This window comes from Nonomuraea sp. NPDC050451, assembly GCF_044458585.1.
On the sequence record NZ_JBITHZ010000001.1, the window covers coordinates 1,070,489 to 1,127,060 of the forward strand.

The following is a 56,572-nucleotide window of genomic DNA, read 5'->3' on the forward strand; positions in this document are numbered from 1 at the left end:
GGACGCGACGGTCAGCGCCGCCACGGCCAGGGCAGAGGCCGCGGCGAGACCGCCGCGACGCTTGCTGATCATCATGGGTGGACCCCTTCTCGGGTGAATGTTGGGGGAGTGCACCGCGGCTCGCGCTCCGCCGCGGTGGGAGTCTTTGGGAGCGCTCCCACAAAGGGTGCACTTACGTGGTCTGCACGTCAATCCACCGAAACGCAACCGTTACCAATGAGGCGGTTTGTCACTGTGGAACGGGATTTTTGGCGTTATACCTCGCAAAGGGCGGTCTGGGAGCGCTCCCACCTCAAGAGGCCTCTTTTGTGTCGCATCAAGGGCATGTCACCCGCACCCACCACGCTTTCTCCCGGTCACACCACCAGTGAAAACGGCAGTCGGAGGAGCGTCGGCGGTCCGGCTTGCCGGCGCATCGTACGACGGGACCGGCATGAAGAACCCCCACTCCGGTCACGAACGGTGACTGTCGCGGGCGCGGACTTTCTGTCACCGTGTTATCACGCAGTGGTACGGGCCTGTTCTCAGGCCCGGGAATCTCGTCCGAGCTGGCACAAGGGGAGGAATACATGAACCTGGAGACACAGATCCTCGAGTTGCTGCTGCACCTCCGTACGCTCGGAGCGGGCCGTTGTCGTGGCGATGACGGCACCGCGACCGGCAAGGATGATGTTTCCGGCACGGGGGTGAGGCGCGATCCTGCCGCTCCGGGCGAATAGGTCGCACTCGAGCGTTCACCACTAGGCCTGAGCCCTCCGGTCCGCGATCGGAAGCTCAGGCCAAGCCGTCATGGGCGGCAGGCGGTGGCGCGTTCCTGGAGGAGGGTGCGTTCGCGGGCGTTGCGGGTCATTTCCGCCGCCCTCTCGAACTCGGTGCGGGCCTCCTCCCGGCGGCCCAGCTTGAAGAGCAGGTCTCCTCGTACGCTCGGCAGCAGGTGGTAGTCCTTGAGGGACGGCTCGTCGGCGATCTGGTCGAGGAGTTGGAGGCCGACCGCGGGGCCGTAGGCCATGGAGAGGGCGACGGCGCGGTTGAGCTCGACGATGGGGGAGCGGGACAGCTTGGCCAGCGCCTCGTACAGGCTCGCGATGCCTACCCAGTCGGTGTCCTCCGGGTTGAGGGCTCGCGCGTGGCAGGCGGCGATGGCGGCCTGGAGGGTGTACGGGCCGAGCGTGCCGTCCCCCAGCTTCTCGGCCTGGTCCAGGGCGGTGAGGCCGCGGCGGATGAGGAGCTGGTCCCAGCGGGCGCGGTTCTGGTCGAGGAGGAGGATGGGCTCGCCGGACGGGCTCACGCGGGCCGCCGATCTGGAGGCCTGGATCTCCATGAGGGCGACCAGACCGTGCACCTCCGGCTCCTTGGGCATCAGGCCGGCCAGGACCCGGCCCAGCCGGAGCGCGTCCTCGCACAGGGCGGGACGCATCCAGTCGTCGCCGGCCGTCGCCGAATAGCCCTCGTTGAAGATCAGGTAGATGACCTCCAGGACCGATTCCAGGCGGGTCGACAGCTCGGCGGCCTGGGGGACCTCGAAGGGGATCTGCTTGCCGGCCAGGGTTCGCTTGGCCCGGACGATGCGCTGCGCGACCGTGGACTCCGAGACCAGGAACGCGCGGGCGATCTCGTCGGTGGTCAGGCCGCCGAGCACGCGGAGCGTGAGGGCCACCCGGGCCTCCACGGAGAGCGCCGGGTGGCAGGCCGTGAACACCAGCCGCAGGAGATCGTCCTCGATCTCGGCCACCTCGGGCAGGTCCTCCTCGGTGTCGAGCCGGTGGCCGAGCTCGATCAGGTTCCGCTCGAGGCGTTCGTTCCTGCGGATCAGGTCGATGGCGCGGCGCTTCGACACCGTCATCAGCCAGGCGCCGGGGTTGCGGGGCACGCCGGACTCCGGCCACTGCTCCAGGGCGGCGACCAGCGCGTCCTGGGCCAGTTCCTCGGCCAGGCCGACGTCGCGCACCAGCCGGGCGAGCCCGGCGATGAGCCGGGCCGCCTCGATCCGCCACACCGCCTCGATGGCCCGATGGGTATCCGTCCTGCGGAGAACGGGGGCCTGGGGGTCGGCTTGAGTCCCGATGTGGGGTTGGGCCTGGTCGTCGGCGTCGGAAGCCATCACCGGGCCATGAGAGCAGCACGAAGCCGCCGATGGCAACCCGCCGTCTCGTCACGTGTCCGGGCGGGTGGATGGTGGCTGCTCGGCTAGAGCGGGCGGTGAGCGTGCAAGGCCGACGGGGCAGGCGCGTGAGGATGGATCAGGTGTTGGGGGTGTCGACGCCGAGGCGGTCGCGGAGCGCCTGTTCGCGTTCCCGCTCGTCCGCGGCCAGCGAGTCGTCCGGTACGTCCGAAGCGTCGAACACCCGCCACACGTCCAGCCCGATCCCGTCGTACCCCGGCGGCACCGGCACGCGCATCGCCCATTCGATCGCCTCTTCCCGGGACTTCACCTGGATCAGCCAGAAGCCGGCGATGAGCTCCTTGGCCTCGGCGAAGGGGCCGTCGATCACGGTCGCCTTGCCGCCGCTGTACGCGATCTGGGCCCCCTGCGAGCTCGGGTAGAGCCCTTCGGCGGCCAGCAGCACGCCCGCCTTGGCCAGCGCCTCGTTGTAGGCGTGCATGTTGTCCACGAGCTCCTGACTGGGCAGCACCCCGGCCTCGGTCTCCGCGTTGGCCTTGCCGACGATCATGAATTTCATGGGTGGTGTCTCTCTTTCGTCCGGTTCGGGCTCTCGGTGAACGCGTCGAACGGCGACAGGCGGGATCGACGCGTCCGCGAAAGATTCATGTCACGGGCAGCCGGGCCGCGATGCCGTCCAGAACGCACTCGAGGCCGGTCTCGAACTGCCAGCCCGGCTGGTCCTTGTGCCTGCCCTCGTAGATGTACTGCCTGAAGCCGGGGTAGCGGCCGGTGTCGAGGAGGTACGTGAGCTGCGGGGCCATGCTGCTGTAGACCTGCTGCTCGCTGGACCAGCCCTGACCCGCCATGAGCCGGCGCATCGCGATCTCGGCGCCGGTGACTCCGTGCGTGTAGGAGCTGACGGTGTTGACGACGGCCATCTTGGTGTCGGCGTCCAGGCCCAGGCCGTCGACGGCGCGCAGCGAGCGTTCCGCCACCGCCAGGCGGTTGGGGGTGGGGGCGAGCATCGCGCTCGGCGGGAGCTGGGCGAGCCAGAGGTGCTTCAGCATCAGCTCGCGCGTCCTGAGGGCGATCTCCCGCAGCGTCTCGCGCCATCCCGTCGTGTGGCCGGGCAGCTCCAGCTCGCCGTAGGCGTGGTCGGCCATCAGCTCCAGCAGCTCGTCCTTGCCCGACACGTACCGGTACGCGGCCATCGGGGCGACGCCCAGCTCGGTGGCCAGCCGCCGCATGGTGATGGCGTCGAGGCCCTCCGCGTCCGCGACGCTCACGGCGGTGGTGGCGATGCGGTGCGGTGACAAGGTCTGGCGGGGGGCCGGCGCCGGGCGATCGAGGCGGGCCCACAGCGGGGGCCTGTCTTCGGGCTTGCGCGGGGCAGCCATGGATCGCCCTCCTCTCGACGAGTTGGTGTACAACGTATCAGAGGTAGACGGTGTACACGTGAATCTACAACGTAAAGGCGGCGAGCTGGTCGAGGAAGGCGCGGGCGGTCGGGGCGCAGCCGTCCGCCGACGGAACGGCCAGGGCCAGCGAGCGGGTCATCTTCGGCTCCAGGGGCCGGGTGACCACGGTGCCCAGGTCGGCGGGGAGGCCGAGGGTGGGGACGATGCTGACGCCCAGCCCCGCGGCCACCATCTCGAGGATGGCGGCGGGCCCGCTGGCCTCGAAGGCGACGTCGAGCCGTACCTGGGCCGTCAGTGCCGCGCCCATGATGAGGGGACGGCAGCCGGCGGTGGTCAGGATGAACGGCCTGCCCTCCAGGTCGGCGAGAGTGACGGCCGGGCGGGCGGTCAGGGGGTGGCCGGCGGGCAGCACGGCGACCATGTCGTGGGTGCTCAGGTGGACGGTGTGCAGGCCGGGCGCGGGGAGGGTGACGACGCCGACCTCGGCGGCGCCGCGGTGCAGCCATTCGCGGATGTCGTCGTCCAAGCCCTCGAAGAGGCGTACGCGGACCTGCGGGTAGCGGTCGGTGAACGCGCGCAGCAGCTTGGCGACGAGCGTGCCGGTGGCGCTGGGGAGGCTGGCCAGGCGGAGTTCGCCGGTGATCTGGCCGCTGGCCGCGGCCACGTCGGCGCGGATGAGGTCGAAGTGGCGCAGGGTCTCGCGGGCACGGGCGAGGGCTCGCCGGCCGGCCTCGGTGAGGGCGATGCCGTCGCGGTGGCGGACGAACAGGGCGGCGCCGAGCTCGCGTTCGAGGGCGGCGATGGCGCGGCTGACGGCGGGCTGGGACATGCCGGTGTGCTCGGCGGCGGCGGTGAAGCCGCTGTGTTCGGCGACCGCGACCAGGGCTCTGAGCTGCGCCAATGTCATAGCGGCATACCTTAATTGGTATTTGACCGGGACACTCCCAGAACCCGATGGTTATGTCCATGTTCGAGCGAATGACGGTCGAAGTCGACGGCCGCGTGGCCAGTTATCTGACGGCGGGCGAGCGGGGCCCGGTGGTGTTGCTGCTGCACGGCACGTACTGGAGCCGGGTCTGGGCGCCGGTGATCGACGGGCTGGCGGCGGCGGGGCTGCGTCCTGTGGCGGTGGATCTGCCGGGGCTGGGTCGTTCCGGCGGGGAGCTGACGGCGGAGTCGGCGGCGGTTCCGGCGCTGGCGGCGTGGGTGGCCCGGTTCGCGGCCGTGGTCGGCGCGGGGGAGCGGCTCTCGGTGGCGGGGCACGACATCGGCGGTGCGGTCGCCCAGCACCTGCTGGTGGAGGGGGAGCCAGAGGTGCGGCGGCTGGCGCTGGTCAACTCGGTCACGTACGACTCCTGGCCGGTGCCCGGCGTGGCCCGTTACCGGGATCCGGCCGTGGTGGCGGCCACGACGGTGGAGGAGCTGCTGGCCGCCCGCCGCAAGGCGGTCACCACCGCGCTCGCCCGGCCGGCCACCGAGGCGGAGCTGGCCGAGTACCTGGATCCGTGGAACGACCCTCGGGTGGGCCGGTCGTGGATGGCGCTGGCGGGCGCGGCCGACAGCCGTTACACGCTGGACCTGGTGCCCGCGCTCAAGGCCGATGAGACGCCGAAGCTGCTGGTGTGGGGGGAGGAGGACACGTTCCAGGAGGTCCGGTACGCCGAGCGCTTCGCCGCCGAGGTGCCGAACACGACGCTGGTGCGCGTTCCCGGGGCGGGGCACATCCCGATGGAGAACGATCCGGCCGGGGTCACCCGGGCGCTGGCGGAGTTCTTTCTCGGCTGAGACCACTGCGGGCGATGAGGGCGACGGTGGTGAGCAGGGTCAGGGCGGCTGCCAGGGCGGGGGCGGGGCCGGTGGTGAGGTGGAGGGTGGCGCCGGCGAGGGCGCCGAGGAACATCGCCGCCACGGAGGCGGACCGGCGCAGGGCGGCGCGGCCCGGGGTGTCGGCGGCCAGGCCCGTGAGGGTCGTGGTGAGGACGTTGGTGACCAGGTCGGGTACGCCGAGCGCCCGTACGGACGCGTTCTGCAGGCCCATGCCGCAGGCGAGCAGCACGATGAGGGCTGCTTGGGGCCAGGTCGCGCGGTGTCCGGCCGTGAGGGCGACGGCGAGGGCGGCGGCGACGAGGATCGCGTGTACGGCGGTGGCGGCGGCGAACGCCCGTCGCGTGTTCGCGGCCCGCCTGATCACCCGGCCGGCGCTCCAGGCGCCGGTTGCGAAGGCGGCGAGGGCCGCCGGTGAGGCCCATTTGGACATTAGCGGGTCCCCGGCCAGGGCGAAGCCGAGGAAGACGATGTTGCCGGTCATGTTGGCGACGAAGACGCGGCCCAGGCCGAGGAAGCTGACGGCGTCCACGAGGCCGGTGACGAGGGCCAGGAGGATCAGCAGGGCGGGCAGGACGCCGTGGGGGTTGGCGCCGCTCGGGAAGAGCCCGTCGGCGACCCGGCGCAGCCCGCTCCGCACCAGCCTTCCGGGGCGTCTGCGCTCGGCTGGCATGGTGGGCGGCTCCTCGGCGAGGTCGCGGGCGGCTCGCCTCGGATCTTCCCCGGTGGCGGGCGGTTTGCCTCGGGTCTTCCCCGGTGGCGGGCCGCCGCACTCGCGGGGGTGAACGCGACGAGCGCGCGTCCCGTGCGGGACGCGCGCTCGTTCGGCGTGGGGGGAATGAGGCGCCTGGGGGAAGTCAGGTCAGGAACGGTACTGGGGGTAGCCGTAGCCGACGACCTGGGACTTGGGACGGACGCGCTCCTCGACCTTGCCGTTGCCGGTGTTGCCCTCGATGGTCGAGATGGTGCCGTCGCCGTTGTCCTTCTCGACGAACCCGACGTGCTTGATGTCGTTGAGGTTCTTGCTGCCGCTCCACGAGAAGTACACGATGGCGCCGGGCTTGGCCTCGGTGCCGAAGCGGTGGTTGGCCGCGAACCACTTGGCGTGGGCGACGGTCCAGGCGTCCCAGCCGATCTGCGAGCGGGCGCCGGTCTGCTCGCCCACCCAGGAGACGAACATCGCGCACCAGGCGGCGTTCAGGTAGTGGGCGCGGCTGCCGCCGTCACGGGCGATGGTCTCCGCGGCGCGCTGCGAGTTGGCGTACCACCGCTGGAACTTGGTGCCGCCGCCGGCCGCGTTCTCGGTGATGCCGATCTGGGCCTTGGCGAGCGCCAGGACCTGGTCGGCGGTGACGCTGACCTTGGTCTCGCGCGAGCGGTCGGCGTGGTCGGCGACGGTGGTCGTGTCGATCGGCTGCTTCTCCGCTGCGGTGGCGCTGGTCATGTGGGCGCCGAACGCGGATCCGAGGACGGTGGCGCCGAGAAGGGCGCGGGCGATGTTGGTCTTCGCAGCCGAGGTAAAGCGGAAGTTGGCCATCGAGGGGGTTTACTCCTTGCTTCCATACCGCTTACCGGGTTAGCTGACGGGTTCGGGCGTGGAAGCTGCCCTACGGCACCGAAGTGCCGATTCACCCCAAAGGACGTGGGTCCCCGGTTCCGCCCGAGGGCGGATTCAGCGGTCACAGGACTGTCCTGTGATGTGTCGTGCGATGGTCAGACAAGTCCGGACAAACCGGACGTATGTCTCAAGAATGCCTCAAACGTAATGCATAAGGCAAGAGGGTTACAAATCGATAAAGGCCCAGCTAGGCGACCTGCCTGCGAGCCTCGGCCAGAAGCCCCATCATGGCAAGGGATTCGTCAAGCGGCATGATCGAACTTTCGGTCCTGCCTTCGGCCGTCGCGGCACGGACCTCGCGGAGCTCTCCGGCGTACCCGTTGTCCGCCGGATCGAGCACGTACTCCTCCGGCTCCATGGAGGGCCCAGAGAGCAAAATCCGCGGCGTCGCCCAGAACGGTGCCTGGAGGTCCGCCCGCATCTGAGTCCCTACAACGCAGGCATGGTTCGGGTAATTCCCGAGCAACGAAGTCTCCACGAGAGCCTTCCTGCCGCCGGGGTAGAGCAGGACGCCGCCGGCCTCCGCGTCGACGCCGTTGGGCGCCAGAGTGCCGGTGATCCGCAGGTCGGAGGGCATGCCGAAGAACAGCTGGGCCAGGCCGAACGGGTAGATCCCGAGGTCCAGGAGCGCCCCGCCGCCGAGCTCCGGCGCCCACAGCCGGTGCTCCGGGTCGTAGGGCTTGGCGAAGCCGAAGGAGGCGTGCACCGAGCGGAGGTCGCCGAAGCGCTCCTCGGCCGCGATCTTCTGGATGAGCGGGTTGAACCGCATCCACATCGCTTCCATCAGGAACACGCCCGCCTCGCGGGCCAGGCGTACCATCTTCTCCGCGTCGTCCACGGTGGCGGCCAGCGGCTTCTCGCACAGCACGGCCTTGCCCGCGGCGATGGCGACCTCGGCCACCTCCAGGTGCTGGGCGTGCGGCGTCGCCACGTAGATCGCGTCCACGGCCGGGTCGGCGCAGAGCCGCTCATAGGAGTCGTACGCGGACTCCGCCCCCAGCGTGGCGGCCAGCGCCTGCGCCCGCCCCAAGTTCCTCGACCCGACGGCGGCCACCCGCATGCCCGGTTCGGCCGCGATGGCCGCCCCGACCGTCTGCGCAATATTCCCTGTCGCTGCTATGCCCCACGCAAAATCCCGCACGCGGGAGATCGTAGACGAGTCAGGTCATGTTGAACGTGTCGGGGTCGGGTCCGATCCGCTGGCCCCTGTTCATCGCGCCGATGGCGGCCATGTCCTCGGCGTCGAGGATGAAGTCGAAGACGCCGATGTTCTCGGCGATGCGCGCCGGGGTGACCGACTTGGGGATCGCGACGTGGCCGAGCTGCAGGTGCCAGCGGAGCACGATCTGCGCGGGCGTCTTGCCGCACTTGTCCGACAGCTTGGCCAGCGCCGGGTCGTTCAGCAGGCCCTGGCCCTGGCCGAGCGGGCTCCACGCTTCGGTGAGGATGCCGTTGGCCTCGTGGAAGGCGCGCATCTCGCGCTGCTGGAGGTACGGGTGCAGCTCGATCTGGTTGATGGAGGGCACGATGTCGGTCTCGTTCATGAGGCGGGTGAGGTGCGCGATGCTGAAGTTCGAGGTGCCGATGGCCTTGACGCGCCCGTCACGGTAGATCTTCTCGATCGCCTTCCACGCCTGCACGTACTTGTCCTGCTGCGGCACCGGCCAGTGGATGAGGAAAAGATCGATGTAGTCGAGGCCGAGCCGGGCCAGGGACTCGTCGAAGGCCGCCTCCGCGCGGCCGTGGTCGGCGTTCCACAGCTTGGTGGTCACGAACAGCTTCCGGCGCGGCAGCTCAGCTTCGCGCACGGCCTGCCCCACGCCCTCTTCGTTGCCGTACGCGGCGGCGGTGTCCACGTGCCGGTAACCGGCTTTGAGCGCGGTCCTGACGGCCTGCGCGGCCTCGTCGGCGGGGACCTGCCAGACGCCGTAGCCGAGCTGCGGGATCTGCACGCCGTCGGTGTTGAGCATGAGCGAGTTCATACCCTCCATTGTTCACGTCGCGTTTCTGGTGGCTTAAGGCGGCGGGGCTAGCTTGAAGCGGTCGTGAACGGGCCATCACCCGGCTGGGAGGACAGGAGTGGTCGAACAGGCGTCGGCCTGGGTGGAGTCACCGCTCCAGATGCTGTGCGCCGTCGAGGCCCATTACGCGGGCGTGCTCGGCCCCGAGACGGTGGTCGTGCCGCGCGCCGGCCTGCGACCGTTGAAAGCCACACGTCGGGAGCTGAGGTCTCTTGGGCTGCCCGACGGCCTGGAGCTGGCGGAGCCGCTTGAGCGCATGCCCAGGCGCGTGCAGGCCGTCGGCGACGCCTTCTCCGGCAGGGTGCAGCTGCGCTGGCTCACCTCGCGTCCCGGCCGCATCGTCATCGTGGACGACGGGCTGGCCACGCTCCGGCTGCTGGAGCTGCTGGCCGCGGGGCCGTACCGGCCGCTGCTGCGGGCCAGGACCCAGCCGACCAGGCTCCGCTCCGCGCTGGGCCTGGCGGCCGCGCTGCGGCTGCGCCTGAGCGACGTGTCGGTCTTCACCGCCCTGCCCGTGGACCAGGCCCTGGAGGACGGGGTACGGCGGGCCGGGATCAACCTGGTACGCCACCAGTTCGCGTGGCTGCGCGCCCAGCCGCCCAGCGCGGAGGGGCCCGCGGAGCGCACGGTCGTCCTCGGCACCTCGCTCGTCCGGAACGGGCTCGTGCACCGCGACCACTACCTGCGCTGGCTGACGGACCTGGCGGCCCAGGAGCCGCTCGCGTACTACCCGCACCGCCGCGAGGACCCCGTGGACGTGGCCCTGATCCGGGAGCGCCCCGGCATCACCGTGCACGACGTGGGCGCGCCGGCCGAGCTGACGCTGCGCGGCCTGGACCCGGGCCAGCGCGTGCTCAGCCTGCCCTCGACCGCGATCACCTCGCTGCGGGTGCTGCTCAGCCCGCGCGGTGTCGCCGTGGAGCCCGTGGACGTTCCTGACGACTGGTGGACCAGCAGGGCGGCTCCCGCCCTTCGCTCGCATCTGACAGGAGTGTCCGGTTGAAAGTGTTGGCGGTCGCCGACTCCGACTCGTATCTGAAGTGGGCGGCCTGCCTGCTCGGCGACCTTCCTCCCGGCGGCGCGGCGGAGCTGGTGGTGGTGCGCACGCCGATCGCGCCCTCGCCGGAGCAGATCGCCGCCGCCGTGGGCGGCCTGGAGCCGCCGCCGGTGGTGTCGGCGCGGTCCGTGCGGCGGCTGGCCGAGCGCATGCGGCCGGACGTGGTGCTCGTGGCCTGCACGGGCCCGGTGGTGGACGTGCTGGTGGCCGACGTGCTCGGCGACCTGCGGCCGCGGCCGGTGTTCGTGAGCGGGCTGCCGGGCATCTCGGTGCCGGCGACGGAGAAGGCGTGGTTGTTCCGCAGCGGGTGCGACCTGTTCGTGGTGCACAGCGAGCGGGAGGTGGCCGAGTTCTCCGAGATCGCCGGCCGGCTCGGCGGGGGCGGGGCGGTGGGGCTGGCCAGGCTGCCGTTCCTGCGCTCCGACGTGGTCGCGGGGGGCGGGAACCGGGTCGTGTTCGCCACCCAGGCCAAGGTGCCGCGGGAACGCCAGGACCGCGAGCGGATCCTGCTGGCGCTGGCGGAGCTGGCCCGGCTGCGGCCCGAGCTGGACGTGGTGGTCAAGCTGCGGGCTCTTGAGGACGAGCGGCAGACGCACAACGAGCGCCACCACTACCAGCGGCTGTGGCGGGAGATGGGCGAGCCGGGGCGGCTGGAGTTCGCGGCGGGGTCGATGCACGACCAGCTCGAGCGGGCGGCCGGGTTCGTCACGGTGAGCTCGACGGCGGCGCTGGAGGCGATCGCGCTGGGCGTGCCGTCGCTGGTGCTGGAGGACTTCGGCGTCAGCGCCGAGATGATCAACCTGGTGTTCGAGGGCAGCGGGCTGCTGGGCACGCTCGACGACCTGGCCAAGGGCGGCTTCCGGGCGGCCTCTCCCGAGTGGTGCGAGGCCAACTACTTCCACCCGCCGGCGCACAACAACTGGGCCGGGCGGCTGGCCGGGCTGGTGTCGGCCGGGTCGCGCGTACCGGCCCGATCGCTGCTGGACGGGCCGGAGCACGCGGCGGCGCGGCGGCGGGCCCGGCTGCGGGTGGAGGTGCATCCCTCGATGCTGCGGGCCGGATACCGGGCCAAGCGCCGCATGCGCCGCTACCTCAAGGCCCTCGGCTGACCACCGCCCCACCTGAGCGCCTGAGCCGCTGACGGGGCGCCCGCCCGCGTCCCATTCCCCGAAAGGACCGCAACCCCGGATGGCGGGAGAGGGTCCCTCCCGTCGTCCGGGGCTGCGGTCCCCTGGGAAGGGCGGCGGCGGGGGTTGCAGGAGGTCTCGCCACCGGCCCCCGCGCCGAAAGGCCGCAATCCCCATCGTCGGGGTTGCGGCCTTTCGGGGAGTGGATGTCAGATCGCCGAGCGAATCTTCCGGCGGAGCCGGGTGAGCGCCGTGGGGCGGGCGACCAGGCCGAGGGTCTCCAGGCGCTTGCGCTTGAAGTAGCGGGCGTCGAACTCGATGCTCGCCGGCCGCAGCTCCGGATACGTCTCGGCCTGCATGCAGTAGCCCACGGCCCGGACGAGCCCGCGCAGGTCCACCGCCGTCGGGTGGTCGATGCCGCCGTCCGGCGACAGCCGGGGCAGCAGCGCGTCCACGATCGTGACCGGGATCCGGTTGCTGTTCTCGTACGGCGCCAGCCGGTCGAGCACCAGTTCCGTGCCGTACGAGGCCACCTGGAGCCCGAAGTAGCGCTGCGCGGTCAGCAGCCCCGTCGAGAAGCAGCCCACCACCAGCTCGGGCCGCAGCGCCGCGAAGCACACCTCGGCGGGCACGCTCTCCGAGGCCACCGACAGCCGCACGCCCAGGGGCTCGGCCGCGGCCCGCAGGAGCTGGGCGTGGCGCCGCCCGGCGGCCGGGTGCGGCTTGAAGACGATGTCGGTGTAGCCGCGGGCGGCCAGGGCCTTGAGCATCGTCTCGTGCAGCGCCGCCTCCTCCTCCGGGGTGACGATCTCCAGCGCCGACAGGTACTGGCCGAGGATCACCGCCTGCCCGGGCATCATGTCGGGGGCGGTGGCGGTGACCTCGTGCACGACCGACATGAACCGCTCGTCCGGCAGGATCGAGGGCGCGACGTCGTACTCGCTGAGCAGCAGCGGGGTCAGGCCCGGCACGAGGTCCAGGTGGAACAGGCGTCCGATGCGGCGGAAGATCTCGGCCGGCAACGGGTCGCGGGTGGGGCCGTAGCTCATCAGGCCGTCGGAGTAGACGGTGATCGGGCAGTCGCGCACCAGCCCGGCGATGGTCCGGGCCGGCGGCACGGCGATGGACTCCAGCACCAGCTCCTCGACCCCGTCCAGACCCCAGACGGAGCGGATGAGGCGCTCCATCATCGGCACCTCGATGACGCGGGCGCGCCAGTCGGAGGGGTGCAGCGGGGCGATGAGGTCGTTCCACGAGTGCACCGCGTCGAAGCGCGAGCGCAGCACGGCGAAGCCGGGCGACTTGTCGAGCGGTGCCGTCACCTCGGGGATGGCCGCGTTGTTCGACACGATCAGGACGCGGCGCCCGTCGCCGAAGCGGCCGTCGTCGATGGCGGCGGCCAGCGACATCGCGCCGAACAGCGTCGAGGCGTAGAAGACCTTCACGACGTCTCCTCCCGGTCGCGGCGGACCCGGACGTGCGGGCTGGGCGGCAGGTCGGGCACGAGGGCCCGCAGGGTGGTCTCGCGTTCGACGGACATGCGCGCCACCGACTCCGACACCAGCTCGGCGGGCAGGGCGCGCACCATGTGCGCGCCGCGCTCCTCGAAGCGGGAGCGCAGCGCCGGCGTGAACCGGTCGGCGATCTCCAGGTGGTGGGCGAGCAGGGCGCAGAAGTTCCGCACCGCCTTGGGCAGGAACTCCGGCTCGAGATCCTTGAACACCAGGTCGAACGCGTCGAAGAAGTGCAGCTGGCGCTCGTCGCCGACCTGGGTCAGCGACCCGGACACCATGCGGCGGTAGAACACCCCGGCCAGCGACACCACCGCGAACGTGGCGGCCTCCCGGTGCAGGCGCCAGATCCACGGCCGGTCCTCGGCGGTGTGCAGGGAGCCGGGGAAGTGCAGCAGGTCGCGCAGGGAGCGCCGGTAGATCCCGGCCCACGCGTACGGGTAGTCGACCATCGTCCTGACGCCAGCAGGCATGATGGCGCTACGCGCCTCGAGCACCGCGCCCCTTGGTGCGGACATGGGGGCGCGGTGCACGACCCGTTTGCGGCCCTCGACCTGCACGTGGTCGGCGCGTACGAAGTCGCAGCCGAGCCCGTCGATCGCCTCGACGAGCCGTGCCAGGTAGCCCGGGGCGAGCCAGTCGTCGGCGTCCATGAACGTGACGTACCGGCCGGAGGCGGCCGACAGGCCCGTGTTGCGGGCGTCGGCCAGCCCGACGGGGGCCGGGTTGCGCAGCATGGTCAGCCCGGGCAGGTCGCGGGTGAAGTCGTCGACGATGTCCGCGGTGGCGTCCACGGACCCGTCGTTCACGACGATGAACTCGAAGTCGTGCCGTGCGTTGCGGCAGAGCGAGGACAGCGCGTCGGCGATGTACCGCTCGCCGTTCAGCACCGGCACGACGACCGAGAGAGTGATCAAGAGTGGTTTCTCCAGAGTGCGAACGAGGTCAGACGGTCACCCGGCGCAGGCGGGCCTTGGGGGCCTCCTCGCCGGGGAAGACGCGCTTGACGCCGTCGCCCATGGCCTGCTCGATGATGCGGATGTCGCGGACGAGGTGCTCGAGGCCGGCCGGCTCCAGCGAGGCGGCGTGGTCGGAGCCCCACATGGTCCGGTCGAGCGTGATGTGCCGCTCCACGGTGACCGCGCCGAGCGTGACCGCGGCCAGGGAGATCTGCAGGCCGCGCTCGTGGCCGGAGTAGCCGACGGGCACGCCGTAGCGCTCCTTGAGCGTGGTGATCGTGCGCAGGTTCGCCTCTTCCGGCGGCAGCGGGTACGTGGACGTCGCGTGCATCATGATCAGCTTGTCGGTGCCGAGGATCTCGACGGCCGCGTCGATCTCCGACAGCGTGGACATGCCGGTGGACAGGATGATCGGCTTGCCGGTGGCGGCCAGGACCCGCAGCAGCTCGTGGTCGGCGACGCTGGCCGAGGCCACCTTGTGGACGAGGACGTCCATCTCCTCCAGGAACTCCACGGAGGGGACGTCCCACGGCGAGGCGAACCAGTGCAGGCCGCGCTCGTCGCAGTATTTCGCGATCTGCCGGTACTCGTCGTAGCCGAACTCGGTCCGCTCCTTGTACTCCAGGTACGTCATCTCGCCCCACGGCGTCTGCCGGATCTGGCCCTTCTGCTCCTCGGGCACGCAGATCGCGGGGGTCCGCTTCTGGAACTTGACCGCCTGGCAGCCGGCATCGGCCGCCACGTCGATGAGGCGGCGGGCGATGTCGAGGTCGCCGTTGTGGTTGATGCCGATCTCGCCGATCACGTACACGGGCTCGCCGTCGCCGACCAGGACGTCGCCGATCGCGACGCGCTCATGGTCGCGGCCGCTTCCGGGCTCGTTGGCTCGTCCCTCGCTCTCTCCCCCGGAGCTCCTCCGCTCCGGGCCCAGCCGGGGCCGCGTCCGGACCTCGGCGGCGGGCGGCTCGGGCCGGGCGGCCACGACGCGGTCGCACAGCTCGCGCACGGCGCCGGACCCGCCGGGCCTGGTCAGCACGACCCTGGCGGCGGCGCGCACGCGCGGGTGGGCGTCGGGGGTGGCGATGGGCCAGCCGACCTCGGCCATCGGGCCCAGGTCGTTGACGTCGTTGCCGACGTAGGCGACGCGGGCCGGGTCGAGGCCCTCGATGGTCAGCCAGTCGCGCAGCACGATCCGCTTCTCGGCCAGGCCCTGCAGCACGGGGACGCCGAGCTTACGGGCGCGGGCGGCCACCACCGGGTTGTGCTCGGTGGACATGACCAGCACCTTCACCCCGGACCGCTTCAGCAGCGAGACGCCCATCCCGTCGGAGCGGCTGACGAGCACCATCTCGCGGCCGTCGGAGTCGACGTAGGCGCGGTCGTCGGTGTGCACGCCGTCGAAGTCGGTGATGACGGCGTCCACGTCGATCGGCTCGGGCTCGTCGATGAACGGGGCGAGCGCGCGCACCAGCTCCAGGTCCTCCGGGTTGTCGATCTCGACGGCGTGCTGCGGCGGCACCGGCTGGACGGCGACCTGGCCGAAGAAGCGGTGGCCGCGCTCGCGCAGGCCGGAGGTGCGCATGACGTAGAAGGCGCCGTTCTCGCGGAACTGGGCCTCGCGGTCCTGCCGGCGGGGCCGGACGGCCGGGTCGTGGTTGATGCCGGCACCGGCCGAGGTCCACAGGAACTCGTGCGTCGGCAGCCCCGACACCACCGAGTCGGCCTCGCCGTCCAGCACCTTGCGCACCGCCTCCGACAGGTCCTTCGGGTCGATGAACGCGCTGGTGCACTGCACCAGCACGACGACCTCGGGGTCCACGCCGAGCGTGTCGAGCGCGTGCAGGACCGCGGACTCGCTGGAGGCGGTCGCGCCGCTCAGCTCCTCGGGCCGGTCCACGATGGTCGCCCCCGCCTCGCGGGCGGTCTCGGCGATGCCCGCGTGGTCGGTGCTGACCACGACCTGGTCCACGAGCTCGGCCCGCAGGCAGGCCCGTACCGCTCGGGTGACCAGCGGGACGCCGCCGACCAGGGCGAGGTTCTTCAGGGGTACGCCCGCCGAACCTCCGCGGGCGGGAACTACGGCCAGGACTCGCAAGATCTGTCTCCTCAGTGCATCGGACTGCACCCAGAAGCTAGAGGCCCGGATTGAACGGCCAGCGTCACCGTCATTAACTTTCCATGGGGATCCGGTAGAGGAGTTCTGGCCGGCCGACTCCGCCGTACTGCGGGATGCGGGCGGCCACCCCCAGCTCGACCAGGTATTCCAGGTAGCGGCGGGCCGTCACGCGGGACACCCCGATCGCGTCGGCCACGGCTTGGGCCGCCATGCCCTCGGGGCTGTCGCGCAGCTTCGCGGCGACCGTGTCGAGGGTGTCGCGCGCCATGCCCTTCGGCAGCTCGGAGCTGCCCCGCAGGGTGCCGAGGACCCGGTCCACGTCGCCCTGCCCGACGGCCAGGCCCGCCTCGTCCTTGAACCGGGCGTAACGCGTCAGCTTTTCGGAGAGTGTCGCGTAGGTGAACGGTTTGAGCAGGTACTGGGAGATGCCGAGGGAGACCGCCGAGCGCACCATGGCCAGGTCACGGGCCGAGGTGACGGCGATCACGTCGCACATGAGCCCGCCCGCGCGGATCGCCCGGCACACCTCCAGCCCGTGCATGTCCGGCAGATACAGGTCGAGCAGGACGAGGTCCACGGGCTTGCCGCGCAGGAACCGCAGGGCCTCGCCGCCGGTCCTGACGACCCCGGCCACCTCGAAGCCCGGCATCCGCTCGACGTAGATGCGGTTGGCCTCGGCCGTGATCTCCTCGTCCTCCACGACGAGCACGGAAATCGTCATCGCACCCGCTCCGGCACCGGCAGCCGCACGGTGAACACCGAGCCCTCCACGTCGATGGTGCCGCCCAGCCGCCGCACCGCCTGCCCCACCAGCGCCAGCCCCAGCCCGCGCCCGTCTCCCTTGGTGGTCCAGCCCTTCGCGAACGCCTGCGGGTCGGCCAGGCCGGGGCCGTTGTCGGCGACCTTGATGAGGACCTCGCCGCCGCCCGCGCTGAGGTGGACCTCCACCCGGGAGGCCGCGTCGATGGCGTTGTCGATCAGGTTGCCCACGATCGTGACGAGCTCGCGCGGGTCGAGGCCCAGGTCGTCGAGCTCGCTGTCCTGGCTGATCACGAGTTCGGCGCCGCGTTCGGCCGCCTCGGCGCTCTTGCCGAGCAGCAGCGCGGCGAGCACCGGCTCGCGCACCGCGCCGACCACCCGGTCGGTCAGCTCCTGCGCGGCGCGCAGCTCCGCCGTGCCGAGCGCCACGGCCTGTTCGGTACGGCCCAGCTCCACCAGCGTGATGACGGTGTGCAGCCGGTTGGCGGCCTCGTGTGCGGCCGAGCGCAGCGAGTCGGCGAAGTCGCGCTCGGCGCTGAGCTGCCCGGTCAGCGCCTGGAGCTCGGTGTGGTCACGCACGGTCACGACGGTGCCGAGCCGGCTGGCGGCGCTGTTGACCGCGAGGACGCGGTCGCCGACCAGGTGGACGCGCTCGTCGTCGTCGGCCAGCACCTGCGAAAGGCCCAGTTCGTCCACGTGCCGCCCTTCGGCGTCGGCCGGCAGGCCGAGCAGCATTCTGGCGGCGTCGTTGCACAGCGTCAGCGTGCCGTCCTTGCCCACCAGCAGCAGGCCCTCCCGCACGGCGTGCAGGACGGCGTCGTGGTGCTCGTGGATGCGGCCCAGCTCCACCGGGCCGAGGCCGTGCGTCTGGCGGCGCAGCCGCGCGGTGACCAGCCACGTGCCGGCGGCGCCCAGCGAGAGCGCGAGCGCGACGATGAGGCCGCCCCAGGCGAGCTGGTCGCGGACCCTGGCGCTGATCTTGTTGATCGTGATGCCCGCGCTGACCAGCGCTCGCACCCGGCCGTCCGACATGACGGGGGTCACCACCCGCCTGGACTCGCCGAGCGTGCCTCTGTAGGTCTCGGTGAACGTCTCGCCGGCCAGCGCCCGCTCGGTGTGGCCGAGGTAATGCTTGCCGATCTCCGCGGGGTTCGGGTGGGTGTAGCGGGTGCCGTCCGGTTTCATGATGGTGATGAAGTCGACGCCCGTCTGGTGGCGTACCTGCTCGGCGTACGGCTGCAGCCGCGCGGACGGGTTCGGGTCGTCGAGGGCCTGCAGCACGCTGGGCGAGGCGGCCACGCTCACCGCGACGGCCCTGGCCTTGCTGCTCGCCTCGTCGGTGAGCAGCTCATGCGCCTGCACGAGCGCGAGCACCGCGAGGCCCGCCACCGTGACGGCGACCACGAGCAGCTGCAGGACCAGCATCTGGCCCGCCAGGCTCCAGCGCCGCATCTGACATCACCCCTGTGAACGAAACTTACTCAATGGTGACCTATGTCACTGTGAGGGGCATACTCGGGCGTCTAGAAGGTCATTCCATCACCGCTGGAGAGCGCCCCATGCGTGATCGCACTCGCTTCCTCTACCTGGCCGTCATCGGGGCGGTCCTACTCGGCATCCTGGTCGGATTCGTCTGGCCGGACGTGGGCAAGGAGCTCAAACCGCTCGGCACCGGCTTCGTGGCACTCATCCAGATGGTGATCGGGCCGATCATCTTCTGCACGATCGTGCTGGGCATCGGCTCGGTACGCCAGGCGGCCAAGGTCGGCAAGGTCGGCGGCCTCGCGCTCGGCTACTTCATCGTCATGTCCACGGTAGCCCTGCTCATCGGCCTGCTGGTCGGAAACGTCATCGACCCGGGCTCGGGGCTGCACCTCAGCGACGCGGCCAAGCAGGCCGCGGAGGCGCAGGCGGCCAAGGGCGGCGAGTCCACCACGGTCGACTTCCTGCTCGGCATCATCCCGGAGACGCTGGTGTCCTCGCTCACCGACGGCTCGGTGCTGCAGGCGCTGCTCGTGGCGCTGCTGGCCGGGTTCGCGATCCAGGCCATGGGCGCCAAGGGCCAGCCGATCCTGCGTACCATCGAGCACTTCCAGCGGCTGACGTTCCGCATCCTCGCCATGATCATGTGGGCCGCGCCCGTCGGCGCGTTCGGCGCGATCGCCGCGGTCGTGGGGGAGACCGGGCTGGAGGCGCTCAAGAGCCTGGCGATCATCATGGTCGCCTTCTACATCACCTGCCTGCTGTTCGTCGGCGTCGTGCTCGGCTCGATCCTGTGGCTGGTCGCCCGGATCAACCTGTGGTCGCTGCTGAAGTACCTGGGCCGCGAGTTCCTGCTCATCCTGTCCACCTCCTCGTCGGAGACGGCGCTGCCCCGGCTCATCGCCAAGATGGAGCACCTGGGCGTGAGCAAGACCGTCGCCGGCATCACGGTGCCGACCGGCTACTCCTTCAACCTCGACGGCACCGCGATCTACCTGACCATGGCCACGCTGTTCATCGCCGAGGCCACCGGGGCGCCGCTGCAGTTCGGCGAGCAGATCGCGTTGCTGCTGTTCATGATGATCGCCTCCAAGGGCGCCGCGGGCGTGACCGGGGCCGGGCTGGCCACGCTGGCCGGCGGGTTGCAGGCGCACCGGCCCGCGCTGGTCGACGGCGTCGGCCTCATCGTGGGCATCGACCGCTTCATGTCCGAGGCCAGGGCGCTGACGAACTTCGCCGGCAACTCCGTCGCCACCGTGCTCGTCGCCGTCTGGACCGGCGACTTCGACCGGGAGCGCGCGAACCAGGTGCTCGCCGGGAACGCGCCGTTCGACGAGGCCACGCTGCTGGACGAGGACGAGGACGAGGACAACGACCGTCCCGGACCCGACGAGTCGGGCGACCGGGAGCTGTCGAAGGTCTAGAGCTTGCGGGCGATGCCCGCGTAGCCCATCCGCGACACGTCCGCGTCGAGGAAGATCGGGATGTCGCGATCGATGTACGGCCACCCCAGCTCCGGCCCGATGCCGTTGGCGAGGTAGCCGGGCGGGATGAACTCGAAATCACCGAAGAAGGCCGCGATCTCCTTGCCGGGTCGCGGCCTGAACGGCATGTTGGCCCGCTGGTAGAACTCGACCACCCGGTCCGTCAGCTCCGAGTGGGCGTCGCTGCCCACGTGCGAGATGGCCAGATAGCTGCCCGGCGCCATCGCCTCGCGGTAGGCGGCCACGAAGGTGCTCGGGTCGTCCTCGTCGGGGATCAGGTGCAGGATGAACATCATCAACACGGCCACCGGCCGCTCGAAATCAAGGAGCGCGCGCACTTCGGGGTTGGCCAGGATCTCCGTCGGCCGGCGCACGTCGCCCAGCACCATGGCCACCCGTTCCGGGTCGGCCAGCAGGGCCCTGCCGTGCGCGGCCACCACCGGGTCGTTGTCCACGTAGACCACGCGGGCATCGGGGGTGTGGCGGAGCGCGACCTCGTGCACGTTCTCCTGCGCAGGCAGGCCGGAGCCGAGGTCGAGGAACTGCGTGATGCCCTGTTCGCACAGGTAACGCACGAACCGGCCGATGAGCGCCCGGTTCTCCCTGGTGCCGTCGCGGGTCTCGGGGACCGCGCTCAGGACCAGTTCGGCAAGATCCCTGTCGGCTTGGAAATTGTCCTTGCCACCCAGGAAGTAGTCGTACATGCGCGCCGCGTTAGGGATATGCGGGTCGACGCCCTGCGGCGCTTGTTCCGTCATGACACCATGATCTATGACTTGAGCACCGGAAATCTACGAAAAGCGGTCAAACAGCCGGAAGTCTCAACACAAATCTCGCACCGCCCACGCGGTCCTCAACGGTGATCTGGCCCCCATGGGCCACCGCGACGTCGCGCGCGATGGCGAGGCCCAGGCCCGTTCCGCCGGCGTCGCGGCTGCGGGCGGCGTCCAGGCGGGTGAAGCGCTGGAAGATGCGCTCGCGGTCCTCCTCGGCGATCTCCACGCCGTCGTTCTCGACCGCCAGCAGGCCCGTGTGCTCGCCCTCCCTGCGGACCTCGACCTGGACCGTGTGCTCGGCGTGGCGCTGGGCGTTGTCCAGCAGGTTCGTCAGCACCCTGGCCAGCTGGAGCCGTACGCCCTCGACCACCACCCCCTCGGCCAGGTCCACGTGGACGGGCACCTTGTCGCAGCGCACGGACAGCTCCTGGCATACCAGCTCGGCGAGGTCCACCCGCTCCTTGACCACGTCCACCCGGGAGCCGATCCTGGCCAGCAGCAGCAGGTCGGTGATGATGGCCTCCAGGCGGTCGGTGTCGCGCAGGGCGCTGTCCACCAGCGCCTCGACGTCGGTGTCGTCGGGATAGAGCTGGGCGCTCTCCAGCTGGGCGCGCAGGCCCGCGATGGGGGTGCGCAGCTCGTGCGAGGCGTCGGAGGCGAACTGGCGCTGCTGCTGGGCCGAGCGTTCCAGCCGGGCCAGCGTGCCGTTGACGGACTTGGCGAGCTGGGCCACCTCGTCCCCGCCCGGCGGCTGCGTGACGCGCCGGCTCAGGTCGCCCGCGTGGACGGCGTCCAGCTCGGCCCGCATGGTCGCCACCGGCCGCAGCGCGCGCCCCGTGACCAGCCACGTGGCCCACGACGCCAGCCCGATCAGGATCCCGACCTCGACGAACACCACCACTTCCAGGCCGCGGTTGGCCAGCAGGTCGGGCGTGCTGCGGCCCGCGTAGACCACGGGGGAGTCGGCGAACAGGCTCACCCTGACGGCCGTGACGTGGATACACTCGGTCGGCAGGCAGTTCATCACGCTGACCACCCGGTTCTCGGACGTGGGGCGGATGTCGCTGAGCGGCGGCAGGTTCCTGGCCGCGTCGCTGCTGGCCAGGATCTGGCCGTTGGGGCCGACGACCTGGATCAGGTCCACCGGCGGGTTGGGCACCGGGATGGCGGCGCCCATGGGCAGCGCGCCGCCGCGCATCTCGTACGCGATCCGCTCGGCCGTGTCCCTGGTGTCGCGGAACACGCTGGCCGTCATCAGCGACCTGGCGGTGATCACGCCGGCGACGGCCACGGGGATGAGCACGAGGGCGGCTACAGCCGTCGCGATGAGGGTGACGCGTCCGCGAAGGGATCTGGCCCACCAGGGTGGCACCCTGTGAGGTTACCGAGCGTGATTACCGACATTTGCCGCGTTAAGGGAAAGATTCCACCAACCCGGGGTCGGATCCGGTCAGCGCTGGATCCAGACCGCGGTGTCCGGCGGGACGGCCCCGTCCTCGGCCAGCGGGCCGCTGGACAGCAGCACCTCGCCGCCCAGGTCGAGCCGCACCGGCTCCTCGCCCGTGTTGAGCACCACGACCAGCCCCGGGTCGCGCTCGATGGCCAGCACGTCCTTGGGGGAGTCGAGCCACGTCACGGTGCCGCCGCCGAGCGCCGGGTGCTCCCTGCGCAGCTTCAGCGCGGCGCGGTAGAGGTTCAGGGTGGAGGCGGGGTCGTGCTCCTGGGCCTCGGCCGACAGCGGCCCCCACGAGGCGGGGATCGGCAGCCAGGGGTCGCGCCAGCCGAAGTCGCCCGAGGCGGTCCACGGGATCGGCACCCGGCAGCCGTCGCGGCTCTCGCCGGTGCGCCGGAAGGCCGGGTCCTGGCGCAGCTCGTCCGGCAGGTCGAGCACCTCGGGCAGGCCCAGCTCCTCGCCGTTGTAGAGGTAGGCCGAGCCGGGCAGCGCCAGCATGAGCAGCGTGGCCGCCCGGGCGCGGGCCAGGCCGCCGTGGCGGGTGACGTGGCGGGGCTTGTCGTGGTTCGACAGCACCCACGTGGTGGGCGCGCCGACCAGCTCCGACTCCTTCAGCGCCTTCTCGATGACGGTACGGAACGACTTGGCGTGGAAGTCGGCCATCATGAACTCGAACGAGAACGCCTGGTGCAGCTCGTCGGGCCCGACGTAGCGGGCCAGCCGCTCGGGGGAGGACACCCACGCCTCCGCCACCGCCATCCGGCCGCCGGGGTAGGAGTCGAGGATCGGCCGCCACTCGCGGTAGATCTCGTGCACGCCGTCCTGGTCGAAGTACGGGAGCTGCTCGTCGCCGAGCATCTCGGCCTGGCGGCCCTCCTTCGGCCCCACGTCGGGCAGCCCGGCGGCCTTGATCATGCCGTGCGCCACGTCGATCCTGAAGCCGTCCACGCCCCGGTCGAGCCAGAAGCGCAGGATCTCGCGGAACTCGGCGCGCACGTCCGGGTTATCCCAGTTGAGGTCCGGCTGCTCGGGGGCGAACAGGTGCAGGTACCACTGCCCGTCCGCCACCTGCGTCCAGGCGGGGCCGCCGAAGATCGACTCCCAGTCGTTGGGCTCGTCGCGGAAGATGTAGCGGTCGCGCAGCCCGGCCTGGAACCACGGGTGCCGGTCGGAGGAGTGGTTCGGGACCAGGTCCACGATGACCCTGATGCCCTCGTCGTGGGCGTCGGCGACGAGGGCGTCGAAGTCGGCGAGGGTGCCGAACATGGGGTCCACGTCCCGGTAGTCGGCCACGTCGTAGCCGCCGTCGGCCATGGGGGAGGTGTAGAAGGGGCTCAGCCAGATGGCGTCCACGCCCAGGTCGGCGAGGTAGCCGAGGCGGTCACGCACGCCGGCGAGGTCGCCCATGCCGTCGCCGTCGGAGTCGGCGAAGCTGCGCGGGTAGACCTGGTATACGACGGCGTCACGCCACCAGTCGTCGTTGCCGAGCATGGCTGTCCTCCCTGGATGCCCGAGATGTCCACTGATGTTGGGGTGAAGGATGTCGCGATCGTTCGGCGGGGGTCAAGCGCAACTTGCGGAAAGTTGCATACGTCACGCTGACCCGCCCGTACTTCACCTGAAGCCTCTTGGAAGGGCTACGTCCGCCGGGGTTCAGTGAGGATCACGTAACGCTCTTTCGCAAGTTCTTCCAATTCTTGCAAAGAGCCGCTAACGTCCCGGAAACGTTAGAGCTTTCTTCCGGCGGCGGCGGCGCTGGCGCGTGCCGCCGTTCCTCCGTGACCTCAGGAGGTCTCCATGCGCATGCGGGCTCTGGGTGTGGCCGCTCTCGCGACCCTCGCTTTCGCCGCCACGGCGTGCGGCGAATCCCAGCCGGCTTCCCAGCCGGCTTCTCCGGCGGCACCCGGTGCGTCCGCCTCCGCCCCGGCGGCCAAGAGCGGCGGCACACTCGTGATCTGGGCCGACCCCAGCCGCGTCAAGCCGCTCAAGCCGTTCGCCGACCAGTTCGGCACCGAGAACGGCGTGACCGTCGAGGTGAAGGAGATCAGCAAGGACAACCAGACGACCTTCCTCACCGCCTCCCAGCAGGGCAGCGGCCCCGACATCATGATCGGCGCGCACGACTGGATCGGCAACCTCGTTCAGAACGGCGCCATCGACCCCGTCACGCTGACCGACGAGCAGAAGGCCGCCTTCTCGGCCAAGGCGATGCAGGCCGTCACGTTCAACGGGCAGGTCTACGGCGCCCCGTACGCGGTGGAGAACATCGCCCTGATCCGCAACACCAAGCTCGCCCCCGACGCGCCCGCCTCGATCGAGGACATGATCGCCAAGGGCAAGGAGCTCAAGGCGGCCGGCAAGGTCAAGGAGGTGCTCTGCATCCCCGTCGGCCAGAAGGGCGACGCCTTCCACGTCTACCCGATCTTCGCCTCCGCGGGCGGCGCGCTGTTCGGCGCCACCTCCACCGGCGACCCCGACCCCAAGCAGGTGCTGGTCGGCTCGCCCGACTCCGTCAAGGCGTTCGGCAAGCTCAAGGACCTGGGCGAGAAGGGCGACGGCGCGCTGCGCACGTCGATCACGAACGAGAACTACATCGTGAACTTCGCCGGCGGCAAGTGCGCCTACCTGATCTCCGGCCCGTGGGCGATGAGCGAGGTCAAGAAGGGCGGCATCACGTACGACATCACGGCCGTCCCGTCGTTCAAGGGCGGCAAGCCCGCCACCCCGTTCGTCGGCGTGCAGACGTTCTTCGTGGCATCCAAGGGCAAGAACAAGGCCCTGGCGCAGGAGTTCGTCGCCAACTACGTGACCAACAAGGACGTCGCGAAGGCGCTGTACGAGGCCGACCCGCGGCCCCCGGCGCTGACCGCCGCCCTCCAGGAGGTCCAGGCGAGCGACCCGGACGCGGCCAAGTTCATGGAGGCGGGCAAGGACGGCCTGCCGATGCCGGCCATCCCCGAGATGGCGGCCATCTGGGAGCCGTTCGGCATCGCCGAGACCGCCGTCGTCAAGGGCGGCGACGCGGCCAAGGCCGCAGCGGCCGCGCAGAAGGCCATCGACGGCTCGCTCAAGCACTGATCATGGCGCTCGACGTGCGCGAGGCCCCAAGAAAAGGCGGGGAGAGCGAGCCGGCTCCACGGCCCCGCCGGGAGATCACCACGGCGTTCGTGGTGAGCAGGATCGCGGTGCTGGCCGTGGCCGCCGCGATCCTGCTCTACGCCGTGCCGCCGCTGGTCGCCGCCGAATCGTGGGTCTCGCTGGCGCTGCTGTGCGCCGTCAGCGCGGCCATCGCCTACCTGTACCTGACCCGCCGCTTCATCCCGGCCAAGTACCTGGTCCCCGGCACCGTCTTCCTGATCGCGTTCCAGGTGTTCCCCGTCGTCTACACGGTCACCACCGCGTTCACGAACTTCGGCGACGGGCACCGCGGCGACAAGGCCGCCGCCATCACCGCCATCGAGACCGGCTCGGTGCGGCAGACCCCGGGCTCGCCCGAGTACGCCATGACGGCCGCGCTGCGCGGTGACGAGCTGGTGTTCCTGCTGGTCGACCCGAAGACCAAGCAGGCGCGGCTGGGCGACTCCAAGGGTCTGTCGCCGCTGACGGGCGCCCAGGTCGGGGTCACCGGCAAGGTGCTGGCGGCCCCCGGGCTGACCGTGCTCAAGGCGCCCGAGGCCGCCGCCCGCGGGCAGCAGATCTCGGCGCTGGCCGTGCCGACCGGCGACGGCGTGATCAAGGCGAACGGGCTCAGCCGGGCCGTCGAGGGCAAGGCGGCGCTCGTGTACGACGCCGGCTGCGACTGCGTGCGCGGCAACGGCGACACCTGGACGGCCGACGAGAGCCAGGGCTTCTTCGTCAACGCCAAGGGCGAGCACCTGGCGCAGGGCTGGCAGGTCGGCGTCGGGCTCGACAACTTCGCTCGGGTGCTGACAAATCCGACTATCTCGGGATATTTCGCCGGGGTGTTCGGCTGGAACCTGGTCTTCGCGCTGGCCTCCGTGCTCGGCACGTTCGCGCTCGGCATGTCGGTCGCGCTGGCGCTGCACCATCCGCGGATGCGCGGCACCCGGTTCTACCGGATCGCGCTGATCCTGCCGTACGCGATGCCTGCCTTCGCCATGCTGCTGGTCTGGCGTGACATGTTCAACCGCGACTTCGGCCTGATCAACCAGCTCCTCGGCGCCAACGTCGACTGGCTGGGCGAGACCGGGACCGCCCGGTTCGGGGTGATCCTGGTCAACCTCTGGCTCGGCTTCCCGTACATGTTCCTCGTCACCACCGGCGCGCTGCAGGCCATCCCACGCGAGCTGACCGAGGCGGCGGCCATCGACGGGGCCACGCCGTGGAAGGCGTTCCGGCGGGTGACGCTGCCGCTGCTGCTGGTCGCGCTCACGCCGCTGCTGATCTCGTCGTTCGCCTACAACTTCAACAACTTCAACGCGATCGCGCTCACCACCGAGGGCGGGCCGTTCCCGGCCGACAACCCGCAGGTGGGCGGCACCGACCTGCTGATCACCTACACCTTCAGGCTGGCGTTCGGCGCGGGCGGCGCGCAGTTCGGCTTCGCGGCGGCGGTCTCGGTGTTCATCTTCACGATCGTGGCCGTCATCTCGGCCGTGGCGTTCCGCCGTACCCGCAAGCAGGAGGAGGTCTACGCGTGAAGCTCGCCCTCAGGCACGTCTTCGTGCTGATCGTGTGCGCGTTCGCGCTCTTCCCGATCCTGTTCGTGGTCTCGGCCGCGATCAACCCCATGGGCACGCTGGCCTCCACCGACCTGCTGCCGACCGGGGCCAGCCTGACCAACTTCGCCAACCTGCTGACCTCCGACAGCTACCCGTTCGGCCGGTGGTTCTTCAACTCGGTGTTCATCGCGCTGGTGTCCTCGTTCGCGAGCCTGCTGCTGTCGATGCTGGCCGCGTACGCCTTCAGCCGCATGCGCTTCGCGGGCCGCCGGGTCGGGCTGCTGGCGCTGCTGCTCATCCAGATGTTCCCGCAGTTCCTGGCCATCGTGACGATCTTCATGATCTTCACCAGGGTGACCGAGCTGTACCCGCCCTTCGGGTTCAACACCGTGTGGGGGCTGCTGCTGCTCTACCTCGGCGGCGCGCTCGGCGTGAACACCTGGCTGATGAAGGGCTTCCTCGACACCGTGCCGAAGGAGCTGGACGAGGCCGCCACCGTGGACGGGGCCACGCACGCGCAGATCTTCTGGCGGGTCATCATGCCGCTGGTCACGCCGATCCTCGCGGTCACGGCGCTGCTGGCGTTCATCGGCACGATGAGCGAGTTCCTCATGGCGAACGTGTTCCTGCGCGACCCCGAGAGCAAGACCCTCGCCGTCGGCATGTACGGGATGATCGCCGGCGACCACCGCAACGCGAACTTCGGCATGTTCGCCGCCGCGACCCTGCTTACCGCGATTCCGACGGTGAGTGTGTTCCTCTGGTTGCAGAAGTACATCGTCTCCGGGCTCACCGCCGGGGCTGTCAAGGGATAGGTGCATTTGCGCTTCATGGGGGAGCCGCATCACGACGGCTCAGCTCTGTACGTCTCCGAGCAGGAGCCCGCCGTCGGCTCGCGGGTGACGCTGTGGCTGCGGGCGCCGCTGGCCGCCGGGATCACGGGCGTGCACGTGCGTACCGTGCACGACGGCGAGCCGCGCTACGCCGAGGCGGCGCCGGACCCGTCGCGGCGGGACGTCGGCGGGTACGGCGGCACGGACGTCTGGTGGCGGGCCGAGATCACCGCGGTCAACCCGGTCACCCCGTACCGGTTCCTGCTCGCCACGCGGGCCGGCCAGGCGTGGCTGACCGCGGCCGGGCTCGTCACCCACGACGTGACCGACGCGGGCGACTTCCGCCTCGTGTGCCACCAGCCGCCGCCCTCCTGGATGTCGGACGCGATCGTCTACCAGATCTTCCCCGACCGCTTCGACCGCTCCCGGCCCATGCGCGACCTGCCCGACTGGGCGCTGCCCCGCGACTGGGACCACGACCCGGTCATCCCCGCCGGCCCCGGCACCTCGGGGCAGTTCTACGGCGGCGACCTCGACGGCGTCGCCCAGCGGCTCGACCACATCCAGAGCCTCGGCGCCGACACCGTCTACCTGACGCCGATCTTCCCCGCCCGCTCCAACCACCGCTACAACGCCTCCACGTTCGAGCACGTCGACCCGCTGCTCGGCGGCGACGAGGCGCTGCAGCGCCTGTCCGGCGCCCTGCACGCGCGCGGCATGCGGCTGCTCGGCGACATCACCACCAACCACTGCGGCGACACGCACGAATGGTTCACCGCGGCCGTCTCCGACGTGAACGCGGTCGAGCGCGAGATGTTCTACTTCGACCGCGACACCGGCGACTACGAGTCCTGGTGGGGCGTCAAGACGCTGCCCAAGCTCAACTGGGGCAGCGAGCTGGTCCGCGCCCGCATGCGGGCCGTACTGAAGAAGTGGCTCGGGCCGCTGGACGGCTGGCGCGTGGACGTGGCCAACATGACCGGAAGGCGCGCCGCCGACGACCACAACCACGAGGTCGCCGCCCTGCTGCGGGCCGAGCTGGGTCCCGAGGCCGCGTTCATCGCCGAGCACAACCACGACGCCTCGGCCGACCTCGACCGTGACGGCTGGCACGGCACCATGAACTACGGCGGCTTCACCCGCCCCGTCTGGGCCTGGCTGCGCGGGCCCGAGCTGGACCTCGACCACTTTCTCGGCGTGCCGGGCGGCGTGCCGTCGCGCGACGGGACGGCCGCGCTGGCCACGTTCCGGTCGTTCGCGTCCCACATGTCGTGGCGCTCGCTCGTCCACTCCTGGCAGCTGCTCGACTCGCACGACTCGCCCCGCATCCGCACCGTCACCGGCTCGCGCGAGCGCCACCTGCTCGCGCTCGGCCTGCAGGCCACGCTGCCGGGCACGCCGATGATGTTCGCGGGCAGCGAGTTCGGCCTGACCGGGGTGAACGGCGAGCACTCCCGCACCCCGATGCCCTGGAACCGGCCCGCCGACCAGGACCTCCCGACGCTGGCGGCCTACCGGGAGCTGTTCGGGCTGCGCCGCGCCGAGCCCGCGCTGCGCCACGGCGGCCTGCGCTGGCTGCACGCCGACGCCGACTGCCTGGTCTTCGCGCGGGAGACGTACGAGGAGTCGGTCCTGGTGTGCGTGCGGCGGGCGCCCGGCGCGCCGCTCCGCCTCGGCGTCCACGCCCGCGGCCTCTACAACGCCGAGGACGGGGACGTGCTGCCGGGCGACGGACCTTCGGTGCGCCTCTGGCGTCTCGCGCGCTGATCACGCTACGTTAGGCTCCCCCTTCCGTTCCGACTCGACAGTGGTGTGCTCGAATGAGGTTGCTGTCCGTAGCCGTCATGGCGGCTCTCCTGCCTGCTTTCTCGCCTGCGGCCCCGGCGCACGCGCTGGCGGGCACCACGTACTACGTGGACTCGAAGTCGGGTAACGACGACGCGGCGGGCACCAGCGCCACCGCGCCGTGGAAGTCCCTCGACAAGGTCAACTCCGCCGACCTCAAGCCGGGCGACGCGGTCAGCTTCAAGCGCGGCAGCTCCTTCACCGGCCCGCTCAAGCTGGAGGCCGACGGCACCGCGGCCAGGCCCATCGTCATCCAGGCGTACGGCACCGGCCCGCTGGCCAGGATCAGCGGCACGGACGACGACTGCGTCGTGCTCAGCGGCAACCACTGGCGGGTCGGCGGCCTGCGGGCCTCCGGCTGCCGCTGGGCCGGCTTCCAGGTCGCCGGCGACAGCAACGAGCTGTCCGGCGTGCAGGCCGACCGCAACATCGCGGGCGTCTACGTCACCCCGTCCGGCTCGCGCAACGTCATCCGCGACAGCGTCCTGACCGACAACAACCGGATGAGCGTCAACGACGAGGGCGGCGACAACGACTCCGGCGCCTTCGGCGTGCTGCTCAACGGCGACGACAACCTCGTGACCGGCAACACCATCACCGGCAGCTTCGCCAAGAGCGCCGACTACGGCACCGACGGGGCCGCCGTCGAGATCTTCGACGGCGACCGCAACCGCGTCACCCACAACATCGCCAGGAACAACGAGACGTTCACCGAGCTCGGCGCCCAGAAGGGCAAGACCGCGACCGGCAACGTGTTCGCCTTCAACGTCGTGACCTCCTCCCGCAGCCGCGGCTCGTTCCTCATCACCCGCGGCCCGCGCCACATCGTCGGGCCCGTCAAGGGCACGGTCGCCGTCCAGAACTCGGTCTACCTGCCGGCCAAGGACACCATCGGCTGGTCCTGCCACGACGGCTGCGCCCCGTCGATCCTGAAGCTGCGCAACAACGTGATCGTGGTGGGCGGCGAGGCCGGCTGGGAGGACGGCAACGGGGCCGACGAGGGCGGCAGCGTCTACCGGGGCCGCGTGAGCCGGTTCAAGCTGGGGCCGAAGTCGATCGTGGCCGACCCGAAGTTCGTCTCCCGCACCGACCTGCGGCTGCGGCCCGGCTCGCCGGCGCTCGGCCGCGGCCTGCCCCTCAGCCCCAAGTGGTACGGCGGCAGCGCGTTCGGCAAGGACATGGCCGGCAAGCCGCTGGCGGGAGCCCCCGACGCGGGCGCCTACCAGCACTGAGGCGCTCCCTCCGGCCCCTTCCCGCGCCGGTGCGGGATCTCCCGGGTACACCGCCCCACCCCGATGGACCGCCTGGGGCACGGTCTGCCGCGCCTCCGCACGGGCGATGGGCGAGTGTAAAGATGCAGTGAGTGTAAGCTTGCGGACCATGGAGGAGTCGCGGCGCGAGCGTAAGAAGCGGCAGACCAGGCAGTTGCTCGTCGGCACGGCGCTCAGGCTGTTCGCCGAGCAGGGCTATGAGCAGACGACCGTCGCGCAGATCGCCGCCGCGGCCGACGTCGCCACCAAGACGTTCTTCAACTACTTCCCGACCAAGGAAGACGTGCTGTTCGCCGAGGTCATGGAGTACATGGAGCAAATGGCCGGCGTGGTCGCCGAGCGCGAGCCGTCGGACCGCGTCGCCGACGTGCTGCTCAAGACCTACCACCGGGTCATCGCCCACTACCTGACCAAGGGCCCGATGGGCGGCGACCGCGAGCTGGCGAAGGTCTACGAGCACCTGCTCGCGACCGTGCCCTCCATCCAGGCCAAGGCCCTGCACATGACGTTCGGCGTGCAGCGCGAGGTCACCCGGCACCTGCTGGAGGCCTTCCCCGACGTGCTCGACCCGATCAGCGCCGCGGCGGTGGCCGGCTCCTTCGTGGGCGCGGTCCAGGGCGCGGGCAGCGCCGCCCGCGAGGCCGGCCAGTCGGAGGAGGAGATCATGGCCTCGATGGCCCGCGCCGCGGAGATCGCCGTCGGCGGGCTGCGCTCGTTCTAGAGTGGACCGGTGCTTCCAGATCTTCGCCAGCCGCTGGTGCGGCAGCTCGCCGAGTCCGACTCCCCCCGGCGCTACTGGCACCTGGGCGACGAGGACGGGCGCGCCTGGCTGTTCGAGAGCGTCGAGGGCGACGGCCTCGAACAGTGGGCGATCCGGCAGGTGCTGGTGGGCACCGACCGGACCGCCCACCGTTACTGGTGGCGCCACCTGCAGGACGAGCACGGTTTCCTCACCGACCAGCCGCTGGAGGTCTGGGAGCTGACCGAGATCACGGAGCAGGCGTTCGAGGCCGTCTGGGAGGCGAGCGCCTGAGGCGCTAGTCGCCGGCGGCCAGCGCCGGGTAGAGGCGCTCCAGCTCGCCCGAGAGCCCGGCCTTCGACTGCCGGCTGATGGCGTCGGCCAGCACCTCGTAGGCCCCGGTCTCCAGGGCGTCGAGGGTCTGCGTGACGACCTCCGCGGGAGTGATCTTGGGTCCGGTGACGTGGGCGGCCATGTCGGTGTCGATGAAGCCCGCGTGCACCCCCAGGACGTGGGTGCCCTGCTCCTTCAGCTCCAGCCGCAGGGCGTTGGTCAGGGACCACGCCGCCGCCTTCGACGCGGCGTACCCGCTCGCCTGGGGCAGCGTGATGAACGACAGCACCGACAGGACGTTCACCAGCGCCCCGCCGCCGTTGCGGGCCAGGACCGGGGCGAAGGCGCGGCTCATGGACAGGGTGCCGAAGTAGTTGGTGTCCATCTCGGCGCGTGCCGAGTCCAGGTCCGAGCTGCCGGAGCGCGAGATGCCGGCGTTGTTGACGAGCAGGTTCACGTCGCCGCAGCGCTCGGCCGCGGCCGCGACGGCGGCCGGGTCGGTGACGTCGAGCTCGATCGGGGTGAGGTTCGTGTCGGTGATCGTGGCGGGGTTCCTGGCGGCCGCGTAGACCGTGCGGGCTCCCCGGTCCAGGAGGGCCTGGGCGAAGGCGGCGCCCAGGCCGCGGTTGGCGCCGGTGACGAGTGCGACGCTGCCGGAGATCTTCATGAGGACTGCTCCAAAGGTGTTGTCAGGGCCGTTCGAGGATGAGGGCGTTGGCGAGGCCGCCTGCTTCGCACATGGTCTGCAGCGCGTAGCGGGCGCCGCGCTCGGCCATCGCGTGGACCAGGGTCGTGGCGATGCGGGCGCCGCTGGCGCCCAGCGGGTGGCCGAGGGCGATGGCGCCGCCCTTGATGTTGACCTTGGCCGGGTCGGCGCCGGTCTCTTGCAGCCAGGCCAGTACGACGCTCGCGAACGCCTCGTTGACCTCGAACAGGTCGATGTCGGCGAGACTCAGCCCCGCGCGGCGCAGGACCTTCTCCGTGGCCGGGATGACGCCGGTGAGCATGAGGATCGGGTCCGAGCCGACGACGGCGAAGCTGTGCAGGCGGGCCAGGGGCCGCAGGCCCAGGCGGGCCGCCGTCTCCGAGGTGGTGACCAGTACGGCCGCCGCCCCGTCGTTGACCGGGCTGCTGTTGCCCGCGGTCACCGACCAGTCGATCTGCGGGAACCGCTCGGCGTAACCGGGGTCGGCGAAGGCGGGCTTGAGTCCGGCCAGGATCTCCGGCGTCGTGCTCGGGCGTACCGACTCGTCCCGGTCGAGCCCGCCGACGGGCGCGAGCTCGCCGGCGAAGGACGAGGCGGCGGCCTTGCGGTGCGAGCCGGCGGAGAACTCGTCGAGCTGCTCACGGCTGAGCGACCACTTGGCCGCGATGAGCTCCGCGCTGATGCCCTGCGGCACCAGCCCGTCGGGGAAGCGCCCGGCCAGGGCCGGGCCGAACGGGTCGGCGCCCGGGGGCACGTTCGACCACATCGGCACCCGGCTCATCGACTCCACGCCGCACGCCACCACCAGGTCGTACGCGCCCGACATCACCCCTTGCGCGGCGAAATGCACGGCCTGCTGTGACGAACCGCACTGCCGGTCCACCGTGACGGCGGGCACCGACTCCGGGAGGCCGGCCGCCAGCCAGGCGTTGCGGGTGGTGTTCATGGCCTGCTCGCCCACCTGGTCGACGCAGCCGCCGATCACGTCGTCCACCAGTGACGGGTCCACCCCGCTGCGCTCGATCAGGGCGCGCAGCGTGTGCGCGAGCAGGTCCACCGGGTGGATCGCGGACAGGCCGCCGCCCGGTTTGCCCTTGCCGATCGGAGTACGTACGGCTTGCACGATGACGGCATCACGCACAGCGCCCTCCTCATCAGTTGGAAAACTGAACCCACTGTAGACCCGGTGGGTTGGGTTTTCCAACTGACCATCCTTATCGGGAGGTGGGGCGCGCCAGGCCGTCGATGATCAGCTGGATGGCCGCGTCGAAGGTGCGGTGGATCTCCTCGGGGTCGTCCGACATGTGCCCCTGGGTCTCCATCAGGATGAAGCCCGAGACGAACGCGTGCAGGATGTCGCTCGTCCGCCGCAGCTCGGAGTCCGGCACCCCCGCCAGCCGCAGGATGCGGTAGAGCGTCTGCCAGATGGGCAGCCGCCGGTCGGCGACGAGCCTCGGATGAGTGTGGACATATCCCCAGATGGCGGGGTGTTCCTTCGCGTGCCGGTGGTAGTCCAGCGCCAGCGCCATGAGCTGCTCCTCCCACGGGGCGCCGTCGTCCGGCGGGACGTGCATGCGCTCGGCCGTCGTGGCGCAGACCAGCGCCAGCAGCGCGTCCTTGCTCTCCACGTGGTGATAGAGCGACATCGGGTTGACGTTCAGCTCGGCTGCCAGCTTGCGCATGGACAGCCCGTCCACCCCGCTCGCGTCCATCAGGCGTATCGCCGTGGAGCTGATCTCGTCGAGGGTCAAGGGGGCACCCCTGCGTGCGCTCACTGCCATACACCGTATGGTAGCGTCAGCCATACGGTGTATGGCTACTCGAAGGGAGCAAATCATGGCGGAGATCCCCGCCCCGCAGGGCCTGCCCATCCTCGGCAACACGCTGCAGATTCCCTCTCACTCGCCGGTGGAGCACTTCATCCAGGTCGCCTCCCAGTACGACGAGGGCATCTTCCGGCTGGAGGTCGCCGGCCGCACGATCGTGCTGGTGTACGACCCCGACATGGTCGCGGAGGTGTGCGATGAGAGCCGGTTCGTCAAGCGGATCAAGCCGCCGCTGTCGATCGTGCGCGACTTCGCCGGTGACGGGCTGTTCACGGCCGATCCGGACGAGCCGGTGTGGGGGCACGCGCATCGCATCCTGATGCCGGCCTTCAGCCAGCGGGCGATGAAGGCGTACTACGGGCAGATGCTCGAGGTCGCCGAGCAGCTCGTCGAGTCGTGGGCGGCCCGCCAGGGGGAGGACCTGCCCGTCGCCGACGACATGACCAGGCTGACGCTGGACACGATCTCGCTCACCGGGTTCGGCTACCGCTTCCACTCCTTCGACTCGCCCGAGCTGCACCCGTTCCTGCAGGCCATGGGCGGCGCGCTCACCGAGGCCATGCTGCGCAACCAGCAGCTGCCGTTCGTCACCAAGCTCAAGCGCGGGCACGAGGAGGCGTACCGGCGCGACATCGCCACCATGCAGTCGCTGGTCGACGACGTGATCAGGCAGCGCCGGGCCGAGGGCGCCACCGGCTCCAAGGACCTGCTCGGCCTCATGCTGGAGGCGTCCGACCCGCAGAGCGGCGCCCGCCTGTCCGACGAGAACATCCGCAACCAGGTCCTCACCTTCCTCATCGCCGGCCACGAGACCACCAGCGGCCTGCTCTCCTTCGCGCTGTACAACCTGCTGCGCGAGCCGCACACCCTGGCGCGCGCCTACGAGGAGGTGGACCGGCTGCTGCCGGGCGACGAGCCGCCCACGTACGAGACGATCATGAAGCTCGACGTCATCGCGCGCATCCTGGAGGAGACGCTGCGGCACTGGTCGCCGATCCCGGCCTTCAGCGTCAGCGCGCTCGAGGACACCACGATCGGCGGCTACCCCATCGCGAAGGACCAGGGCGTCGGCGTGCTGCTGCCGGTGCTGCACCACAGCCCCAAGGCGTGGGAGCGGCCGGACGAGTTCGACATCGACCGCTGGCTGCCGGAGAACAAGAAGAGCCACCACCCCGGGGCCTACAAGCCGTTCGGCAACGGCGAGCGGGCCTGCATCGGCCGCCAGTTCGCGCTGACCGAGGCCAGGCTGGCGCTGGCGATGATCCTGCGGCGGTTCGCGATCTCCGACCCGAACGTCTACCGCATGAAGATCAAGCAGACCCTCACCCTCAAGCCCGACGGGTTCACGCTCAGGGTCCGCGAGCGGCGGGCGCACGAGCGGACCGTCGTCGTGGCCCAGGAGGTCGAGGAGAGCGCGCAGCAGGAGATCGCGGTCACCGGCGTGCCGCTCACCGTCGCCTACGGCTCCAACCTCGGCACCAGCTCCGACATCGCCGAACGCCTGGCCGAGCGGGCCGGTCGCGCGGGCTTCGCCACGACGCTGACTACGCTCGACGACATGACGCCGCCGAGCGCGGGCCTGCTGGTCGTGGTCGCCTCCTCCTACAACGGCAAGGCCCCCGACAACGCCCAGCGCTTCGACGCCCTGGAGGCGCTGCCCGACCTGTCCGGGGTCCGGCTGGCCGTGCTGGGCTGCGGGAACACGCAGTGGCCCACGTACCAGGAGTTCCCGAAGCGCGCGTACGAGAAGCTGACGGCCGCCGGAGCGGTGCCGCTGATCGAGCGCGGCGAGGCCGACGCGGACGGCGACTTCGACGGCGACGTGACCGCCTGGACGGCCGGGCTGTGGGCGGCGCTGGCCGAGGAGTACTCGGCTTCGGCCGAGAGTGCCGGGCCGCGTTACGAGATGGAGGTGCTCAGCGAGGCCGAGGTCCGGCCCGCGGTCGTCTCCTCCCGAGCATTCCCGCTGACCGTCGTCTCCAACGAGGAGCTGACCTCCGACCCGACCGGCCTCTGGGACTTCTCCACCGAGGCGCCGCGCCCCGGCGTGCGCTCCATCGTGGCCCGGCTGCCCGAAGGCGTCACCTACTCGGCGGGCGACCACGTGGCCGTCTTCGCCAAGAACGACCCCGAGCTGGTGGAGTGGGCGCTGCGCTGCCTGCGCGTCCCCCGCGAGCAGGTGGTACGGCTGCGCGCCGCCGGCTCCACCCACCTGCCCGTGGACACGGCGGTCACGGCGGGCCTGCTGCTGAGCGAGTTCGCCGAGCTGCAGGAGGTCGCCACCAGGTCCGACCTGGAGGCGCTGGCCGCGCACACCGCCTGCCCCTGGACCAAGGGCCAGCTCACCGAGCTGACCGCGAACTACGCCGACGAGATCCTCGCCAAGCGCGTCTCCCCGCTGGCCCTGCTCGACCGCTTCCCCGCGATCGAGCTGCCGCTGCCGGTGTTCCTGGAGATGGCCGGGCCGATCAAGCCGCGCTACTACTCGGTCTCCTCCTCGCCGCTGGCCGACCCCTCGCTCGTGCGCCTCACCGTCGGCCTCGTCGAGGGCCCCGCCTGGTCCGGCACGGGCACCTACCAGGGCATGTGCTCGGCCTACCTCGCCGGGCTGAAGGAGGGTGAGGTGTTCTACGGCTACATCCGCGTGCCCGCGCCGCCGTTCCGGCTGCCGGACGACCCGGCCACGCCGGTGATCCTCGTCGGCCCCGGCACCGGCTTCGCGCCGCTGCGCGGCTTCATCGAGGAGCGGCTGCTCGCCGGGGCTCCCGGCCGCGCCGCCGTCTTCACCGGCTGCCGCCACCCCCAGCATGACGAGCTGTACGCGGACGACCTGGCCCGCTGGGGCGTGCCCGCGCACGCCGCGTACTCCGCCGTGCCGGGGCACCCGCACCGGTTCGTCCAGGACGCCGTCGCGGCGCACGCCGACGAGGTGTGGGAGCTGCTCTCCCAGGGGGCGTACGTGTACGTCTGCGGGGACGGGCTGCGGATGGCTCCGGCGGTGCGGCAGACGCTGCTGGACATCTACCGGTCGCGGATGGGGGAGGACGGGGCTGGGTGGCTGGCCGAGCTGGAGTCCTCCGGTCGCTACCAACAGGACGTCTTCGCCTGATCCCACACCACCTCCCGCCCTGCGCTCCCAGCCGGTCGGCCTGCTACGACGAGCGCGCTACGGCGTCACGTCGGGGGCCCGGCGCGGGGGCGGCGGTGCGGGGCGGTGGCGGGGGCGTGGTCGGGGGTGTGGCGGTGGCGGAAGGCGCGGGGGAGGGGCGTACCATGACCTGCGGAAACCCGCGCCAGCCCTTTATCGACATTCCGGACTTAACACTGCATGCTGGGATATAACCGCAGCATGCGCGACATATCCGTGGAACATGCTCGAAACTTTTCCACGGCACTGTGAGAGCCTCTGAAAGGAGGCGGCAATGCTGCTGCGACTGAGGGTGTCGCTGCCGGACCGGCCGGGCGGCCTTGGCCAGGTCGCCAAGGCACTTGGAGCGCTGGGCGCGGACATCCTGCAGGTGACCGTGCTCGAACGCGAGGCCGGACGGGCCGTGGACGATTTCACTGTTTCCTGGCCGGGGCCGGTGACCACCTCAGACGCTCGTGATCGATTGTCGGCCATGCCGGGTGTGCGGGTGGAGGGCGTCTGGGCGACCAAGGAGGTGCCGGGCTCGGCGCTGGACTACGACCTTCTCATGCACGTCGTGTCCCAGCCCGCCCGGGGATTCGCCGCGCTGGTGGACGCGCTGCCGGGGTTGTGCGGGGCGGAGTGGTCGGTGGCGCTGGCCGACGGTGCCGTACGGCACGCCTCGCTGGCCGCTCCCGAGAAGTTCGAGCTGAACCTGCCGGAACCCCCACCGCGAGCCGCCACCATGGACGCCGACGAACTGCGCCTGATGCTGCTGCCGGTGGTGGCGCAGGGGTTGCACCTGGTGGTCGCCAGGGCGGACGGGCCGGTGTTCCACCGCGCCGAGCTGGAACGTGCCGCCCGCATCGTGGACGTCGTCGCCAAGCTGGCCGCCCGCGCCTGAACCCCCGGGGCAGGGAATCCGGCTAGTCGTGACGAGGCAGGCCGGACACCTCGTGGTCGGCGTGGAACAGAGCCTCCGCTATGAGAGCCCGTACGTGGGAGTCGCGTGCCCGGTAGAGCACGCGACGCCCGTCCCTGCGGGTGTCCACCAGCCCCGCCAGCCGGAGCTTGGCGAGGTGCTGCGACACGGACGGTCGTGGCACGCCGATGGCCTCGGCAAGAGAGTTCACATCCTTCTCGCCGGATGACAGCAACCACATCAGCCTCAGCCGGGTGCCGTCGCTGAGCATCCGGAAGGCATCCACGGCCGCGTTCACCTGGGCGGGAGTGGGTTGCTCTTGCGACTGGTTGGCACCTGAGGTGTTGTCGCGTGCGTACATGACTACATATCCTGATCAAAAGGGTCGAATTGCGCAAGCGAGGAATGCCATGACTGACCAGCGGGACCATGCGCCACACGGGCACGGACATGGGCACGGACATGGGCACGGACATGGGCACGGACATGGGCACGGGCACGGGCACCACCTCGGGGAGAGACGCGGGTGGTTCACTCGCGTGGTGCACGCTGTTGTGGCTCACAATCCGCTCGGTGGCCACACCCACGACAGCGCCGACAAGACCGATGCCGCCCTGGAGACCAGCAGTCGCGGCATGCGCGTGCTGGCTGTCTCGTTCGCCGTCCTGATGGTCACCGCCGCCGTTCAGGCGGTGATCGTCGTGGCCTCAGGGTCGGTCGCGCTGCTCGGCGACACCCTGCACAACCTGGCCGACGCGCTCACCGCCGTCCCGCTGGCGATCGCGTTCTCGCTCGGCCGCCGCGCCGCCACCCGGCGCTTCACCTACGGGTACGGCAGGGCCGAGGACCTCGCGGGCATCGCCATCGTCCTGCTGATCGCCGCCTCGGCGGGCCTGGCCGGATACGAGGCCGTCACCCGGCTGCTGCACCCCCAGGACCTCCGGGCCGTCGGATGGGTGGCGGGGGCCGCCGTGGTGGGGTTCGCGGGGAACGAGTGGGTGGCCCGCTACCGGATCAAGGTGGGCCGGGAGATCGGCTCGGCCGCCCTGGTGGCCGACGGGCTGCACGCCAGGACCGACGGCTTCACCTCGCTGGCCGTACTCCTGGGCGCGGGCGGTGCCGCGCTCGGTTTCCCCCTGGCGGACCCGATCGTGGGCCTGCTGATCACGTTCGCCATCTGCTTCGTGTTGCGGGACGCCGCCCGCGAGATCTACCACCGGCTCATGGACGCCGTGGACCCCGCCCTCGTGGACCACGCCGAGCGCATCCTGGGCGCGGTGGACGGGGTTCACCGCGTCGGCTCCGTACGCCTGCGCTGGATCGGCCACGCCCTGCACGCCGAGGTGGAGATCCTGGTGGATCATGACATGTCGGTGGTGGACGCCCATGCGGTGGCGGTGGAGGCCGAGCACCGGCTCATCCACGAGCTGCCGCGCCTGAGAGCCGCCACCGTACACACCGACCCGCACGGCCCCGCGGGCGCCGACCACCACGCCAGCCTGTCCACCCACCGGTCGAGCTGAGCCCGCCGCCGCGTTCCGGAACCCTCCCTTGACCGCACGCCGACCGTGAGGAACGCTGAAGCGGGAGACGATGCCGGGGGCATTACGCGTGAGGCGTCCATTCATCACCTTGTTGTCCGCCAACGCTCTGTCCGTCACCGGAAACGTGCTCTCCATGCTCGCCGTCCCCTGGTTCGTCCTGGAGACCACGGGAAGCGCCGGGCTCACGGGGCTGGCCGCCTTCGCCACCACGTTCCCCATCGTCATCTCCGCCGCGTTCGGCGCCACGCTGGTGGACTGGCTGGGGTTCCGCGGGGCGAGCGTGGTGTCCGACCTGGTGAGCGGGGTCGTCGTCCTCGCCGTTCCGGCGCTGGTCCTGACGACCGGGCTGTCCTATCCGCTCCTGCTGCTCCTGCTGTTCGTACGGTGGCTGGCCGCCACGCCGGGGGAGACCGCGCGCAAGGCCATGCTGCCCGACCTGTCGGCCCTCGGCCGCGTCCGCATCGAACACGCGACGGCGGCATACGACGGCGCCAGCCGCGGCGCGACCATGGTGGGCGCCCCGCTCGCCGGAATCCTGATCCTCTGGGCGGGACCGAGCACGCTCCTCATCGTCGACGGCGTCACCTTCCTCCTGTCGGCGGTGCTCATCGCCGGCGGAGTGCCGCGCATCGAGAACGCCGGCCGCGAATCCGGCGGCTACTTACGCGACCTGCGCGACGGTCTCACCTTCCTCTGGCACGACCGCCTGCAGCTGAGCGCCACCAGCATGATCGTGGTCGTCAACATGCTCGACACAGGCGTGACCCAGGTGCTGCTGGCCCTGTACGCCCGCGACGTGGCAGGCGACCCTCGCGCGTTCGGCCTGCTCACCGGCGCGCTCGGGGCGGGCGCCGTGGCGGGGACGATCGTGTACGGGGCCGCCGGCGAACGATTACCCATGAGGCTGACCTACGGAGTGTGCTTCCTCATCGCCGGCGTCCCCCGCGTACTGGTACTGGCGCTCGGCGCGCCGTTCCCCCTGGCGCTCGCCACGGCCGCGCTGTCCGGGTTCGCGGCCGGCGCGATCAACCCGATCCTCGGCATCCTGCAGTTCGGCCGCATCCCCGCGCCCATGAGAGCGCGGGCGCTCGGCACCATGACGGCCGCCGCGTACGCGGCCATGCCGGCCGGCGGGCTGCTGGCCGGCTCGCTCACCGAGCTGACCGGTCTCAGGACCACGCTTTACGCGTTCACCAGCCTCTACCTGATCACGTCCATCCCGCCGTTCGTCTGCCGGGCCTGGCGGGAGCTGGATCAGCCGTCTACCGCGAAAACGTAGCCAGCAGCGCGGCCTCCGTGATCGGCGACTCGTGCGTGCCGGCGACCGTGCACGCGTGCGCCCCGGCTGTCGCGCCCAGCCGTACGCACTCCTCCAGCGACCGGCCGCGCAGGGTGCCGTACAGGAAGCCGGAGACGAACGCGTCGCCCGCGCCGTTGGTGTCGGCCACCGGCCCGGGCGGCGGCGCGGCCGGGAAGGCGCGCACGCCGGAGTCGCGCGTCAGGACGAGGCAGCCGTCGGCCCCGCGCGTGCAGACGACGGTGTGGGCGCGGCCGCGCTCGAGGATGTCGCGCATCGTGGCGGCCGGGTCGGCCAGCGCGGTGGCCGACAGGAACACCAGATCGGAGCGGTAGGCGAAGTCCTTGTGATAGTCGTCGGCGCCGTCCCAGTCGTGCAGGTCGGTGGAGATCGGCGTGCCGTCGAGGTCGGGGTAGACGTGACGGCAGAAGTCCATGATCGACAGGTGGACGTGCCTGGGGCGCACGCTCGCGTACAGCTCGCGCGGCAGGCGCTCGTCCGGCGTGGCCTTCGGGTCGTGCAGCGAGGTGCGGCGGCCGTCCGGTCCCACGAGCAGGACGCTGCGCCGGGTGCCCGCCGCGGCGGGCCCGAAGGAGCAGTCGACCTCGCGCAGCGCCTGGCGGACCAGGGCGCCCTGCGGGTCGTCGCCGATCAGGTCGGCGAATGCGACGGCGAGCCCGAGCGCGTGGCAGCCCAGCGCCACGCCCGCGCCCGTGTTGCCGATCCGGTCGACGACCGGGGGCACGTGGTAGGTGTCCTGGTACGGCAGCGGCAGCTCGGGCACGTACACCGTCGTGTCGACCCCGGCACCGCCGAGGATCAGAATGTCGGTATTCATGGCCTCCACTCCGTGGAGGCGGGCTCGGTCGCCTGGGAGCCGTTGCGCCTCACCGGTTGACCAGCGGGCCGGAGCCGGTGGAGCCGCGGACGACGAGCTCCGGCTGGAAGATCAGCTCGACGTGCTTGGCGGGCGCGCCGTTCACCTCTTCGAGCAGCGTCTGCACGGCCGCCGAGGCCATCGCGCCGATCGGCTTGCGTACGGTGGTCAGCGGCGGGTCGGTGAACGCGATCAGCGGCGAGTCGTCGAACCCCACCACGGACACCTCTCCCGGCACCGACAGCCCCTTCTCCCGGCAGGCGCGGATCGCGCCCAGCGCCATCAGGTCGCTCGCGCACACGATGCCGGTGCAGCCGCGGGCCAGCAGCTGCGCGGCGGCCGCCTGCCCACCCTCGACGGAGAACAGCGAGTGGGCGATCAGCTCGTCGACGTCGGTCGCGCCGAGCAGCTGCGCCATGGCCTGCTTGTAGCCCTCGATCTTCCTGATCACCGGCACGAACCTGCGCGGCCCCAGCGCGATGCCGATCCGCTCGTGGCCGAGGTCGACCAGGTGCTGCACGGACAGCCGGGCGGCCAGGCGGTCGTCGGGCGAGATGAAGGGCGCGTCGATGTGCTCGCTGTAGCCGTCGACCAGCACGATCGGCAGCCCACGGTCGGTCAGGCGGGTGTAGCGGTCCATGCGGGCGGTGGTGTCGGCGTGCAGCCCGGAGACGAACACGATGCCGCTCACCCCGCGGTCGACCAGCAGCTCGGTGAACTCGTCCTCCGGCGCGCCGCCGGGCAGCTGGGTGCACAGGACCGGCGTGTAGCCGTGCTGGGTCAGCGCCTTCTCGATGGCCTGCGCGAACGCGGGGAAGATCGGGTTGTCCAGCTCGGGCGTCACCAGGCCGACCAGCCCGTTGCTGCGCTGGCGCAGCCGGGGCGGGCGCTCGTAACCCATGAGGTCGAGCGCGGTCATCACCGCCTGGCGGGTGGCGGCCGAGACGCCGGGTTTGCCGTTGAGCACCCTGCTGACCGTGGCCTCACTCACCCCGGCCTGGGCGGCGATGTCGGCTAGGCGAGCGTGACCGTTCATGCCACTCACTTTACTTTCCACCAGGCCGCCGAATCCCCTGCTCCAGGGACATCCGACGCGATCAGGAGCTCCCCGTCGATCCCGAAGTCCACCGGCGTCGCGGTGAGGTTGACGGCACAGACGTACTGCCCCCTGGAGAACACGAGCGTGCCCTCGGGCGACTCGTGCCAGACGAGGTCCCCGCCGAGCTCGCGCCGCAGCCCCAGCGCCTCCCGGTACAGCTCCAGCGTCGAGCCGGGCACCCCTTCCTGCGCCTCCACGCTCAGCTCGGCCCACTCGGACGGGATCGGCAGCCAGGGGTCCTGCCAGCCGGACTCGCGCGTCCACGGCAGCGGGACGCGGCAGCCGTCGCGGCCGCTGTCGGGGTCGCGCAGCCGCTGCGGGTCCTGGCACAGCTCGTCCGGCAGGTCGAGCACCTCGGGCAGGCCGAGCTCCTCGCCCTGGTAGACGTAGACCGAGCCGGGCAGCGCGAGCGTCAGCAGTGCGGCCGCGCGGGCCCTGGCCAGGCCGCCGTAGCGGGTGACGTGCCGCTTGACGTCGTGGTTCGACAGCACCCAGGTGGTCGGGGCGCCCACGGAGCCGGCCGTGGCGAGCGAGGAGTCGATCACCGCCCTGAGCTCGGCGGCGTCCCACGGGGTGAACAGGTAGTGGAAGTTGAACGCCTGGTGCAGCTCGTCCGGGCGGACGTACATCGCCAGCCGCTCGGCCGTCGGCGCCCACGCCTCGGCCACGCCGATGCGCTCGCCGGGATAGGAGTCGAGCACGCGCCGCCACGCGCGGTGGATGTCGTGCACGCCGTCGTTGTCGAAGTACGGAACCGGATCCTTGCCGATCAGCCTGGTCTGGTTCGGGTGGCCGATGTCGGGCAGGTCGCGCGGCTTGACCATGCCGTGCGCCACGTCCACGCGGAAGCCGTCGACGCCCAGGTCGAGCCAGAACCGCAGGATCGACTCGAACTCGCCGCGCACCTCGTCGTTGTCCCAGTTGAGGTCCGGCTGCGAGGGGTCGAACAGGTGGAGGTACCACTGCCCGTCCTCGACCCGCGTCCACGCCGGGCCGCCGAAGATCGACTCCCAGTCGTTCGGCTGGTCGCGGAAGATGTAACGATCACGGTGCTCGCCCCGCAACGCCTCCTGGAACCAGGGGTGGGCCGAGGAGGTGTGGTTGGGGACGATGTCCACGATCACCCGCAGGTCGAGGGCGTGCGCCTCGTCGATGAGCGCCTTGGCGTCCGCGAGCGACCCGAACAGCGGGTCCACGTCCCGGTAGTCCGCGACGTCGTACCCGAAGTCGGCCATGGGGGAGGTGTAGAAGGGCGTCAGCCAGATGGCGTCGACGCCGAGCCCGGCCAGGTACGGCAGGCGATCGCGAACGCCGATCAGGTCGCCCACGCCGTCGCCGTCTCCGTCGGCGAAGCTGCGCACGTACACCTGGTAAATCGCGGCGTCTCGCCACCACTCGGTCATAGTCTCCCCCTGACGGTCTCGACTATGAAATCCCTTGCCGCAAGTTTACGCAAGCCCTTACATACCCCTCCAATCCGGAAATTTCGGCGTAAGAACTACCAAAGCCCTCGACCGAAACGGCTGCGCAGGAGATTCTTTATGTCAAGGGTGGACATCTAGCGTTAAGGCGCGATGTACTACCTCTTCAATCAGCCTCGTCACAGGTGACACGCGCGCAAGGTGTAGGCCCATGAGCTCGGTCGTTCTCGACAAAGTGACCAAGGTGTATCCGGGCGACTACCTCGCAGTCGACCGGTTGAGCCTTCGGGCGGAGGACGGCGAGTTCCTCGTCCTGCTCGGCCCCTCCGGCTGCGGCAAGTCCACGCTGCTCCGCATGATCGCGGGTCTGGAGGAGATCACCGACGGTGACCTGTGGCTGGACGGCGAGATCGCCAACCATCTGGCCCCGCGCGACCGTGATGTCGCCATGGTGTTCCAGAACGGCGCGCTGTATCCGCACAGGACGGTGCGCGGGAACATCGCCTTCCCCTTGGAGATCGCCAAGTCGGACCCGTCGATGGTGCGCGAGCGGGTGACCGAGCTGTCGAAGGCCCTGCACATCGACGAGACGCTGGACCGCCGCCCCGGCACGCTCTCCGGCGGCCAGCGGCAGCGCGTGGCCATGGGGCGGGCCATCGTCCGGCAGCCCAAGCTGTTCCTCATGGACGAGCCGCTGTCGAACCTGGACGCGGGCATGCGTACCGAGCTGCGCATGGAGATCTCGGCGCTGGTCAGGTCGCTCGGCGTCACCACGATCTACGTGACGCACGACCAGGTGGAGGCGCTGACGCTGGCCGACCGGATCGCCATCCTGAACCGGGGGGTGCTCCAGGACGTCGGCACGCCGGCGCAGATTTACAACGATCCAGCCACCGCGTTCGTGGCGGCGTTCCTCAACTCCCAGCAGTTGAACCTGTTGGCGGCCAATGTCAGGACGCCGCAGAACCAGTACGTCATGCTCGACTTCGGCCCGCACCGGCTCACGATGCCATGGAGCGATCCGAGGGCGTACGCGATCTCGCAGCACACGGGCGGGCAGGTGCTGGTGGGCATGCGCCCGGACGGGCTGGCCCCGGTACAGGAGTCGTACGACGGGCCGTCGTTCTTCGGGCGGGTACGGGCGCTGGAGTACCACGGGCACGAGTGGCTGGCGTACCTGGAGTGCGGGGTGCCCGCCGTACCGGTGCCGGAGCCGCCGGACCCGCGCCAGCGGATCAACGGGAACAAGAACGGCTCAGGGAAGCTGTCGGGGCTCGTACGGCGGATGTTCTCCTCGCAGCGGGAAGAGGAGCACCAGGAGCAGGAGCAGGTCGGCCAGCACCCCAACAGCGGCATCCACCGCCGCTCCGACCTGATCGTCCGCCTGGGCAACCGCCCCGTCTGGCGCACGGGCGACGCCGCCAAGGTCGCGGTCGACCTTTCCCGCATCATGATCTTCACCCTCGACGGCGCCCGCATCGACCCCCCGCGCCGATAGCCGGCCGTTCGGGAACCACCTGGCTCTGGTCTAACCTGCTGTCGAAACGACCCAATTTTGTTTCTGACGGAGCGGATGGAGCCGATGCCCGCCACGGAGAGAGCCACCGGCGTCCGGCGGACCCGTCTGTCCCCGGAGCGGGAGGCGGAGCTGTACGCCGCCGTGGTGGCGCTGCTGCGCGAAGTGGGCTACGAGGCGCTCACCATGCCCGCCGTCGCCGCCCGCACCCGCTCCAGCACGGCCACCCTCTACCGGCAGTGGGGCGGCAAGCCGGGCCTGGTGCTCGCCGCGCTCCGGCATCACCAGCCGCCACCCGACGCGCTGAACGTCGACACCGGCACGCTGCGGGGAGACCTGCAGGAGATGGCCCGGCTCGTGACCTCGGTCGCGCCGGTCGAGCACGAGCTGATGGCAGGCCTGTCGCATGCCGCGCTGGGCGACCCCGAGCTCGCGCAGTCGATGCGGGAGCAGTTCGCCAAGCCGGCGCAAGAAACTATGGAACGGATGCTGCGGCGCGCGGTCGATCGCGGCGAGATCCCGGCCGACACGCCCGCCCGCGCCTACTGCGCGCATCTCCTGATCGCCGTCAGCCTGGTCCATCCGATGCTGGAAGGCCGCCCGCTCGACCAGGATCACCTGCTGGACTTCGTGGACGCGGTCATGCTCCCCGCGCTACGGCAGCCCGCCTCCTGAGCTGCGGTTCATTGCTGGAGGGTCTGGCTGCGTCCGATGAGGTCCAGCATCGCCTGCTGGATCTGGCGCAGGAAGACGAGGACCTCCTCGGCAGCCGCGGCGACGGCCGAGTCGCTGGGGGCGACCGGGGGCTCGAGCAGCCGGGCCACGGTGTCGGCGAGGACGTGGTCGGGGTCGACGCCGAGGGAAGCGGTGGCCGGGTCGGACAGGGCGGCGCCGAACCCGGTGAGCACGGCGTGCACCGCGTAGGTCAGCTCCGGCAAGGGACGGTCGTGGCGGATCAGCCCGTGGCGGTGGTGGATCGGCATGCCCGTCTCGCACAGGGCGCCGGGCGTGGTGCGGGCGAACAGCTCGCGGTCGCCGGCCTGCTGGGTGAGCAGCCGTAGCAGGTCGGCGTCGCCGCTCTGCACCCGGCGTGCCAGGGGGAATTTTAGCCCGGTGCGGATCAGCAGCGGGGCCAGGCGGTGCGGCAGCACGGTGGCGGGGTCGGCGCTGACGCGGGTGGTGATCTCGTCCATGAAGGCCAGCAGCTCGCGGGCGAACAGTCCGAGGATGAGGTCCTCTTTGGCGGGCCAGTACAGGTAGACGGTGCTCTTGCCGACCCCTGCCGCGCGGGCGATCTCGCTGACGGTGACCTTGTGCACGCCGTGATCGAGCACCAGCTCCCGTGCGCTGTCCAGGATGCGGGCGGCTTTGCGGGAGTGGCGCTCGATCAGCTGGCTCACGTGGGCTGTCCTCTTCTTCCGTGCTGGAGTCGGCTCACACGGCGGCGACGTCGAAGGTTTTGTTCTTCATGTCCGGGCCGTTCATTATCTTGCCCATGGCCGGTCCGATGACCGGCGTGCGCATGAGGCGCAGCATCGCGCCGCGCATGACCTGTTCCTTGCGGTCGTGCGGCGTGAAGATCCTGCGCATGATCAGCGCGCTGTCCTGCTCGGTCTGGATGAAGGGCCGCATCCGGGCCTCCCAGGCCCGCAGCGCGCCGGGCAGGTCGCCGGGGTGGCGCTGCAGCATGGTGCCCAGCAGCTCGCCTCCGGCGATGCCACTGGAGGCGCCCATGCCCGCGTACAAGGTCACGCACCAGGCGGCGTCGCCGACCAGGACCACCCGGCCCTGGTGCCAGCGTGGCATCTTGACCTGGTTCACCGAGTCGAACAGGAACTCCGGAGCCTGCTCGAACGCCGTGAACAGCTTCTCCAGGAGCGGTCCGGCGGGCTGCGGGCCGAACGCGGCGCGTATGGACTCGATCGGCGGGCGGGCGAACTCGGCGTCGATGTCGTCGGTGCGGTAGGAGAACAGCAGGCCCGGCGGGTGGTCGGAGAAGGGGAAGATCCACGCTGAGCGCCCCGGCTCGGCCAGGGTCAGGCCCTGCCCCTGGCCGAGGCCCTCGATCGGCCTGTCCATCACGGTGGCGCCGATCATGTAGTTCAGCGGACGCAGGTGCTCCTCGGGGCCGAAGACCAGCCTGCGTACGGTCGAGCGCATCCCGTCGGCGCCCACCACCAGGTCGAAGCGCTCGGTGACGGTGGCGCCCGAGGCGGTGTCGCGCAGGGTGACCTCCGCGGCGGAGTCGTCCTGGGCGATGTGGGTGGGCACGGTGGAATAGCGGATCTCCACATCGGCCGGCAGCGCGGAGAACAGCGCCCGCTCGATGTCGCCGCGCAGCACCACCCGCGGTTTGCCGGGCAGGTTGGCCAGGCTCATGCCGACGGTGTGACGTCCGGCCCGGTTCACCTCGTAGGGGGGAAGCTGCGGGGTGCGGTCGCCGATCGCCTCCAGCGCGCCCAGCCGCCGCGCGGAGGCGAGACCGGTGCCGAACAGCAGGATGAAGTACCCCCCTGAGCGGCGTGCCGGGGCCCGCTCCACCAGCACCGGCTCCCAGCCGACCTGCCGCAGCCGCAGCGCGGTGGCGATGCCCGCGATCCCGAGCCCCACCACCAGCGCACGGCCATGCCCGACTGCGTCCTTCATGCCGACTCCCTTTCTGTCGTGTCGGTACGACTTTAATAGACGAACTGACCAAATGGGTCCTATTGGTCAGTGCGCACAGTCGTAGAGGGTGAGACCGCCGCTCGTGGGGCTTCCTCCATAGGCGGCGGCGGGGACTTCCGTGCAGTTCGCTTTGATCCATTGCGAGCGGTTCGTGCTCGATCCGCCCATCCCGCCCCAGCCGGTTCCCAGGACGAAGCGCAGCTGCCCGGAGCCCGTCCAGTCCTTCAGCTGCTCGACGGTCGGGGCGTCGTCGATGCCGATGAAGCCGCCCATGCCGATGACGGTGGCGTCGCTGCCGAGGATGAACGTGGAGGCGAACATGGCGCCGCCCTCGACGGCGAGCTTGATCCGGGCGGGGCCGGAGTTCTTGACGGCATGGTCGAGGATCTTGCGCTGGTCGGCGGTGAGCTCGGCGCCGCCGCCGGGAAAGCCTCCCGGGAAGCCTCCCGCGAGCCCGGGTGGCATGCCGCCCGGGCTCCCGCCGGGGAATCCTTCGGGGAGCTCCATACCTGGCGGGAGTTCCATGCCGGACGGGAGTCCCATACCTGGCGGGAGTTCCATGCCGGACGGGAGTTCCATGCCCGGTGGGAGCCGCATCCCTTCCGGGAGTTCGGACCCGCCCGGAGCCGGGCCGGCTCCGCCACCGCCGCCGAAGGGCATGACCGGCGGCCCCGCGGTGGGATTGGCGCCGCCCAGCACCGACGTGGCGCCGGGGACGCTGATCGCCCAGGCCGCGGGCGCCGTCAGCACCGCCAGGACCGCGACGCCGAGCGCGGCGGGCAGCAGCCGTCGCCGGCCGGCTGACAGCAGGAGCAGGACGACCGCCGCCACCCCGGCCGCGCCCACGGGCCACACCAGCCAGCCGTTCCAGGACGGCACCCGCCCGATCACGGCACAGGCCCAGGCCGCGGTCACCGCGACGGCCCCGGCCCCCAGCGGGAGCGCCCAGCGGGCTCCCGCACGGTGGGCTCGGGCCAGCGTCGTGGCGAAGCCCGCGGTGACGGCGGCGATCGCGGGGGCCAGCTGCGTCGTGTAGTACGGGTGGAAGATCCCCTGCTGCGTGGCGAACACCAGGCCGCAGACCACCAGCCAGGTTCCCCACAGCACCCATCCGGCCGCGGCGAGCGGCTCACCGGGCATCGCGACCCCGCGCCGGCGCAGTACGGCGGCGGCCAGGGCCAGCGGCAGCGCCACCCCGCACAACGGCAGCAGCCAGCTGATCTGCTCGCGAACGCCGCCGTGATCGGCGCCGCCCCGCGCTCCGCGCTCTCGCAGGCCGCCGAGTTGGCGGCCCATTCGGACGCCAACGTCCAACGCTCCGGCGCGCACCCCCAATGTCGTCCGCTTGACTAATCGGACTGCGGTCCGTATATTCGCATGCATTAATCGGACCGCAGTCCGGAAAGGACGAGCAATCATGAGCAGACTGCTGCACATCTCCGCTTCTCCCCGCGGGGACGAGTCGATCTCCCTGGGCATCGCGCGGACGTTCGCCGAGGAATACCGTGCCACCCGGCCCGGCGCGACGGTCGATCACCTCGACCTGTGGGACGGCACGCTCCCCGAGTTCGGCCCCGCCGCCGCGGGCGCGAAGATGACCGTGTTCGGCGGCGGCACGCCCGAGGGCGAGCAGGCGGAGGCGTGGGCGGCGGCCGTGCGGACGTTCGAGCGCTTCGACTCCTACGACCGTTACCTCTTCAGCGTGCCGATGTGGAACGGGGGCGTGCCCTACAAGCTGAAGCAGTTCATCGACGTGGTCAGCCAGCCGGCGATGGTCTTCGACGTGCACCCGGAGACCGGATACCGCGCCCTGCTGACCGGCAAGCGCGCCGCCGTCGTCTACACCAGCGCCGTCTGGGGGCCTGGCCTGGGGTCGGCGTTCGGCACCGACTTCCAGTCGACGTACTTCGACGACTGGCTCCGCTGGGCCGGCATCACCGACATCCAGGAGGTCCGCCACCACCCCACGCTGACGGGCTCGTACGAGGCCGAACGCAAGCAGGCCGACGACCGCGCCCGCCAGATCGCCAGGACGTTCTAGTTCTGGGCCGTCGATCGCGGCCCGGTCAGCACGGCCGGGTCGAAGGACACGGGGAAGGGCTGGTCGAGCGAGAGGACGTTGCCCGCCTTCCCCTCCGCGACGAGTTCGTAGCCCTGGCTGCTCAGGTTGAAGACCTCGACGCGAGGCGCGTCATCGCCCTGGAGTTCGACCCTGATGAACACGGGGATGCCCGCTGCGGCGTATTTGGGAGGCTTGACCTCGTAATCGCGCCGCCGACTCCCCTTGCCCGGGCTGACGACCTCGACCACGCATACGGTGTCCGCGGCGGCGAGCATGGTGGCGTCGGTCAGCATCGTCTCGGCACGTCCTACCACGATGTCGGTAATGAGGCCATCCTCACCGACTTTGAGATTGCCTGTCTCGACCACCTCGAATGCCTCAGGTGCCGCTTCGACCAAGATCTGCCGAAGTCGCCCCGCGCAGAGCGCATGGGCATAGGCAGGCATGGGGCTCACTACGAAACTCCCGTCGATCAACTCGATGCGCTCCCCGGTTTCGGGCAGCTTGAGCCAGTCCTCGACGGTGTAGTCGCTGCTGGTCGGCGGCAAGGCGAAAAGCCTGACACGCCGGGGCGGTGGATGAGCAACAAGCCGGCCATCGTCCGGCAGAGCAGTCATCGCGTCATGGCCTTCCATGGATTCGAGTCTTGGACGCACGGGGGCATGGGGCCAAGTGTATCCGCGCGAGCACGTCGAGTGACGGGGCCACGTTACCCTGCCTTTGCGGACCTCGTCAGGCGTCCGTCAGAGGTCTCAGGAAGTGCAGGTCCAGCGGGGCCCGTCCGGGGTGTCCTCGACGAGGATGCCGCCCTCCTGCATCGCCGCCCGCAACGCGTCCGCCACGTCGTACCGCCCATCCTCACGCAGCCGCGAGCGGAGCACCAGCAGCGGCTCCACCAGGGAGGGGAGGCTCTGAGAGCGGAGGCGGGCGGTCGAGGCGAGCTCGCCGAGGCGGGCGATGAGCAGCCGCATCAGCTCCCTGGCCTGATCGACCCCGCCGGCGTCCTCCTCCGTGTCGGCCGCCCACTTGACGATCTCCGCCTCCAGGTCGAGCACCGCCTGGGCCGCCGCCACCAGGTCCGGCCGGGCCACCGCCGCCTTGAACAGCTCCTCGCACGTGTGGATCGTCTCCTCCAGCGTCACCTCGGCGGGAGCGGGGTCCGCCGGGGGCGGCGGGGCGACGGTGCCCGTGCCGGGGCCGCCCTCGGCCAGGCGGCGCACCTCGGCCAGGTCGGTGTGGGTGCCCGTGGGCAGGACCGTCGCGGAGCCGGGCCGGCGGACGGTCAGGCCGCCCCGGCCCGCAACCCGCACCGACTCGGTCTCGAGGTCGATCACCAGGGCGGTGTGCTCGTCGAGGCCCAGGACGGCGGTGCCGGGCGGCAGCTCGCGCTCCATGCGGGACAGCCGGCGCTCGCCCAGATAGCAGTAGCGGGTGTCGTGGGTGCCGCCCTCGGCGTTGTCGAAATGGGGGATCAGCACGGCCCGCAGCCCGAGCGGCTCCAGCAGGTCGACGCCCTCGCGCCAATGGAGGTCCGCACCCACCTTGTAGATCTCGTAGACCGGCACGGTGGCCAGGCCCGCCGTGCAGGCGGCGGCCGAGGCCAGCACCGTCACCCCCTCGCGTGCGCGGATCCGGGCACGCAGGTCGCCGGCCACGCCCGAGTCGGCCCACTGGTCGAGCGCATAGGTCGGGCTGCCGGGACCCGAGAAGACCCAGTCGGCGCCCGTGATCCCGGCCGCCACCTCGACCTCCAGGCCGACGCTGCGCGCGAAGTAGCGGCGGGCGCGGGCGGAGATGTCGGCGGAGTTTTCCTGGAAGGCGTAGGGAGTGTCGAGCAGCACGGCCCGCGCCCCGGCACGCAGCGAACGCGCCGCCGCGCGGTGGATCTCGACCATGGTCGGGCTCGTCTCGCCCGACCCCATCAACACCAGCAAACCCGGCATGGTTGTCGGCCCCTCTCTCGGCATGCCATCGACTACATCCGGGCCCGCCACGGCTTTCAAGAGCGTTCAGACAATGCGTCTGGGACGTACTTGCATATGATTGGCATTAAGCTGTCGGCGGTGACGGGAAGACACGTGATCCTGGTTGAGACGCTCATGCTACGGGTGGGCACCGACAATCGCTGGTCCTACCGGCATGCCCTTACCCGGCCGCGCCGAGGGGAAAGTCCCGACGAGGCGGCCCGCCGGCTCGGCGGGGTCGCGGCCCAGGACGCCGGGACCGTCGTGCACTCCACGAGCTGGCGCTATGAGCCGGACAGCGGGGTCGTGCTGACATATGCGATCTGTCCGGACCCGGCGCCGTGGCTGCCCGCGGTCGAGGTGCCCGAGCTGGAGATCGCCAGGGGCGCGGCGCCCGCGACCCCGTCACCTGAGCGCGTCGCCCTGGCCAACGTGGTCGCGCACGCGGTCAGGCACCTGGGCCTCCTCATGGCCGAGGACCCCGTCGTGTCGCAGGTCCTGTCCCGCCACCCCGCGATCGCCCTCGCCCTGGAGCCGGCGGGCGCGCCGGCCTGAGAAGCGGCGGCCCAGCGCCTGCATGGGCCGTTCGACGTATCTGTAGGTGAGCGCGCTGACGGCCAGCACCACGGTCAGGGCCAGCGCCGCCATCATGAGCTGGTACGGCGGCTCCGCCCGCCGCAGGTCACCGGTGATCGCCACGAAATACTTCAGCAGCGGGTGATGCACCAGGTAGAGCGAGTAGCTGATCAGCCCGAGCCAGGTCAGCACCCTGGGCAGCCGCCGGCCCCGCAGCGCCATCCCCGCCGCGAACGTGGCCCCGGCCAGCGCGAGCGTCGTCAGCCACACGTCGGCCTGGACCCACCACCAGCCGCCCTCGACGGCCCACAGCGGCGCGATCCCCACCAGCGCCGCGGCCACCGCCACCGGCCACAGCCGGCCCTGGCCCCGCTCCCACCGGTGGATGGCCGTGCCCGCGAACATCACCGCCAGCACCGCCACCCCCAGCCACGGCACCCGGCTGCTCAGCGGCAGCAACGCCAGCGCCATCAGCCCCAGCACGCAGGCCGCGGCCGTGCGGAAACGCCCCCACACGACGCAGGTCAGCCCGGCCGCGAACACCCCGGCGGAGACGTAGGCGGGCCACCCGCCCACCAGCACCGCCCCCGACGCCACCAGCCCCACCACCACGGCCCCCGCCGCGAACGACACCGACAGCAGCCCGCTCCGGCCGTGCCCCCCGATCAGGAACAGCGCGGTGACCAGGAGGTAGAAGACCATCTCGTACGACAGCGTCCACATCGTGTCGGCCACGCCGCCCACGTTCACGACGTCGAGCAGCATGGTCGCGTGCGCCGCCACCGCGCTGCCGTCCCTGGGCACCTCCGGCCGCACCGGCACCCACCAGGCCAGGGCCAGCACCAGAACGATCACACCGAGGTAGAGGGGATACAGCCGGAAGAACCGGCTGATCCAGAACTTGCGCACGTCGCCGTGGCGCTCCAGGGAAGTGGGGATGATGTAGCCGCTGACCAGGAAGAACACGAGGATGCCGTAGACGCCGAGGCTGAACCAGTACGGCCTGAGCTGGGGCAGGAACCACGGCAGCAGGTGCTCGGCCACCACGGCCAGCGCGCCGATCCCCCGGAGCGCGTCCAGCCACGCGAGCCTGGCGGCGGCGCTGGGGACGGGGGCGGCCACGGGCTGGGCGGCGACGGCGGACACCCGGCCCAACCTACCCACGAAGGCTGAAGAGATGCTGGCACCGGAGAACGTCGTGCTCACGCACCGATACGCTGGTGATCCCGTGGCGAGAAGGAGGCCCCAGCATGACCGTCGCCGTCCATGTCGGACCCGAGCCGGTGCCCGTGCTCATCGAGGCGGTGCAGCGGGCGGGCGGCCGGGTCGTGCCTCTGGAGGAGGCCGAGGCGATCGTCTTCTACGGCGGCGGCCCCGAGGAGCTGCGGTCGATGCTCCACGAGGGCATCCGCTGGGTGCAACTGCCGAGCGCGGGCATCGAACGGTTCGCCGACGCCGGGCTCATCTCCGAGCACCCGGTCTTCACCGCCGCCACCGGCTCCTACGGCCTGCCGGTGGCCGAGCACGCGCTGGCCATGATGCTGGCGGCCGCGCGCCGTCTGTATCAGTCGGCCAGGGCCAAGACGTGGGGGCCGAAGACGTCCAGGGAGTTCGCGGGCTCGACGGTCGCGATCGTCGGCTACGGCGGCATCGGGCGGGTGCTCATGCGGATGCTGGAGCCGTTCGGCTGCCGGGTCCTGGCGGTCACCGACAGCGGCGAGGCGCCCGGCGCGGACCTCGTGCTGCCGCGCGCCCGCTACCGCGAGGTGCTGCCCGAGGCCGACTACGTGGTCGTCCTGGCGCCGGCCACGCCGGAGACGAGGGGGATGTTCGGAAAGCGGGAGTTCGAGCTCATGCGCGAGGACGCCTGGCTGGTGAACGTCGCCCGGGGCAGCCTCGTCGTGACCGACGAGCTGGTGGACGCGCTGCGCGCGGGCCGCATCGGCGGCGCGGCGCTCGACGTCACGGACCCGGAGCCGCTGCCCGACGGGCACCCGCTGTGGAGCCTGGACAACGTGCTCATCACGCCGCACTCCGCCAACCCGCCCTCCTCCTACTGGCGCGGCCTGACCGAACGCGTCACATCCAACGTGCGGCGCTTCGGCGACGGCGCCCCGCTGGAGGGTGTGGTCTCGTCGTCCGAAGGTTTCTGAGCTCAGCCCAGGTTGAGACGGGCCCCGCTGCTCAGCCCCGAGTCGTGCACCTCGAGCGCGGCCGGGGCGAGGTCCTTCGGAAAATCGAACACGAGCGCGCCGACGAACGACTGGCCCGCCTCGATGCGGATCGGCGTGATCTCCTTGCCGTCCTTGTCGAGCAGCTTGGTGCCGCCGTGTAACTCCTTGTCCTCGTCGACCAACTTCTGCTGGCCCGGGTAGAGCACCCTGGCCTCCTGGCCGACGTTGCTGACGCGTACCCCGATCTGGCACGTGCGGGTCTGCGCCGCCTTCGCCGGCTTGGGGCACTTCGTGCTGGTGACGGCGAAGCGCAGCTTGCCGTCCTGCACGGGCCCGTCCTCGCCGGCCGCCGGGGAGCGCAGCATCCACATCAGCGCCACGATCAGCCCCACCACCAGCACGAACGTGATGATCAAGGCGGTCATGCAGCCCGCGAACACGCCCCGCTTGCGCTTGGCGGGCGGGTAGCCCGGCAGCGGCCCCTGGCCGGTGGCGGAGTGGTGGGGCATCGGCCCCTGCCCGGTCTGGTGGTGGGGGACCGGCCCGGTGAGATCCGGGTGCGGCCCCCGCGGCCCCAGCCCGGTCTGCGGCACGGGGCCGGTCCGCTCGGGGTGGGGGGCCGGAGGCTGCTGCGGCACCCGGCCGATGCCGGGCGTGGGCCCGGTCCGCTCCGCGGGTGGCGGCATCTGCCCTGGTTTGGGGCCGGTGCGCTCGGCGGGCGGCGGCTGCATCATGCCCGCCTTGGGGCCGGTGCGCTCGGCGGGGGGCACGTGGCTCGCCGCCCCCGGCGTGGGGCCGGTGCGTTCGGCGGGCGGCGGAGGCTGCGGGCCGCGGGGCTCGGCATGCGGGGCACGACTCTCGGGGCGGCGGGGTGGGCGCGGACGACCCGCGCCCGGCACCTGGCCCGTGCGGTCGGGCGGCATCGGGTGCGGCGGCCGCGGCATCATCGGGAAGTCCGACGGGTTCCACGAGTTGGTCAGGTGCTTGGTGGCGGCGAGCTGCGCCGCGGGCTCGTCGGCCGCCCCCACCAGCTCCAGCAGCAGCTGCTTGGCCGCGGGCCGGCGCGCCGGGTCGGGGTGGATGGCCGCCGCCACCAGCCGGTCCAGGGGCGCGGGCAGCCCCCGCAGGTCGGGCGGCGCGCTGCGGGCCCGGGCCGCCATCACGTACGCGTCGCCCTCGCCGAACGGATGCCCGCCCAGCCCCGCGTAGGCGATCAGCGACCCCCAGGCGAACACGTCGCCCGCCGGGCTGGTGCGCCCCTCGAAGACCTGCTCGGGAGCGATCCATCCGGGCGTGCCCATCACCATGCCGGCGTTGGTGTGCCGGGAGCTGACGTGCGTCGAGCGCGCCAGCCCGAAGTCGATCACCCGGGGCCCGGCCAG

General features: G+C 71.1%; 51 protein-coding genes and 1 riboswitch (2 of these 52 cut by a window edge). Of the genes, 20 read left to right on the plus strand and 31 right to left on the minus strand.

From position 1 onward, the window contains the following. Positions 1-75: the start of an extracellular solute-binding protein gene (locus ACIBI9_RS04940; RefSeq protein WP_397220596.1), read on the minus strand. Its footprint begins 1,272 nt before the window's first position; 75 of the gene's 1,347 nt are visible here — the first part of the coding sequence; its start codon is at positions 73-75; the stop codon falls past the left edge of the window. Positions 76-569: 494 nt separating this feature from the next. On the opposite strand from ACIBI9_RS04940, the gene ACIBI9_RS04945 reads away from it, so the two are divergent. Beyond that, positions 570-719 (plus strand): hypothetical protein, encoded by a 150-nt coding sequence (locus tag ACIBI9_RS04945; RefSeq protein ID WP_397220597.1) that lies wholly within the window; start codon positions 570-572, stop codon positions 717-719. A 68-nt stretch (positions 720-787) separates the two neighbouring features. Here the strand turns inward: ACIBI9_RS04945 and ACIBI9_RS04950 are convergent, their stop codons facing one another. From ACIBI9_RS04950 to ACIBI9_RS04965, 4 genes are all read right to left on the minus strand, one after another. Continuing rightward, a complete protein-coding gene (locus tag ACIBI9_RS04950) occupies positions 788-2,104 on the minus strand; it encodes an RNA polymerase sigma factor (RefSeq protein ID WP_397220598.1) in 1,317 nt (438 codons plus the stop codon). 136 nt (positions 2,105-2,240) lie between these two features. After that, positions 2,241-2,681: a YciI family protein gene (locus tag ACIBI9_RS04955; RefSeq protein WP_397220599.1), complete on the minus strand. Its 441-nt coding sequence runs from the start codon at positions 2,679-2,681 to the stop codon at positions 2,241-2,243. Positions 2,682-2,766: 85 nt separating this feature from the next. Next, on the minus strand, positions 2,767-3,501 hold the full coding sequence (locus ACIBI9_RS04960) for a TetR/AcrR family transcriptional regulator (protein ID WP_397220600.1): 735 nt from the start codon (positions 3,499-3,501) through the stop codon (positions 2,767-2,769). Between the two features lie 64 nt (positions 3,502-3,565). Then, entirely contained in the window at positions 3,566-4,429 is an 864-nt protein-coding gene (locus ACIBI9_RS04965; protein WP_397220601.1) for a LysR family transcriptional regulator, read from the minus strand. Positions 4,430-4,500: 71 nt separating this feature from the next. Between ACIBI9_RS04965 and ACIBI9_RS04970 the strand changes: the two genes are divergently transcribed. Then, on the plus strand, positions 4,501-5,307 hold the full coding sequence (locus ACIBI9_RS04970) for an alpha/beta fold hydrolase (protein ID WP_397220602.1): 807 nt from the start codon (positions 4,501-4,503) through the stop codon (positions 5,305-5,307). Here the strand turns inward: ACIBI9_RS04970 and ACIBI9_RS04975 are convergent. The 4 genes from ACIBI9_RS04975 to ACIBI9_RS04990 form a co-directional block, all read right to left on the minus strand. Beyond that, positions 5,273-6,019, minus strand: coding sequence for a YoaK family protein (locus ACIBI9_RS04975; RefSeq protein ID WP_397220603.1), 747 nt, complete (start codon positions 6,017-6,019; stop codon positions 5,273-5,275). The two genes, ACIBI9_RS04970 and ACIBI9_RS04975, sit on opposite strands and share 35 nt — an antisense overlap. Positions 6,020-6,208: 189 nt before the next feature. Continuing rightward, on the minus strand, positions 6,209-6,883 hold the full coding sequence (locus ACIBI9_RS04980) for a CHAP domain-containing protein (protein ID WP_397220604.1): 675 nt from the start codon (positions 6,881-6,883) through the stop codon (positions 6,209-6,211). A 13-nt stretch (positions 6,884-6,896) separates the two neighbouring features. Then, positions 6,897-7,034, minus strand: a riboswitch (cyclic di-AMP (ydaO/yuaA leader). Positions 7,035-7,151: 117 nt separating this feature from the next. Then, entirely contained in the window at positions 7,152-8,105 is a 954-nt protein-coding gene (locus ACIBI9_RS04985; protein WP_397220605.1) for a Gfo/Idh/MocA family protein, read from the minus strand. Between the two features lie 19 nt (positions 8,106-8,124). Further along, on the minus strand, positions 8,125-8,946 hold the full coding sequence (locus ACIBI9_RS04990) for an aldo/keto reductase (protein WP_397220606.1): 822 nt from the start codon (positions 8,944-8,946) through the stop codon (positions 8,125-8,127). Between the two features lie 97 nt (positions 8,947-9,043). Here ACIBI9_RS04990 and ACIBI9_RS04995 point away from each other — a divergent pair, with 97 nt between their 5' ends. Together ACIBI9_RS04995 and ACIBI9_RS05000 are read left to right on the plus strand one after the other, a co-directional pair. Then, on the plus strand, positions 9,044-9,988 hold the full coding sequence (locus tag ACIBI9_RS04995; RefSeq protein ID WP_397220607.1) for a hypothetical protein: 945 nt from the start codon (positions 9,044-9,046) through the stop codon (positions 9,986-9,988). A gap of 2 nt (positions 9,989-9,990) precedes the next feature. Continuing rightward, on the plus strand, positions 9,991-11,151 hold the full coding sequence (locus tag ACIBI9_RS05000; RefSeq protein ID WP_397220837.1) for a DUF6716 putative glycosyltransferase: 1,161 nt from the start codon (positions 9,991-9,993) through the stop codon (positions 11,149-11,151). A 227-nt stretch (positions 11,152-11,378) separates the two neighbouring features. Here the strand turns inward: ACIBI9_RS05000 and ACIBI9_RS05005 are convergent, their stop codons facing one another. From ACIBI9_RS05005 to ACIBI9_RS05025, 5 genes are all read right to left on the minus strand, one after another. Continuing rightward, on the minus strand, positions 11,379-12,614 hold the full coding sequence (locus ACIBI9_RS05005; protein WP_397220608.1) for a polysialyltransferase family glycosyltransferase: 1,236 nt from the start codon (positions 12,612-12,614) through the stop codon (positions 11,379-11,381). Next, entirely contained in the window at positions 12,611-13,597 is a 987-nt protein-coding gene (locus tag ACIBI9_RS05010) for a glycosyltransferase family 2 protein (RefSeq protein ID WP_397220609.1), read from the minus strand. The genes ACIBI9_RS05005 and ACIBI9_RS05010 overlap by 4 nt, the downstream gene beginning before the upstream one ends. Before the next feature lie 28 nt (positions 13,598-13,625). After that, on the minus strand, positions 13,626-15,734 hold the full coding sequence (locus tag ACIBI9_RS05015) for an N-acetylneuraminate synthase family protein (protein ID WP_397220610.1): 2,109 nt from the start codon (positions 15,732-15,734) through the stop codon (positions 13,626-13,628). A gap of 73 nt (positions 15,735-15,807) precedes the next feature. Next, positions 15,808-16,476: a response regulator gene (locus ACIBI9_RS05020; protein ID WP_397220611.1), complete on the minus strand. Its 669-nt coding sequence runs from the start codon at positions 16,474-16,476 to the stop codon at positions 15,808-15,810. Next, complete coding sequence (locus ACIBI9_RS05025; RefSeq protein WP_397220612.1) at positions 16,473-17,966, minus strand: ATP-binding protein; 1,494 nt, start codon at positions 17,964-17,966, stop codon at positions 16,473-16,475. Before ACIBI9_RS05025 ends, ACIBI9_RS05020 begins: the two co-directional genes overlap by 4 nt. A gap of 107 nt (positions 17,967-18,073) precedes the next feature. Here ACIBI9_RS05025 and ACIBI9_RS05030 point away from each other — a divergent pair, with 107 nt between their 5' ends. After that, positions 18,074-19,420 (plus strand): cation:dicarboxylate symporter family transporter, encoded by a 1,347-nt coding sequence (locus ACIBI9_RS05030; RefSeq protein WP_397220613.1) that lies wholly within the window; start codon positions 18,074-18,076, stop codon positions 19,418-19,420. Here the strand turns inward: ACIBI9_RS05030 and ACIBI9_RS05035 are convergent. From ACIBI9_RS05035 to ACIBI9_RS05045, 3 genes are all read right to left on the minus strand, one after another. After that, entirely contained in the window at positions 19,417-20,238 is an 822-nt protein-coding gene (locus tag ACIBI9_RS05035; RefSeq protein ID WP_397220614.1) for an SAM-dependent methyltransferase, read from the minus strand. The genes ACIBI9_RS05030 and ACIBI9_RS05035 overlap by 4 nt on opposite strands. A 46-nt stretch (positions 20,239-20,284) precedes the next feature. Beyond that, on the minus strand, positions 20,285-21,628 hold the full coding sequence (locus ACIBI9_RS05040; protein WP_397220615.1) for a sensor histidine kinase: 1,344 nt from the start codon (positions 21,626-21,628) through the stop codon (positions 20,285-20,287). Positions 21,629-21,706: 78 nt separating this feature from the next. Continuing rightward, the gene (locus tag ACIBI9_RS05045) at positions 21,707-23,200 is read right to left on the minus strand and encodes a glycoside hydrolase family 13 protein (RefSeq protein WP_397220616.1); all 1,494 of its coding nucleotides are present in this window, start codon (positions 23,198-23,200) and stop codon (positions 21,707-21,709) included. Between the two features lie 306 nt (positions 23,201-23,506). Between ACIBI9_RS05045 and ACIBI9_RS05050 the strand changes: the two genes are divergently transcribed. The 7 genes from ACIBI9_RS05050 (at position 23,507) to ACIBI9_RS05080 (ending at position 31,373) form a co-directional block, all read left to right on the plus strand. Next, positions 23,507-24,787: an extracellular solute-binding protein gene (locus ACIBI9_RS05050; protein WP_397220617.1), complete on the plus strand. Its 1,281-nt coding sequence runs from the start codon at positions 23,507-23,509 to the stop codon at positions 24,785-24,787. Positions 24,788-24,789: 2 nt separating this feature from the next. Continuing rightward, entirely contained in the window at positions 24,790-26,370 is a 1,581-nt protein-coding gene (locus tag ACIBI9_RS05055; protein WP_397220618.1) for an ABC transporter permease subunit, read from the plus strand. After that, a complete protein-coding gene (locus tag ACIBI9_RS05060; RefSeq protein WP_397220619.1) occupies positions 26,367-27,206 on the plus strand; it encodes a sugar ABC transporter permease in 840 nt (279 codons plus the stop codon). The genes ACIBI9_RS05055 and ACIBI9_RS05060 overlap by 4 nt, the downstream gene beginning before the upstream one ends. Positions 27,207-27,221: 15 nt before the next feature. After that, on the plus strand, positions 27,222-28,991 hold the full coding sequence (locus ACIBI9_RS05065; protein ID WP_397220620.1) for a glycoside hydrolase family 13 protein: 1,770 nt from the start codon (positions 27,222-27,224) through the stop codon (positions 28,989-28,991). Positions 28,992-29,044: 53 nt separating this feature from the next. Further along, complete coding sequence (locus tag ACIBI9_RS05070) at positions 29,045-30,301, plus strand: NosD domain-containing protein (protein WP_397220621.1); 1,257 nt, start codon at positions 29,045-29,047, stop codon at positions 30,299-30,301. 148 nt (positions 30,302-30,449) lie between these two features. After that, complete coding sequence (locus ACIBI9_RS05075) at positions 30,450-31,061, plus strand: TetR/AcrR family transcriptional regulator (protein ID WP_397220622.1); 612 nt, start codon at positions 30,450-30,452, stop codon at positions 31,059-31,061. 9 nt (positions 31,062-31,070) lie between these two features. Further along, entirely contained in the window at positions 31,071-31,373 is a 303-nt protein-coding gene (locus tag ACIBI9_RS05080) for a hypothetical protein (protein WP_397220623.1), read from the plus strand. 4 nt (positions 31,374-31,377) lie between these two features. Here ACIBI9_RS05080 and ACIBI9_RS05085 read toward each other — a convergent pair whose 3' ends face one another. The 3 genes from ACIBI9_RS05085 to ACIBI9_RS05095 all read right to left on the minus strand — a co-directional run bounded on the left by ACIBI9_RS05085 (position 31,378) and on the right by ACIBI9_RS05095 (position 33,899). Further along, positions 31,378-32,079 carry an SDR family oxidoreductase gene (locus tag ACIBI9_RS05085; protein WP_397220624.1) on the minus strand — a complete coding sequence of 234 codons (702 nt, stop codon included), beginning with the start codon at positions 32,077-32,079 and terminating at the stop codon, positions 31,378-31,380. A gap of 22 nt (positions 32,080-32,101) precedes the next feature. Next, positions 32,102-33,259 (minus strand): thiolase family protein, encoded by a 1,158-nt coding sequence (locus tag ACIBI9_RS05090; RefSeq protein WP_397220625.1) that lies wholly within the window; start codon positions 33,257-33,259, stop codon positions 32,102-32,104. A 73-nt stretch (positions 33,260-33,332) separates the two neighbouring features. Beyond that, positions 33,333-33,899, minus strand: coding sequence for a TetR/AcrR family transcriptional regulator (locus ACIBI9_RS05095; protein WP_397220626.1), 567 nt, complete (start codon positions 33,897-33,899; stop codon positions 33,333-33,335). A 55-nt stretch (positions 33,900-33,954) separates the two neighbouring features. Here ACIBI9_RS05095 and ACIBI9_RS05100 point away from each other — a divergent pair, with 55 nt between their 5' ends. Together ACIBI9_RS05100 and ACIBI9_RS05105 are read left to right on the plus strand one after the other, a co-directional pair. Further along, positions 33,955-37,053, plus strand: a complete 3,099-nt coding sequence (locus ACIBI9_RS05100; RefSeq protein WP_397220627.1) for a bifunctional cytochrome P450/NADPH--P450 reductase — start codon at positions 33,955-33,957, stop codon at positions 37,051-37,053. 313 nt (positions 37,054-37,366) lie between these two features. Continuing rightward, on the plus strand, positions 37,367-37,975 hold the full coding sequence (locus ACIBI9_RS05105; RefSeq protein WP_397220628.1) for an ACT domain-containing protein: 609 nt from the start codon (positions 37,367-37,369) through the stop codon (positions 37,973-37,975). Between the two features lie 22 nt (positions 37,976-37,997). On the opposite strand, the gene ACIBI9_RS05110 is transcribed toward ACIBI9_RS05105, so the two are convergent. After that, positions 37,998-38,354: a metalloregulator ArsR/SmtB family transcription factor gene (locus ACIBI9_RS05110; RefSeq protein WP_364855813.1), complete on the minus strand. Its 357-nt coding sequence runs from the start codon at positions 38,352-38,354 to the stop codon at positions 37,998-38,000. Between the two features lie 181 nt (positions 38,355-38,535). Here ACIBI9_RS05110 and ACIBI9_RS05115 point away from each other — a divergent pair, with 181 nt between their 5' ends. Together ACIBI9_RS05115 and ACIBI9_RS05120 are read left to right on the plus strand one after the other, a co-directional pair. Next, positions 38,536-39,516: a cation diffusion facilitator family transporter gene (locus ACIBI9_RS05115; RefSeq protein WP_397220629.1), complete on the plus strand. Its 981-nt coding sequence runs from the start codon at positions 38,536-38,538 to the stop codon at positions 39,514-39,516. A gap of 88 nt (positions 39,517-39,604) precedes the next feature. After that, positions 39,605-40,816 (plus strand): MFS transporter, encoded by a 1,212-nt coding sequence (locus ACIBI9_RS05120; RefSeq protein WP_397220630.1) that lies wholly within the window; start codon positions 39,605-39,607, stop codon positions 40,814-40,816. Here the strand turns inward: ACIBI9_RS05120 and ACIBI9_RS05125 are convergent. The 3 genes from ACIBI9_RS05125 to ACIBI9_RS05135 are packed head-to-tail and all read right to left on the minus strand — an operon-like array spanning position 40,800 to position 44,213. After that, entirely contained in the window at positions 40,800-41,672 is an 873-nt protein-coding gene (locus ACIBI9_RS05125; protein WP_397220631.1) for a carbohydrate kinase family protein, read from the minus strand. The two genes, ACIBI9_RS05120 and ACIBI9_RS05125, sit on opposite strands and share 17 nt — an antisense overlap. A gap of 49 nt (positions 41,673-41,721) precedes the next feature. Further along, a complete protein-coding gene (locus ACIBI9_RS05130; RefSeq protein WP_397220632.1) occupies positions 41,722-42,747 on the minus strand; it encodes a LacI family DNA-binding transcriptional regulator in 1,026 nt (341 codons plus the stop codon). 5 nt (positions 42,748-42,752) lie between these two features. Then, positions 42,753-44,213 (minus strand): glycoside hydrolase family 13 protein, encoded by a 1,461-nt coding sequence (locus tag ACIBI9_RS05135; RefSeq protein WP_397220633.1) that lies wholly within the window; start codon positions 44,211-44,213, stop codon positions 42,753-42,755. A 229-nt stretch (positions 44,214-44,442) separates the two neighbouring features. Here ACIBI9_RS05135 and ACIBI9_RS05140 point away from each other — a divergent pair, with 229 nt between their 5' ends. Both ACIBI9_RS05140 and ACIBI9_RS05145 read left to right on the plus strand, forming a co-directional pair. Beyond that, positions 44,443-45,729: an ABC transporter ATP-binding protein gene (locus ACIBI9_RS05140; protein WP_397220634.1), complete on the plus strand. Its 1,287-nt coding sequence runs from the start codon at positions 44,443-44,445 to the stop codon at positions 45,727-45,729. Between the two features lie 84 nt (positions 45,730-45,813). Beyond that, the gene (locus tag ACIBI9_RS05145; protein WP_397220635.1) at positions 45,814-46,422 is read left to right on the plus strand and encodes a TetR/AcrR family transcriptional regulator; all 609 of its coding nucleotides are present in this window, start codon (positions 45,814-45,816) and stop codon (positions 46,420-46,422) included. 8 nt (positions 46,423-46,430) lie between these two features. Here the strand turns inward: ACIBI9_RS05145 and ACIBI9_RS05150 are convergent, their stop codons facing one another. From ACIBI9_RS05150 to ACIBI9_RS05160, 3 genes are all read right to left on the minus strand, one after another. Then, positions 46,431-47,147, minus strand: a complete 717-nt coding sequence (locus tag ACIBI9_RS05150) for a TetR/AcrR family transcriptional regulator (RefSeq protein ID WP_397220636.1) — start codon at positions 47,145-47,147, stop codon at positions 46,431-46,433. 34 nt (positions 47,148-47,181) lie between these two features. Next, complete coding sequence (locus tag ACIBI9_RS05155; RefSeq protein WP_397220637.1) at positions 47,182-48,393, minus strand: FAD-dependent monooxygenase; 1,212 nt, start codon at positions 48,391-48,393, stop codon at positions 47,182-47,184. A 66-nt stretch (positions 48,394-48,459) separates the two neighbouring features. Then, positions 48,460-49,710 carry a hypothetical protein gene (locus tag ACIBI9_RS05160; protein WP_397220638.1) on the minus strand — a complete coding sequence of 417 codons (1,251 nt, stop codon included), beginning with the start codon at positions 49,708-49,710 and terminating at the stop codon, positions 48,460-48,462. A gap of 121 nt (positions 49,711-49,831) precedes the next feature. Here ACIBI9_RS05160 and ACIBI9_RS05165 point away from each other — a divergent pair, with 121 nt between their 5' ends. After that, positions 49,832-50,455, plus strand: coding sequence for an FMN-dependent NADH-azoreductase (locus ACIBI9_RS05165; protein WP_397220639.1), 624 nt, complete (start codon positions 49,832-49,834; stop codon positions 50,453-50,455). Here ACIBI9_RS05165 and ACIBI9_RS05170 read toward each other — a convergent pair. From ACIBI9_RS05170 to ACIBI9_RS05180, 3 genes are all read right to left on the minus strand, one after another. Then, positions 50,452-51,111, minus strand: coding sequence for a Uma2 family endonuclease (locus ACIBI9_RS05170; protein ID WP_397220640.1), 660 nt, complete (start codon positions 51,109-51,111; stop codon positions 50,452-50,454). The two genes, ACIBI9_RS05165 and ACIBI9_RS05170, sit on opposite strands and share 4 nt — an antisense overlap. A gap of 117 nt (positions 51,112-51,228) precedes the next feature. Beyond that, the gene (locus ACIBI9_RS05175; RefSeq protein ID WP_397220641.1) at positions 51,229-52,419 is read right to left on the minus strand and encodes a hypothetical protein; all 1,191 of its coding nucleotides are present in this window, start codon (positions 52,417-52,419) and stop codon (positions 51,229-51,231) included. A 426-nt stretch (positions 52,420-52,845) separates the two neighbouring features. After that, a complete protein-coding gene (locus tag ACIBI9_RS05180; RefSeq protein WP_397220642.1) occupies positions 52,846-54,162 on the minus strand; it encodes an acyltransferase family protein in 1,317 nt (438 codons plus the stop codon). A 104-nt stretch (positions 54,163-54,266) separates the two neighbouring features. Here ACIBI9_RS05180 and ACIBI9_RS05185 point away from each other — a divergent pair, with 104 nt between their 5' ends. Next, positions 54,267-55,169 (plus strand): D-isomer specific 2-hydroxyacid dehydrogenase family protein, encoded by a 903-nt coding sequence (locus ACIBI9_RS05185; protein ID WP_397220643.1) that lies wholly within the window; start codon positions 54,267-54,269, stop codon positions 55,167-55,169. Between the two features lie 2 nt (positions 55,170-55,171). On the opposite strand, the gene ACIBI9_RS05190 is transcribed toward ACIBI9_RS05185, so the two are convergent. Then, positions 55,172-56,572, minus strand: partial view of a protein kinase gene (locus ACIBI9_RS05190; protein WP_397220644.1) — the 3' portion only. The gene runs 453 nt beyond the window's last position; the window shows 1,401 of its 1,854 coding nt (coding positions 454-1,854); its start codon lies beyond the right edge, outside the window — the gene reads right to left on this strand; its stop codon occupies positions 55,172-55,174.

Excerpts from the sequence above, each read along its gene's own strand:
- ACIBI9_RS05050 (WP_397220617.1), top strand. The coding sequence starts at position 23,507 with ATGCGCATGCGGGCTCTGGGTGTGGCCGCTCTCGCGACCCTCGCTTTC.
- ACIBI9_RS05185 (WP_397220643.1), top strand. The coding sequence starts at position 54,267 with ATGACCGTCGCCGTCCATGTCGGACCCGAGCCGGTGCCCGTGCTCATC.
- ACIBI9_RS05070 (WP_397220621.1), top strand. The coding sequence starts at position 29,045 with ATGAGGTTGCTGTCCGTAGCCGTCATGGCGGCTCTCCTGCCTGCTTTC.
- ACIBI9_RS04980 (WP_397220604.1), bottom strand. The coding sequence starts at position 6,883 with ATGGCCAACTTCCGCTTTACCTCGGCTGCGAAGACCAACATCGCCCGC.
- ACIBI9_RS05065 (WP_397220620.1), top strand. The coding sequence starts at position 27,222 with ATGGGGGAGCCGCATCACGACGGCTCAGCTCTGTACGTCTCCGAGCAG.
- ACIBI9_RS05085 (WP_397220624.1), bottom strand. The coding sequence starts at position 32,079 with ATGAAGATCTCCGGCAGCGTCGCACTCGTCACCGGCGCCAACCGCGGC.
- ACIBI9_RS05045 (WP_397220616.1), bottom strand. The coding sequence starts at position 23,200 with ATGCTCGGCAACGACGACTGGTGGCGTGACGCCGTCGTATACCAGGTC.
- ACIBI9_RS05140 (WP_397220634.1), top strand. The coding sequence starts at position 44,443 with ATGAGCTCGGTCGTTCTCGACAAAGTGACCAAGGTGTATCCGGGCGAC.
- ACIBI9_RS04975 (WP_397220603.1), bottom strand. The coding sequence starts at position 6,019 with ATGCCAGCCGAGCGCAGACGCCCCGGAAGGCTGGTGCGGAGCGGGCTG.
- ACIBI9_RS05135 (WP_397220633.1), bottom strand. The coding sequence starts at position 44,213 with ATGACCGAGTGGTGGCGAGACGCCGCGATTTACCAGGTGTACGTGCGC.
- ACIBI9_RS05175 (WP_397220641.1), bottom strand. The coding sequence starts at position 52,419 with ATGCCGGGTTTGCTGGTGTTGATGGGGTCGGGCGAGACGAGCCCGACC.
- ACIBI9_RS05145 (WP_397220635.1), top strand. The coding sequence starts at position 45,814 with ATGCCCGCCACGGAGAGAGCCACCGGCGTCCGGCGGACCCGTCTGTCC.
- ACIBI9_RS05095 (WP_397220626.1), bottom strand. The coding sequence starts at position 33,899 with ATGGCAGTGAGCGCACGCAGGGGTGCCCCCTTGACCCTCGACGAGATC.
- ACIBI9_RS05165 (WP_397220639.1), top strand. The coding sequence starts at position 49,832 with ATGAGCAGACTGCTGCACATCTCCGCTTCTCCCCGCGGGGACGAGTCG.
- ACIBI9_RS05055 (WP_397220618.1), top strand. The coding sequence starts at position 24,790 with ATGGCGCTCGACGTGCGCGAGGCCCCAAGAAAAGGCGGGGAGAGCGAG.
- ACIBI9_RS05130 (WP_397220632.1), bottom strand. The coding sequence starts at position 42,747 with ATGAACGGTCACGCTCGCCTAGCCGACATCGCCGCCCAGGCCGGGGTG.
- ACIBI9_RS05020 (WP_397220611.1), bottom strand. The coding sequence starts at position 16,476 with ATGACGATTTCCGTGCTCGTCGTGGAGGACGAGGAGATCACGGCCGAG.
- ACIBI9_RS04945 (WP_397220597.1), top strand. The coding sequence starts at position 570 with ATGAACCTGGAGACACAGATCCTCGAGTTGCTGCTGCACCTCCGTACG.
- ACIBI9_RS04965 (WP_397220601.1), bottom strand. The coding sequence starts at position 4,429 with ATGACATTGGCGCAGCTCAGAGCCCTGGTCGCGGTCGCCGAACACAGC.
- ACIBI9_RS05025 (WP_397220612.1), bottom strand. The coding sequence starts at position 17,966 with ATGCGGCGCTGGAGCCTGGCGGGCCAGATGCTGGTCCTGCAGCTGCTC.
- ACIBI9_RS05075 (WP_397220622.1), top strand. The coding sequence starts at position 30,450 with ATGGAGGAGTCGCGGCGCGAGCGTAAGAAGCGGCAGACCAGGCAGTTG.
- ACIBI9_RS04960 (WP_397220600.1), bottom strand. The coding sequence starts at position 3,501 with ATGGCTGCCCCGCGCAAGCCCGAAGACAGGCCCCCGCTGTGGGCCCGC.
- ACIBI9_RS05160 (WP_397220638.1), bottom strand. The coding sequence starts at position 49,710 with ATGGGCCGCCAACTCGGCGGCCTGCGAGAGCGCGGAGCGCGGGGCGGC.
- ACIBI9_RS04990 (WP_397220606.1), bottom strand. The coding sequence starts at position 8,946 with ATGAACTCGCTCATGCTCAACACCGACGGCGTGCAGATCCCGCAGCTC.
- ACIBI9_RS05030 (WP_397220613.1), top strand. The coding sequence starts at position 18,074 with ATGCGTGATCGCACTCGCTTCCTCTACCTGGCCGTCATCGGGGCGGTC.
- ACIBI9_RS05110 (WP_364855813.1), bottom strand. The coding sequence starts at position 38,354 with ATGTACGCACGCGACAACACCTCAGGTGCCAACCAGTCGCAAGAGCAA.
- ACIBI9_RS04955 (WP_397220599.1), bottom strand. The coding sequence starts at position 2,681 with ATGAAATTCATGATCGTCGGCAAGGCCAACGCGGAGACCGAGGCCGGG.
- ACIBI9_RS05155 (WP_397220637.1), bottom strand. The coding sequence starts at position 48,393 with ATGAAGGACGCAGTCGGGCATGGCCGTGCGCTGGTGGTGGGGCTCGGG.
- ACIBI9_RS05035 (WP_397220614.1), bottom strand. The coding sequence starts at position 20,238 with ATGACGGAACAAGCGCCGCAGGGCGTCGACCCGCATATCCCTAACGCG.
- ACIBI9_RS05105 (WP_397220628.1), top strand. The coding sequence starts at position 37,367 with ATGCTGCTGCGACTGAGGGTGTCGCTGCCGGACCGGCCGGGCGGCCTT.
- ACIBI9_RS05170 (WP_397220640.1), bottom strand. The coding sequence starts at position 51,111 with ATGGAAGGCCATGACGCGATGACTGCTCTGCCGGACGATGGCCGGCTT.
- ACIBI9_RS04970 (WP_397220602.1), top strand. The coding sequence starts at position 4,501 with ATGACGGTCGAAGTCGACGGCCGCGTGGCCAGTTATCTGACGGCGGGC.
- ACIBI9_RS05125 (WP_397220631.1), bottom strand. The coding sequence starts at position 41,672 with ATGAATACCGACATTCTGATCCTCGGCGGTGCCGGGGTCGACACGACG.
- ACIBI9_RS05100 (WP_397220627.1), top strand. The coding sequence starts at position 33,955 with ATGGCGGAGATCCCCGCCCCGCAGGGCCTGCCCATCCTCGGCAACACG.